55 protein-coding genes and 1 tRNA gene (1 of these 56 running past the window's edge) are annotated in these 56,648 nt (G+C 70.6%); 33 read left to right on the top strand and 23 right to left on the bottom strand.

Features of this window, described 5'->3' with window-relative positions; all coding sequences use genetic code 11:
• Positions 1-132, bottom strand: partial view of a YciI family protein gene (locus BU204_RS06710; RefSeq protein ID WP_075124823.1) — the 5' portion only. 225 nt of this gene lie to the left of the window's left edge; the window shows 132 of its 357 coding nt (coding positions 1-132); the start codon lies at positions 130-132; its stop codon lies off the left edge, out of view.
• An 84-nt stretch (positions 133-216) separates the two neighbouring features.
• Here BU204_RS06710 and BU204_RS06705 point away from each other — a divergent pair, with 84 nt between their 5' ends.
• Complete coding sequence (locus BU204_RS06705) at positions 217-795, top strand: peroxidase-related enzyme (protein WP_075124681.1); 579 nt, start codon at positions 217-219, stop codon at positions 793-795.
• Here the strand turns inward: BU204_RS06705 and BU204_RS06700 are convergent.
• From BU204_RS06700 to BU204_RS06680, 6 genes are all read right to left on the bottom strand, one after another.
• On the bottom strand, positions 781-1,716 hold the full coding sequence (locus tag BU204_RS06700) for a bifunctional helix-turn-helix transcriptional regulator/GNAT family N-acetyltransferase (RefSeq protein ID WP_075124822.1): 936 nt from the start codon (positions 1,714-1,716) through the stop codon (positions 781-783). The two genes, BU204_RS06705 and BU204_RS06700, sit on opposite strands and share 15 nt — an antisense overlap.
• Positions 1,717-1,767: 51 nt before the next feature.
• The gene (locus BU204_RS40625; RefSeq protein ID WP_198942792.1) at positions 1,768-2,520 is read right to left on the bottom strand and encodes a DUF7158 domain-containing protein; all 753 of its coding nucleotides are present in this window, start codon (positions 2,518-2,520) and stop codon (positions 1,768-1,770) included.
• A gap of 220 nt (positions 2,521-2,740) precedes the next feature.
• On the bottom strand, positions 2,741-6,742 hold the full coding sequence (locus tag BU204_RS06690) for a glycoside hydrolase family 38 N-terminal domain-containing protein (RefSeq protein WP_198942791.1): 4,002 nt from the start codon (positions 6,740-6,742) through the stop codon (positions 2,741-2,743).
• Positions 6,743-7,550: 808 nt separating this feature from the next.
• The gene (locus tag BU204_RS40620; protein ID WP_198942790.1) at positions 7,551-7,697 is read right to left on the bottom strand and encodes a hypothetical protein; all 147 of its coding nucleotides are present in this window, start codon (positions 7,695-7,697) and stop codon (positions 7,551-7,553) included.
• A 220-nt stretch (positions 7,698-7,917) separates the two neighbouring features.
• Positions 7,918-9,114 (bottom strand): ATP-binding protein, encoded by a 1,197-nt coding sequence (locus tag BU204_RS06685; protein ID WP_075124821.1) that lies wholly within the window; start codon positions 9,112-9,114, stop codon positions 7,918-7,920.
• A gap of 100 nt (positions 9,115-9,214) precedes the next feature.
• Entirely contained in the window at positions 9,215-10,501 is a 1,287-nt protein-coding gene (locus BU204_RS06680; RefSeq protein ID WP_075124678.1) for an acetyl-CoA C-acetyltransferase, read from the bottom strand.
• A gap of 104 nt (positions 10,502-10,605) precedes the next feature.
• Here BU204_RS06680 and BU204_RS06675 point away from each other — a divergent pair, with 104 nt between their 5' ends.
• Positions 10,606-11,940 (top strand): 3-oxoacyl-ACP reductase, encoded by a 1,335-nt coding sequence (locus BU204_RS06675; RefSeq protein ID WP_075124677.1) that lies wholly within the window; start codon positions 10,606-10,608, stop codon positions 11,938-11,940.
• 1 nt (position 11,941) lies between these two features.
• Complete coding sequence (locus BU204_RS06670; protein ID WP_075124676.1) at positions 11,942-12,829, top strand: MaoC/PaaZ C-terminal domain-containing protein; 888 nt, start codon at positions 11,942-11,944, stop codon at positions 12,827-12,829.
• Here BU204_RS06670 and BU204_RS06665 read toward each other — a convergent pair.
• Positions 12,826-13,473, bottom strand: a complete 648-nt coding sequence (locus BU204_RS06665) for a TetR/AcrR family transcriptional regulator (RefSeq protein ID WP_075124675.1) — start codon at positions 13,471-13,473, stop codon at positions 12,826-12,828. The two genes, BU204_RS06670 and BU204_RS06665, sit on opposite strands and share 4 nt — an antisense overlap.
• Positions 13,474-13,527: 54 nt before the next feature.
• On the opposite strand from BU204_RS06665, the gene BU204_RS06660 reads away from it, so the two are divergent.
• On the top strand, positions 13,528-14,118 hold the full coding sequence (locus BU204_RS06660; RefSeq protein ID WP_075124674.1) for an SCP2 sterol-binding domain-containing protein: 591 nt from the start codon (positions 13,528-13,530) through the stop codon (positions 14,116-14,118).
• 58 nt (positions 14,119-14,176) lie between these two features.
• Here BU204_RS06660 and BU204_RS06655 read toward each other — a convergent pair whose 3' ends face one another.
• The 3 genes from BU204_RS06655 to pdhA are packed head-to-tail and all read right to left on the bottom strand — an operon-like array spanning position 14,177 to position 17,781.
• Positions 14,177-15,550 carry a dihydrolipoamide acetyltransferase family protein gene (locus BU204_RS06655; RefSeq protein WP_075124673.1) on the bottom strand — a complete coding sequence of 458 codons (1,374 nt, stop codon included), beginning with the start codon at positions 15,548-15,550 and terminating at the stop codon, positions 14,177-14,179.
• Between the two features lie 3 nt (positions 15,551-15,553).
• The gene (locus BU204_RS06650; RefSeq protein ID WP_075124672.1) at positions 15,554-16,576 is read right to left on the bottom strand and encodes an alpha-ketoacid dehydrogenase subunit beta; all 1,023 of its coding nucleotides are present in this window, start codon (positions 16,574-16,576) and stop codon (positions 15,554-15,556) included.
• Positions 16,576-17,781: a pyruvate dehydrogenase (acetyl-transferring) E1 component subunit alpha gene (pdhA, locus tag BU204_RS06645; RefSeq protein ID WP_075124671.1), complete on the bottom strand. Its 1,206-nt coding sequence runs from the start codon at positions 17,779-17,781 to the stop codon at positions 16,576-16,578. Before pdhA ends, BU204_RS06650 begins: the two co-directional genes overlap by 1 nt.
• A gap of 454 nt (positions 17,782-18,235) precedes the next feature.
• Between pdhA and BU204_RS06640 the strand changes: the two genes are divergently transcribed.
• The 10 genes from BU204_RS06640 to BU204_RS06595 all read left to right on the top strand — a co-directional run bounded on the left by BU204_RS06640 (position 18,236) and on the right by BU204_RS06595 (position 29,092).
• Complete coding sequence (locus tag BU204_RS06640; RefSeq protein ID WP_143229335.1) at positions 18,236-18,445, top strand: hypothetical protein; 210 nt, start codon at positions 18,236-18,238, stop codon at positions 18,443-18,445.
• A 13-nt stretch (positions 18,446-18,458) separates the two neighbouring features.
• Entirely contained in the window at positions 18,459-19,892 is a 1,434-nt protein-coding gene (locus BU204_RS06635) for a M20/M25/M40 family metallo-hydrolase (RefSeq protein WP_075124820.1), read from the top strand.
• A 105-nt stretch (positions 19,893-19,997) separates the two neighbouring features.
• Positions 19,998-21,098, top strand: a complete 1,101-nt coding sequence (locus tag BU204_RS06630; protein ID WP_075124669.1) for an MFS transporter — start codon at positions 19,998-20,000, stop codon at positions 21,096-21,098.
• Positions 21,099-21,276: 178 nt separating this feature from the next.
• Complete coding sequence (locus tag BU204_RS06625; protein ID WP_075124668.1) at positions 21,277-22,092, top strand: ABC transporter substrate-binding protein; 816 nt, start codon at positions 21,277-21,279, stop codon at positions 22,090-22,092.
• A 78-nt stretch (positions 22,093-22,170) separates the two neighbouring features.
• The gene (locus tag BU204_RS06620; RefSeq protein WP_075124667.1) at positions 22,171-22,989 is read left to right on the top strand and encodes an amino acid ABC transporter permease; all 819 of its coding nucleotides are present in this window, start codon (positions 22,171-22,173) and stop codon (positions 22,987-22,989) included.
• On the top strand, positions 22,986-23,759 hold the full coding sequence (locus BU204_RS06615) for an amino acid ABC transporter ATP-binding protein (RefSeq protein ID WP_075124666.1): 774 nt from the start codon (positions 22,986-22,988) through the stop codon (positions 23,757-23,759). The genes BU204_RS06620 and BU204_RS06615 overlap by 4 nt, the downstream gene beginning before the upstream one ends.
• 234 nt (positions 23,760-23,993) lie before the next feature.
• The gene (locus BU204_RS06610; protein ID WP_075124665.1) at positions 23,994-26,210 is read left to right on the top strand and encodes a translocation/assembly module TamB domain-containing protein; all 2,217 of its coding nucleotides are present in this window, start codon (positions 23,994-23,996) and stop codon (positions 26,208-26,210) included.
• A gap of 39 nt (positions 26,211-26,249) precedes the next feature.
• Positions 26,250-26,720: an SRPBCC family protein gene (locus BU204_RS06605; protein WP_075124664.1), complete on the top strand. Its 471-nt coding sequence runs from the start codon at positions 26,250-26,252 to the stop codon at positions 26,718-26,720.
• A 68-nt stretch (positions 26,721-26,788) separates the two neighbouring features.
• On the top strand, positions 26,789-27,082 hold the full coding sequence (locus BU204_RS06600; protein ID WP_075124819.1) for a GroES family chaperonin: 294 nt from the start codon (positions 26,789-26,791) through the stop codon (positions 27,080-27,082).
• A 9-nt stretch (positions 27,083-27,091) separates the two neighbouring features.
• Positions 27,092-29,092 (top strand): VanW family protein, encoded by a 2,001-nt coding sequence (locus BU204_RS06595; protein ID WP_075124663.1) that lies wholly within the window; start codon positions 27,092-27,094, stop codon positions 29,090-29,092.
• Positions 29,093-29,154: 62 nt separating this feature from the next.
• On the opposite strand, the gene BU204_RS06590 is transcribed toward BU204_RS06595, so the two are convergent.
• The 3 genes from BU204_RS06590 to BU204_RS06580 all read right to left on the bottom strand — a co-directional run bounded on the left by BU204_RS06590 (position 29,155) and on the right by BU204_RS06580 (position 32,138).
• Positions 29,155-29,433, bottom strand: coding sequence for a GlsB/YeaQ/YmgE family stress response membrane protein (locus BU204_RS06590; protein ID WP_075124662.1), 279 nt, complete (start codon positions 29,431-29,433; stop codon positions 29,155-29,157).
• A 78-nt stretch (positions 29,434-29,511) separates the two neighbouring features.
• Complete coding sequence (locus BU204_RS06585) at positions 29,512-31,344, bottom strand: acyl-CoA dehydrogenase (RefSeq protein ID WP_075124661.1); 1,833 nt, start codon at positions 31,342-31,344, stop codon at positions 29,512-29,514.
• Between the two features lie 122 nt (positions 31,345-31,466).
• A complete protein-coding gene (locus BU204_RS06580; RefSeq protein WP_233159503.1) occupies positions 31,467-32,138 on the bottom strand; it encodes a response regulator transcription factor in 672 nt (223 codons plus the stop codon).
• Here BU204_RS06580 and BU204_RS41845 point away from each other — a divergent pair.
• Complete coding sequence (locus BU204_RS41845) at positions 32,128-32,250, top strand: hypothetical protein (protein WP_269844629.1); 123 nt, start codon at positions 32,128-32,130, stop codon at positions 32,248-32,250. The genes BU204_RS06580 and BU204_RS41845 overlap by 11 nt on opposite strands.
• A 129-nt stretch (positions 32,251-32,379) precedes the next feature.
• The gene (locus tag BU204_RS06575; RefSeq protein ID WP_075124660.1) at positions 32,380-32,793 is read left to right on the top strand and encodes a DUF4304 domain-containing protein; all 414 of its coding nucleotides are present in this window, start codon (positions 32,380-32,382) and stop codon (positions 32,791-32,793) included.
• A gap of 13 nt (positions 32,794-32,806) precedes the next feature.
• Here the strand turns inward: BU204_RS06575 and BU204_RS06570 are convergent, their stop codons facing one another.
• Positions 32,807-34,366 carry a sialidase family protein gene (locus tag BU204_RS06570; protein ID WP_158073409.1) on the bottom strand — a complete coding sequence of 520 codons (1,560 nt, stop codon included), beginning with the start codon at positions 34,364-34,366 and terminating at the stop codon, positions 32,807-32,809.
• A 63-nt stretch (positions 34,367-34,429) separates the two neighbouring features.
• Positions 34,430-35,005, bottom strand: a complete 576-nt coding sequence (locus tag BU204_RS06565; protein ID WP_233159501.1) for a GrpB family protein — start codon at positions 35,003-35,005, stop codon at positions 34,430-34,432.
• Positions 35,006-35,077: 72 nt separating this feature from the next.
• Here BU204_RS06565 and BU204_RS06560 point away from each other — a divergent pair, with 72 nt between their 5' ends.
• The 3 genes from BU204_RS06560 to BU204_RS06550 are packed head-to-tail and all read left to right on the top strand — an operon-like array spanning position 35,078 to position 38,365.
• Complete coding sequence (locus tag BU204_RS06560) at positions 35,078-35,518, top strand: helix-turn-helix transcriptional regulator (protein WP_075124658.1); 441 nt, start codon at positions 35,078-35,080, stop codon at positions 35,516-35,518.
• Between the two features lie 10 nt (positions 35,519-35,528).
• Positions 35,529-35,939, top strand: a complete 411-nt coding sequence (locus BU204_RS06555) for a VOC family protein (RefSeq protein ID WP_075124816.1) — start codon at positions 35,529-35,531, stop codon at positions 35,937-35,939.
• Positions 35,940-35,968: 29 nt separating this feature from the next.
• The gene (locus BU204_RS06550; RefSeq protein WP_075124657.1) at positions 35,969-38,365 is read left to right on the top strand and encodes an ATP-binding cassette domain-containing protein; all 2,397 of its coding nucleotides are present in this window, start codon (positions 35,969-35,971) and stop codon (positions 38,363-38,365) included.
• Here the strand turns inward: BU204_RS06550 and BU204_RS06545 are convergent.
• Together BU204_RS06545 and BU204_RS06540 are read right to left on the bottom strand one after the other, a co-directional pair.
• Complete coding sequence (locus BU204_RS06545) at positions 38,347-38,772, bottom strand: arsenate reductase ArsC (protein ID WP_075124656.1); 426 nt, start codon at positions 38,770-38,772, stop codon at positions 38,347-38,349. The genes BU204_RS06550 and BU204_RS06545 overlap by 19 nt on opposite strands.
• A complete protein-coding gene (locus BU204_RS06540) occupies positions 38,769-39,101 on the bottom strand; it encodes an ArsR/SmtB family transcription factor (protein WP_075124655.1) in 333 nt (110 codons plus the stop codon). Before BU204_RS06540 ends, BU204_RS06545 begins: the two co-directional genes overlap by 4 nt.
• A gap of 86 nt (positions 39,102-39,187) precedes the next feature.
• Here BU204_RS06540 and arsM point away from each other — a divergent pair, with 86 nt between their 5' ends.
• From arsM to BU204_RS06505, 7 genes are all read left to right on the top strand, one after another.
• Positions 39,188-39,943, top strand: coding sequence for an arsenite methyltransferase (gene arsM, locus BU204_RS06535; protein ID WP_075124654.1), 756 nt, complete (start codon positions 39,188-39,190; stop codon positions 39,941-39,943).
• A 57-nt stretch (positions 39,944-40,000) separates the two neighbouring features.
• Positions 40,001-40,564 carry an RNA polymerase sigma factor gene (locus tag BU204_RS06530; protein WP_083661063.1) on the top strand — a complete coding sequence of 188 codons (564 nt, stop codon included), beginning with the start codon at positions 40,001-40,003 and terminating at the stop codon, positions 40,562-40,564.
• Positions 40,557-41,600, top strand: a complete 1,044-nt coding sequence (locus BU204_RS06525; protein ID WP_075124653.1) for a CU044_5270 family protein — start codon at positions 40,557-40,559, stop codon at positions 41,598-41,600. Before BU204_RS06530 ends, BU204_RS06525 begins: the two co-directional genes overlap by 8 nt.
• 295 nt (positions 41,601-41,895) lie before the next feature.
• The gene (locus BU204_RS06520; protein WP_075124814.1) at positions 41,896-42,186 is read left to right on the top strand and encodes an SAV_915 family protein; all 291 of its coding nucleotides are present in this window, start codon (positions 41,896-41,898) and stop codon (positions 42,184-42,186) included.
• Positions 42,183-42,458, top strand: a complete 276-nt coding sequence (locus BU204_RS06515; protein WP_075124652.1) for a hypothetical protein — start codon at positions 42,183-42,185, stop codon at positions 42,456-42,458. Before BU204_RS06520 ends, BU204_RS06515 begins: the two co-directional genes overlap by 4 nt.
• Before the next feature lie 25 nt (positions 42,459-42,483).
• Positions 42,484-43,758, top strand: a complete 1,275-nt coding sequence (locus BU204_RS06510) for a hypothetical protein (protein WP_075124651.1) — start codon at positions 42,484-42,486, stop codon at positions 43,756-43,758.
• A 2-nt stretch (positions 43,759-43,760) separates the two neighbouring features.
• Positions 43,761-44,549 carry a hypothetical protein gene (locus tag BU204_RS06505; RefSeq protein WP_143229334.1) on the top strand — a complete coding sequence of 263 codons (789 nt, stop codon included), beginning with the start codon at positions 43,761-43,763 and terminating at the stop codon, positions 44,547-44,549.
• Positions 44,550-44,964: 415 nt separating this feature from the next.
• Here the strand turns inward: BU204_RS06505 and BU204_RS06500 are convergent, their stop codons facing one another.
• Positions 44,965-46,146 (bottom strand): MFS transporter, encoded by a 1,182-nt coding sequence (locus tag BU204_RS06500; RefSeq protein ID WP_075124649.1) that lies wholly within the window; start codon positions 46,144-46,146, stop codon positions 44,965-44,967.
• A 62-nt stretch (positions 46,147-46,208) separates the two neighbouring features.
• On the opposite strand from BU204_RS06500, the gene BU204_RS06495 reads away from it, so the two are divergent.
• Positions 46,209-46,595 carry a MerR family transcriptional regulator gene (locus BU204_RS06495; RefSeq protein ID WP_075124648.1) on the top strand — a complete coding sequence of 129 codons (387 nt, stop codon included), beginning with the start codon at positions 46,209-46,211 and terminating at the stop codon, positions 46,593-46,595.
• Positions 46,596-46,914: 319 nt separating this feature from the next.
• Here the strand turns inward: BU204_RS06495 and BU204_RS38920 are convergent, their stop codons facing one another.
• Together BU204_RS38920 and BU204_RS06485 are read right to left on the bottom strand one after the other, a co-directional pair.
• Positions 46,915-47,100 carry a hypothetical protein gene (locus BU204_RS38920; RefSeq protein ID WP_143229333.1) on the bottom strand — a complete coding sequence of 62 codons (186 nt, stop codon included), beginning with the start codon at positions 47,098-47,100 and terminating at the stop codon, positions 46,915-46,917.
• Between the two features lie 589 nt (positions 47,101-47,689).
• Positions 47,690-47,763, bottom strand: a tRNA-Gly gene (locus BU204_RS06485).
• A 60-nt stretch (positions 47,764-47,823) separates the two neighbouring features.
• Between BU204_RS06485 and dcd the strand changes: the two genes are divergently transcribed.
• Positions 47,824-48,405, top strand: a complete 582-nt coding sequence (dcd, locus tag BU204_RS06480) for a dCTP deaminase (protein WP_075124646.1) — start codon at positions 47,824-47,826, stop codon at positions 48,403-48,405.
• Here dcd and BU204_RS06475 read toward each other — a convergent pair.
• Complete coding sequence (locus BU204_RS06475; RefSeq protein ID WP_075124645.1) at positions 48,361-49,560, bottom strand: MFS transporter; 1,200 nt, start codon at positions 49,558-49,560, stop codon at positions 48,361-48,363. The two genes, dcd and BU204_RS06475, sit on opposite strands and share 45 nt — an antisense overlap.
• Positions 49,561-49,724: 164 nt before the next feature.
• Between BU204_RS06475 and BU204_RS06470 the strand changes: the two genes are divergently transcribed.
• The 5 genes from BU204_RS06470 (at position 49,725) to BU204_RS06450 (ending at position 54,827) form a co-directional block, all read left to right on the top strand.
• Entirely contained in the window at positions 49,725-50,444 is a 720-nt protein-coding gene (locus tag BU204_RS06470) for a DUF4097 family beta strand repeat-containing protein (protein WP_075124644.1), read from the top strand.
• 158 nt (positions 50,445-50,602) lie between these two features.
• On the top strand, positions 50,603-52,468 hold the full coding sequence (gene dnaK, locus BU204_RS06465; RefSeq protein ID WP_075124643.1) for a molecular chaperone DnaK: 1,866 nt from the start codon (positions 50,603-50,605) through the stop codon (positions 52,466-52,468).
• The gene (gene grpE / locus BU204_RS06460; protein ID WP_083661060.1) at positions 52,465-53,193 is read left to right on the top strand and encodes a nucleotide exchange factor GrpE; all 729 of its coding nucleotides are present in this window, start codon (positions 52,465-52,467) and stop codon (positions 53,191-53,193) included. Before dnaK ends, grpE begins: the two co-directional genes overlap by 4 nt.
• Positions 53,194-53,214: 21 nt before the next feature.
• A complete protein-coding gene (dnaJ, locus tag BU204_RS06455; protein WP_075124642.1) occupies positions 53,215-54,402 on the top strand; it encodes a molecular chaperone DnaJ in 1,188 nt (395 codons plus the stop codon).
• A complete protein-coding gene (locus BU204_RS06450) occupies positions 54,399-54,827 on the top strand; it encodes a heat shock protein transcriptional repressor HspR (protein WP_075124641.1) in 429 nt (142 codons plus the stop codon). The genes dnaJ and BU204_RS06450 overlap by 4 nt, the downstream gene beginning before the upstream one ends.
• Before the next feature lie 9 nt (positions 54,828-54,836).
• Here BU204_RS06450 and BU204_RS06445 read toward each other — a convergent pair whose 3' ends face one another.
• The gene (locus BU204_RS06445; protein WP_075124813.1) at positions 54,837-55,937 is read right to left on the bottom strand and encodes a globin domain-containing protein; all 1,101 of its coding nucleotides are present in this window, start codon (positions 55,935-55,937) and stop codon (positions 54,837-54,839) included.
• Positions 55,938-56,648: the final 711 nt, after the last annotated feature.

Here is a 56,648-nt window from a genome sequence, read left to right as displayed (position 1 = left end):
GGTCGTGTTGCCGGTGCGGTCCAGGTCGTCGCTCCAGGCCAGGTATCGCTCGAGGGTGCGCTGCGCCTCGTCGGGGCTCAGCTGGCTCTGCGCCTCGTCACCGCCGCGCAGGAAGCCGACGTACTTCGGCATGCTCTCCTCCTTGGTGTCCATCGTCGTCGGACTCTCCCTAGACGGCCAGGCCCCTCGGAAATCGACACGCGTTACCGTGGTTTCGTGGCGGACGAGGTAAGCAGGTTTCCGGTGGTCGGGCTCGAGGACCTCCCCGAGGACCTGCGGCGACGTGTCGCGGCGGTGGCGGACAAGTCGGGTTTCGTGCCCAACGTCTTCCTCGCGCTCGGGCACCGGCCGGCCGAGCTGCGGGCGTTCATGGACTACCACGACGCGGTCATGGAGCGGGAGTCCGGCCTGTCCAGGGCGGAGCGCGAGCTGGTCGTGGTGGCCACCTCCGGAGCCAACAGCTGTACCTACTGCGTGGTGGCCCACGGGGCGATCCTGCGGATCCGGGCCAAGGACCCGCAGCTCGCCGACCGCGTGGCCACGAACCCGTGGACGGTCGAGCTGACCGACCGGCAGCGCGCGATCGTCGACCTGGCCCTGGCGCTCGCCGTCGACCCGTCCACGTTCACCTCCGAGGACCTGGACAACGCCCGGTACGGCGGGCTCACCGAGGAGGAGATCTGGGACGTCGGTGCGATCACCGCGCTGTTCGCCCTGTCCAACCGCATCGCGCACCTGACGTCGCTGCGGCCCAACGACGAGTTCTACCTGATGGGGCGGCTACCGCGAGGTTAGGTCCAGGCTCCAGGTCTGGCCGGTGAGCCGGTGTCCGAAGTGCTCCGCGGTGTCCTCCTGGACGAGGGTGAACCCCGCCCGCTGGTAGATGCGGCGTGCGGGCGCGAGCACCGACACCGTCCACAGGCGCATCGTCTGGTAGCCGACCTCCCGGGCGAACCGGATGCACTCCTCGACGAGCATGGTTCCGATGCCCGCTCCTCGCGCGCTCGCCTCCACGTGCAGCAGTCGGAGTCGTGCCGTGGTGTCGTCGTCGCGCATGCAGAAGATCGCACCGACGCGTTCACCGTGCAGCTCGGCGATCCACGCCCGTTCGCGAGCGGGGTCGTGCTTGTCGAGGTAGTCCGCCACGATGCGGGCGGCGAGGGCCTCATAGGAGGAGTCCCAGCCGTGCTCGGTGGCGTAGGAGGCGCCGTTGCGCTGGACGACCCAGCCGAAGTCCCCGGGCTCGGGGGCGCGCAGCCGGACCCGAGGTCCGGCCTCGGCCTCGGCCAGCCGTTGCCGGATCATGTCCATGGCCTCGACGAGCTGGCGCTGCTCGTCGTCGGTGAGTCGGGAGAGCAGGTCCCGGATCTGGCGCGCGGACTTCTCGTCCAGCACTCGCACGCCCTCCCGGCCCTGCTCGGAGAGCCGGATGACCTGTCGTCGGGCGTCGGCGGAGGAACGCTCGCGCCGGAGCAGGCCGCTGTCCTCGAACCGGGCGAGCAGCCGGCTCAGGTACCCCGCGTCCAGTCCGGTCAGCCGGCGGAGCTCGGCGACCTCGGTGGCGTCCCGCTGACCCAGCTCGAACAGGATCCTTGCCTCTGTCAATGAATAGCTCGTGTCGAGTAGATGTTCGTTCAGTACGCCGAGGAACTTCGTGTAGCTCCTGCTAAACGCTCGAACAGCGGCGACCCGATCATCGGGGACAGTGTTGGCCATCGCGACACCCATCGTTTCCCGTGAAACAATTACTTGACGGTGTCAACCTTATCAGTGGCGATGGGTGTTGTCCGGCTGCCTCGGGTCCCCCGGGTGCTCGAACCCCTCGACCAACGTGACCCGATCGGCCAGCCGCCGGTCCAACCAGGCGGTGAACGCCCGCCGCCGGGCGCCCAGCAGCAGCCGCCGCCCGATCTCCGCCCCGGCCTCGTCGAGCCCTCGAACCCGCGCCGGCCGGACCTCGAGCACCAGCACCGTGTGCCGCCCGATCGCGTCCGACAGCGGTCCGACGGTCTCTCCAGGCGCCGCGGCGAAGACCGCCTCCCCCAGCGCCCCGCTCAGCTCCCCCCGACGCACCACCCGAGCCGGCCGGCTGTCGAGCGGGACGTCTCCCAGCGCGTGCCGCACCACCCGCCGTTCGGGCTCGCGGAACGCCTCGGGGTTGGCGGCCCAGTAACGGGCCACGTCCTCTTCGCTCACCGCGACGTCAGCGGTGATCGCCGCGAAGACCTTGCGTGCCAAGGGGTATCGGGTCAACACGTCGGCCGCGACGCTGCCGAGGCCAAGCAGGGCGGCGCTGTCGGGAGCCAGCGCGGCAAGCGCGGGCGGCCGCTCGGCGTACAACATCCGAGCGGCCGCCTCCTCCCGCACCACCCGCTCGGTCACCAGCACCTGGACCAGCCACCGCCGCAGCTGTCGCCCCTCACTCGTCCCGGCCCGGGGCAACACGGCGGCGATCGGCCCGTCGCGCAGCTCGGCCTCCCGCCGCTCCACCTCCGCGAGCCCCACGGGTGCCCGTCCCACCCAGGCCACCACGTCCTCAGCGGCCCGAAGATGTCGGTGCCGCCCGCTACCCTGGTGATCGGGGGCCGGAGGCCACCCCCTCACGGCAGCCACTCCCCGCCGCCCGCCCGAAAATGTCGGCCCCCCTCGCTAGCCTGGTGACCGGGGGCCGGAGGCCGCCCTCTCCCGAAAATGTCCGCCCTCCCCGCTACCGTGGTGACCGGGGGCCGGAGGCCAACCCTCATCCCAACACCTCCAACGGCACCGCCGGCGAGTACAGCAGCTTTCCCGCCCCGGCGACCCGCACCAGCGCCCACCACCGCCCGGCCGGCCTCCCCACCGCCGGCGCGATGTCGAAACCGACCTCGACCTCGCCCTCCGCCGGCACCTCTGCCCCCACCAGCCGCGGGCCGGCCAGGTCCCAGGTTCCCCACGGGCTCACCAACGCCGCCTCCAGCGCGATCGCCGCCCCGGCCGTCGAGGCGACCCGCACCGCGAGCCGTGCCGTCTCGCCCGCCCGCACCCGCACCGGTTCCGGCCCGCCGAGCAGTCGGAGCAGCTCCTCCCCAGTCGGCGCCCCGACGTTCACGAGCGCCACGTCCTCCACCACCTGCCGCCAACTCGCCGGCAGCTCGTCCCCGGCCGGCGACACCGCGGCCCGAACCGGGTACCGCCCCGCCCGAGTGCCCGGCGGCGCGGTGACCGTCACGGTTGTCGCGAGGTGCCCACCGGGCGGCAGTCCGAACGGGACCTCGTCCGGATCCGCACGCCACCCCCGCGGCAGGGCGAACCGGACGACTCCCGGCAGGTCCACGTCGGTGCTGTCGGAGGCCACGGTCAGCTCGAGGGTCGCCTCCGGCCCGTCGACGGCAGCCGGATGCAGGTGCACCGCGAGCGGCAGCCCGCCCAGCGGCGCCGGCCCCCGGTTGTGCAGCCAGTACTTCGCGAACAGCGGCTGCACGGGCTCTGCCTCGGTCCCGATCGCCGGACCGGTCACCGCAGCCACGGGCGGGGTGGCCCGGGCCAGCACGGTCACCGCGTCGCAGCCACCGACCTCGACCTCGAGCGAGGACAGCGGCTCGCGACGTTCCTCGAGCAGGTTGGCCACGGCGGCGTCGGCGAAGGTGACCACGTCGGAGTCGATCCGCGCGAGGACGGGCTCCCCGGTGTGGGCGACCAGCCGAACCGCGACCTCCGCGAGCGGGTCGGCGACCGCCGCCGAACCGCGGACCAGGGGGTTCCCGGCCGCCTTCACCGCCGCGACCCGCACCCGGTCGGCCGGCTCGACCCGCAGCAGCGACCCGGCGCAGGGCAGCGCGCTGCCGGCCTGCCCCGCCACTGCGTGCAGCGGACGGCTGAACTCGGCGCTGGTGGCGGCGATGCCCGCCGCGCGCCAGTCCCCGGAGCCCGCGGCGAGCGCGTACTCGAACTCGTGGGTCCAGTGCTGCAGCTGGAACCCGGACCCGTCCGGCACGGTCCGACGGGGAGGGTCGATCCACACCCCGGAGGGCCATCCGGTGCACGAGCGCAACAGCGACGCGTGCAGCGTTCCGCCCGAGTCGACGGCGAACCCAGGCAGCCCGCGGTTGACCAGTGCCACCGTGCGCTCTACATAGGACGGCTGAGCGGGGTCGCCGGCGCCGACCTCGATCACGTTGTCGGCGAGGTCGTCCACGAGGGACCGAACGGCCACCTCGAGCTCCGCACCGTCCTTCCCGGACACGACCAGCACTCCGAGCGCGCGGCAGTCCCGCAGGTCGGCGCTCGGCCGCCACACCTCGGTCAGCGGTTTCTCCGGGGCCACCCAGTAGGTCCCGCCCGCGTCGTCCAGCCCGCAGCGCGACAGCAGCTCCGCGGTGAACCCGTTGGCCTCGGGTCCACCCAGGGCGATGCGCACGTCGGGCAGGTTGGAGTCCACTCCCAGGTCGCCGTACCGCGCCCCGGCCGCGGTGGAGACGGTCGCGGTGACCCCGCACCGCGCGAGGGCCACCGCCAACGGCCGCGCCAGCGGAGCCGCGTCCGCCGTCGCGGGAACGATGATCTCCGCGACGCCGATCGGCCGCAGCGCCCCGTCCCCGAGCCTCAGCGCCGCGGCGGAGGAGAGCCCGAACCAGGTGTGCGCGGGATTGTCCAGCGTCCACGGGTGCACCGCGGAGTCGACGTCGATCAACCCGAAACCGCGCCCCACGACCGCGTTCCCGACCTCGCTGACCGGCAGCGCCCCCGGGACTGGGCAGGGCCAGCGCACCCGGAGCAGCTGGTCGGCGCCGGTGAACTCGTCCACCCTGGTCAGGCAGTCGACCCGGCCAACGCCGCGCCACAGCGTGATCGTCTGGGTGAAGCGCACCGGGCCGACGTTTCCGCGTACGGTGATCCGCTCCCCGATCGGACAGCGTTCCACCCGTACGTCCGCGGACGAGGCGGCGGAGGTCGTGACCGGCCCTCGGGGCAGCAGATGCCACGGTCCCTCGCTGAACCGCGGGTGCTGCGGGTACTCCTCGTACACGGCCAGCTCGTTGCCGACGCGTCCCTGCTCGACGAGCTCGTGCCCGTTGTCCAGCAGACTCGACACCCCGCCTCCGCGCTCCGGGTCGACGGTCACCCGGAACCGGTCGGAGTCGGCCGTGAGGCCCTCCACCGGAACCCACCCCCCCAGTTCTTCGCCGCCCGCGCGCAGCCGGTACGCCCGCCAACCCAACGCAGGCACGTCCGAGGCGAGGAAGGTGACCGAGCGCCCGCCGTGCTCGATCAGCGCCGGCAGCATAACCCCGGCGGCGTCCATGACCTCCACGCCGGACACCGCAGGTTCCAGAAGGACGGTGACCACATCCGTTCTGGAGTGGTTGAGCGAGTTCCACACCACCACCGGCACCCCGTCTCCGCCGGCCGGGGTGACCAGTCCCGACAGGACGGTGAGTGCCCGCTCCCGAACGTCGACGGCGAGGTCGTGGGCGTCGCGCCAGCTGGTGAGCAGGTCAAGGTAGACCTGGTCGGACTCGGACCCGGTTATCCCGTCATGGTGCGCGCCGTAGGCGAGCTGCACCCACGCCTTGGCGAGCGCGGCGTCCGGGTAGGGCGACCCACCGAGCAGCCGGGCGAACACCGCGTAGGCCTCGGCTTCGAGCACCGCCGTCTCAGCCGCCCGCTGCGCCTGCTTGGTGTCGATGTAGGACACGTCCTTGCCGGTGTAGATCGGGTTCATGTCGCGCGTCTGCGGCGAGGCCTGCTCGCCCCGCTCGGCGAGCCCGGTCCGAACCGCCGCGAAGAAGTCCCTCGGCAACGAGCACACGAACCGCGGCCACACGTACCGCTCGGCGAACCGCCGGTGCACCTGCGTGACCCACTTGTTCGGCGGCGTGTAGTCGCCGCCCACCGGCAGCAGAACCTCGCGCGTCGACGCGACCTGCTTCAGCTGGAGGAAGGTCGAGTAGGCGGCGGCACACGCGTCCTCGAGCCTGACCGCCGAGTCCATCGCCCACCCCGACCCGTAGTGGTCGGCCATGTAGGAGGTCAGCAGCCCCCGACCGGAGGGCGAGATCCACTCGAACTCACTGGTGAACTGCATCCGCCGCGGATCGCCCCGGCCGGCCTCGGTCACCTCCATCGGCCCCCACTGGTGGAACGGTCCCCGCGCCCACGAGCTGGAGGTCAGCCCGGCGTCGGCGGCCAGCCCGGGGAACGCGGGGTCGTGCCCGAACACGTCGAGCTGCCACGCCGTGGCCGGCGCCGCCCCGAGGACGTCCCGCTGGAAGCCCATCCCGTGCACCAGGTTGCGCACGGTGGTCTCCGGATCGGTGAGGTTGGTGTTGGGCTCGTTGTACGTGCCCCCCAACACCTCGATCCGCCCCTCGTGGATGAGTCGCCGCAACACCTCCCGATCCCCGGGAAAGGTGTCCCAGTACGGCTTCAGGTAGTCCACCTCGGCCAACACGAACCGGTACTCGGGCTCCGCGAGGGCGAGGTCGAGGTGCGCCCGCACCAGATCGAACCCGGCGAGCTGTCGAGCACCCCGCTGAGACCCCGGAAAGTCCAAGGTGTCCCACGCGACGGTGTAGGCGGCCTGCGTGTTCCACCAGACCGGGTCGTAGTGGAAGTGGCTGACCATGTGCATGGTCCACCCGGTCTCGGCCACCCGAAGCGTGAACTCCTCCTCCACCCGATCAGTCCCGGAAACCACCACGGCCCGAGCGGCCAACTCCCGCCCCACCGCGGCCCCACCGGTGTCGACCCCAACCTCAACCACCACCTCCCCCGCCACATCCACCTCAACCGGCGCAGGTGTGCTGACCCCTTCCCCCTCCACATGAACCCGAGCCGCCCCAGCCCCCGCAAACCCCACCCGAACCACCTGAAGCGGAGCCCCCACCGACCCAACGAACAACTCGGTCACGTCAACCACCACAGCGCCCATGCACGCACTGTGCTTGCCAGCTCACCCCCACACAACCATGCGCACAGAACTTGTCCACTCCACGCCAACCCACCCAGCCCAGTAAGGGCCGGTGAGGCGGCGCGGTGAGGCGGCGCGGTGAGGCGGCGCGGTGAGGCGGCGCGGTGAGGCGGCGCGGTGAGGCGGCGCAGCAAGAAGGCTTGGCCTCCGGCCCCCGATCACCAGGCTACCGACGACCCCCGACAATCCCCGGCCCGAAGCGACGGGGAAACGATCGACCCGGCAGCGACCAAAGGTGACCTCAGACCGAAGGTGACCAGCGACCGAAAGTGGCCAGCGACCGAAAGTGACCAGCGACCGAAAGTGACCAGCGCTCGAAGGCGACCCGATCAGACCTGAGGGTTGACCCCACCCAACTAGCTGGTCCCTCCCCAAGGCGACCACGCTGGTTCAGCAGGAGCTCGCGCCGTGGGGGGTATGGGGGGCTCGGCCCCCCAGCCCAATGACGAAGGGGCCCCCTGCGAAGCCGCCCAGCGGCGAGCAGGGATAAGGAAGCCCCGCAGTGCTGCCAGGTCGGGGGTCCGCCAGCACTACGGGGTCAACCGGTTCATCGTGATGGCCGCCTAGGGCGTTACACGGTCACGAAAATTTTTTGGACGTCTTAGCGCGACATCAGGTTCTGCCGCTGCGCCATGATCAGGATCTCGTCCCGCATGGCCGGCGTCGCGGCGGTGGCGATCGCGTGGTTCACCGCTCGCCGATTGCGGGCCTCGACGCGGCGGGCTCGGATCTTCGCGGCGATGTTCATCTGCCTTCCACTCCTTCTACGACTCTGCTGGCACTCCCAGCACTGACTATTATGCCCCTCCTGTCGGCAGATTGCACCCGATTATTCGGTGAACTGGCGCACAAGCCGGGGAATCATCGGCCAACGACGGGTTGAACAGGACGTGACTGAACGAGCACGATTCGGGTGTATGCACACGTCTAGCTCTGCAGCTAGACAGCTCGAGAAAGCCGCAGAAGCGCTAGTCGTCCATCGTGAGCAGGTAGCGGCCGAAGTGCGGCACGGTGAAGGCGATCCGCCCCCGCTCGGCCGAGTAGATGAGCCCCTTCTTGATCAACGAGTCCCTCGCCGGCGACAGCGACGACGGCTTGCGCCCCAGGTGCGTCGCGATCTCCGCCGTCGCCGCGCCCTCGTCGCTCTTTCCCTTCGTCAGCTCGGCCATCGCCCTGAGGTACTCGCGCTCGGCCGGTGTTGCCCGCTCGTAGCGCGACCCGAAGAACCCCACGGCCAGCTCACCCTCCGCCTCCGGCGCCGCCACCGCCACGTCCTCCGCCGTGATCGGGTCGCTCGCCGCGGCGTCCCAGGCCGCTTTGCCGTACGCCTGGATGAAGTACGGGTACCCACCGGCGGCGTCGTACAGGGCGTCCAGGGCCTCGTCCGTGATCCCGGCGTCCTCCCGGGCGACGGGGGCCAGCACGGCCCGGTCGGCGTCGGCGCGGTCCAGGCGGTCGATCCGCACGTAGCGGAACAGGCGTTCGGAGTAGGACTTGCTCGCCGACAGCACGGCCGGCAGGTGTGGGAGTCCGGCGCCCACGACGACGAACGGCGCTCCGGACTGGGACAGCTCGTGGCAGGCCGCACACAGCGCGGAGATGTCCTCCGCCAGTACGTCCTGCATCTCGTCGATCAGCAGCGCGACCCCGGTGCCCACGTCCTGCGCCAGCTCGGCCACGTCGGTGAACAGCTCGACCAGGTCGATCTCGATGTCGCCGGAGTCGGCCCGCCCCTGGGTGGGCGGCACGTCGATCCCCGGCTGCCACCGGTCCCGCAGCTTCGAGTCGCTCGGCGAGGCACGCAGGGCGAACGCCTTGAGCACGCCGAGCACGTGCTCGACCCGGTCCGGCGCGCGGTGGCGCACCGCGAGATCGCGCACGGCCCGGTGCAGGGCCGCGGACAGCGGGCGGCGCAGTCCCGCGTCCGGCCGGGCCTCGATCTTCCCTGCGCCCCAGCCCCGCCGCACGGCCATCGACCGCAGCTCGCCAAGCAACACCGTCTTGCCGACGCCGCGCAGGCCGGTCAGCACCAGGCTGCGTTCCGGGCGCCCCCGCGCGACCCGCTCGAGCACCACGTCGAAGGCCTGGACCTCCTTCTCCCGGCCGGCCAGCTCGGGAGGGCGTTGTCCAGCACCCGGGGCGAACGGGTTGCGCACGGGATCCACCATCGAACCGTATCGAGATCTCTAGCTGGATCCCGATATTCGGCCAGAAAGCCCGAGGGCGTGTCGTGCTCGAGGAGTATCCCGATTTCTAGTGATCTTCCTATACAGGCGAAGAAGTCTCGAGGATCGCGGTGACGCCCTGGCCGCCCGCGGCGCAGATGGAGATCAGCCCTCGGCCCGACCCCTTCTGGTGCAGCAGCTTCGCCAGCGTCGCCACGATCCGGCCGCCGGTCGCGGCGAACGGGTGGCCGGCGGCCAGCGAGGAGCCGTTGACGTTGAGCCGGGACCGGTCGATCGCGCCGAGCGGCTCGTCGAGGCCCAGTCGCTCCTTGGCGAAGTCCACGCTCTCCCACGCGGCCAGCGTCGCCAGCACCTGGGACGCGAACGCCTCGTGGATCTCGTAGAAGTCGAAGTTCTGCAACGACAGTCCGGCCCGCGCCAGCATCCTCGGCACCGCGTACGCCGGCGCCATCAACAGCCCCTCGTCGCCGTGCACGTAGTCGACAGCCGCGGTCTCCGAGTACGTCAGGTAGGCGAGCACCGGCAGCCGCCGCTCCTTCGCCCATTCCGGTGTCGCCAGCAGCACCGTCGAGGCGCCGTCGGTCAGCGGCGTCGAGTTGCCCGCGGTCATCGTGCCCTCGGCGCCGCCGAACACCGGCTTGAGCTTCGCGAGCTTCTCCGCCGTCGAGTCCGGGCGCAGGTTCTGGTCGCGGGTGAGGCCCAGGTAGGGGGTGAGTAGGTCGCCGAAGAACCCGCGCTCGTAGGCCGCCGCCAGCTTCTGGTGCGAGGCGGCCGCGAACTCGTCCTGGGCCTCCCGGCTGATGCCCCACTCCGCGGCCGTGAGCGCGGCGTGCTCGCCCATCGACAGGCCCGTGCGCGGCTCGGCGTTGCGCGGGATGTCGGGCACGATCTGGGTCGGCCGCAGTCCCGCCAGCGCCTTGAGTCGCCCGCCGATCGTCCTGGCCCGGTTCAGCCGCAGGAAGACCTGGCGGAGGTCCTCGTTCAGGCCGAGCGGCGCGTCGCTCGTGGTGTCGACACCGCCGGCGACGCCGACCTCGATCTGCCCCAGAGCGATCTTGTTGGCCACCTGGAGCACGGCCTGCAACCCCGTCCCGCAGGCCTGCTGTACGTCGTTGGCCGGCGTCCGCGGGGACAGCCGGGAGCCGAGCACGCTCTCCCGCGCCAGGTTGAAGTCGCGGCTGTGCTTGAGCACCGCGCCCGCCGCGACCTCGCCGAGCCGCTCGTCCTGCAGCCCGAACCGGCTTACCAGGCCGTCGAGCGCGGCGGTGAACATGTCCTGGTTCGACGCCGTCGCGTAGTGGCTGTTGGACCGCGCGAACGGGATCCGGTTGCCACCGACGATCGCGACCCTGCGCACCTGGTCCATCTCGACTCACATCCCCACGCTGACGACTCCCGGCTGGTGATCCTAACCTACTCGCGAGTAGGCTCGACGTCGAGCGAGGTCCAGAACACGGAAAGCGGAGCAGCATGACCGACCGCTATCAGCAGTTTGCCCGGTCCGGCTTCGGTCGGCTGGTCGTCCGCCGGCTCGGGCTGCCCAACCCGACCCCGCTGCGCCGCTACCGGCCGGGCGAGCCCGCGCTGGAGGGGCCAGCCGTCTTCGGCTCGGCCGACGGCGGCCGGCTGGACGCGGTGCCGGCCATCCTCAGGTCCGCGGGTATCGAGGTACTCACCGAACCCGCGCAGGACCGGCATGCGGCGCTGGTGTTCGACGCGACCGGCATCGACGACGTGGCCCGGCTGCGGGAGGTCTACGACTTCTTCCATCCGCTGATCCGCACGGTCGGCCCGTGCGGGCGCGTGGTCGTGCTGGGCTCCACCCTGGACGGGCTCGACCCGCGCGCCGCGGTCGTCCAGCGGGCGCTCGAGGGTTTCACCCGGTCGGTGGGCAAGGAGCTCAGGCGCGGCGCGACGGTGCAGCTGGTCCAGGTCGCCCCGGGTGCCGAGGCGGCCGTCGAGTCGACCCTGCGGTTCCTGCTCTCCGCCCGCTCGGCCTATGTGGACGCGCAGGTCATCCGGGTCGGCACGCACTCCACCTCGACCGCCGAGCCGGAGGACTGGGAGCGGCCGCTGACCGGCAGGGTCGCGCTGGTCACCGGTGCGGCCCGGGGTATCGGCGCGGCCATCGCCGAGGTGCTCGCCCGGGACGGCGCACACGTGGTCGCGCTGGACATCCCCGCGCAGGGCGACGAGCTCTCCGCGGTCGCCAACCGGATCAGCGGCACCGCGCTACAGCTCGACATCACCAGCTCCGACGCGCCGGCGCAGCTCGTCGAGCACCTCGTGGAGCGCCACGACGGCGTCGACATCGTCGTGCACAACGCGGGCATCACCCGCGACAAGACCCTGGGCAAGATGACCGACGCCGCCTGGGACGCGGTGCTGTCGGTGAACCTGGCGAGCCAGCTCGCGGCCAACGACGCCCTCCTCGAGGCGGACGCCCTGAACGCGGGCGGGCGGATCATCGGCGTCTCCTCGATCGCCGGGATCGCCGGCAACGTCGGCCAGACCAACTACGCGACCAGCAAGGCCGGGGTCATCGGCATGGTCAGCACGTTCGCGCCGGTGCTCGCCGAGCGCGGCGCCACGATCAACGCCGTCGCCCCCGGGTTCATCGAGACCAGGATGACCGCGGCCGTCCCGCTGTTCGTCCGGGAGGCCGGCCGGCGGATGAACAGCATGTCCCAGGGCGGCCAACCGATGGACGTCGCCGAGACCATCGCCTGGCTCGCGAGCCCCGGCTCCGGCGCGGTGAACGGCAACGTGGTCCGGGTGTGCGGGCAGAGCCTGCTGGGGGCATGAGATGACCAACGACAGGACCACCGCTGACAGGACCACCGCCGACAGGACCACAGCCCAGCTGGCCTCGTCGCCCCGCCTGGCCAGGCTGTACCCGAAGGCCGTGCTCACCGGCTTCCGCCGCAAGGGCGGCGAGCTGCCCGACACCACCTACGCCCTGTCCGGGGTGACCGTCGACCGCGAGCACCTGGCCGCCTACAACCGGGTCTGCGGCTTCAGGCTGACCGACGAGCTCCCCGCCACCTACCCGCACGTGCTGACCTTCCCCCTGCAGATCGCGCTGATGACCGCGGCCGAGTTCCCGTTCCCGCTGGTCGGCTCGGTCCACGTGGCGAACCGGATCACCCAGACCCGGCCGCTGCGGCTGAGCGACCGGCTCGACCTCCGCGTCCACGTCACCAACCTGCGGCCGCACCCCCGGGGCAGGCAGTTCGACATGGTGTCCAAGGCGCTGCTCGGCGGCGACGTCGTCTGGACCGACATCAGCACCTACCTCCGCCGCGGTGGTGCCTCTGGTGACACGAGCGAGAGTGGGCGGGAGGACCGGCCGGCGCCGGCGACCGCGGGGTGGCGGGTGAGCCAGGACATCGGGCGCCGATACGGCCAGGTGTCCGGCGACCGCAACCCCATCCACGTGTCCCGGCTGACCGCCCGGATGTTCGGCTACCCCAGGGCCATCGCGCACGGCATGTGGACCAAGGCCCGATGCCTCGCCGCGTTCGAGGGCCGCCTCCCGGCCGCGTACACGGTGGACACACGGTTCAAGCTGCCCGTCCTGCTCCCGGCGACCGTGGCGTTCCACGCCGAACAGGACGGCCAGGGGTGGCGGTTCACGCTGCGCGACGCGAAGAAGGGCAGACCGCACCTCACCGGCACGATCACCGAGGGCTAACCGCGCGGGCTCCAGGTGTTGCCCTCGACGAGGTCGCCGAAGCCCATCCAGGCCAGGTTCATCAGGCGGGCGGCCACGATCCTGCTCGGCACCTCGGGGTGGTCCAGCCACCAGTCGGCCAGCGACTCCGCCGCCCCGACGACGGCGGCGGCCAGGGCCTCGGTCGCGCTGGTGGCGTGCTCGTCCAACCCCTGCTTGGTCGCGGTCCGCACCAGCAGCGTGTCGACGAGGCCGATGGCCCGCCGCCGCATGGCGACCAGCTCGTCGCTGTACGGACCGCCCTGCGAGATCGCCTGCCGGTGCAGCACCCGCCAGCCCGCGCGCTGCTCCCCGACGTAGTCGAAGAACGCCCGCAGCCCGTCCCAGAGCTGCATGTCCGGGGCCAGGTCGACGTCCACCCCGCCGGCCACCGCCTCCAGCAGGTTGGCCGACTCGCGCTGGACGCACGCGGCGAACAGGTCCTCCTTGGACCCCAGGTAGGCGTAGATCATCGGCTTGGACACGCCGGCCACGTCGGAGATCTCGTCCATCGACGCGTTGTGGTAGCCGCGTTCGGAGAACACCTGGACGGCGGCGTCGAGGATCTGTCGCTCCCGGACCTCGCGGGGGAGCCGCTTGACCCGACGCCGTTCGTCCACGCTCATGCCCCCGTGACTACTCGACCGTAGCCTTACCTGCAAGTAGATATACGCTTCGGCATGCGATTTCGCCGGAAAGCGGACACGGTCGCGGTCCGCGCCGGCTCCGGTGTCGACATCGACGCGTTCGCCAGGGCTGTCGACCCGCGGCTGCTGGACGAGGTCCAGTTCGTGCGCCTGGTCGAGGTCCTCGACATGCTCGGCCGGGTCGGCACCGGGATCGAGCTGGCGGGGATGCGCACCGAGACGTTCGCCTGGTTCGTCTCCCGGGCGAGCACCGGCCAGCTCGACCGGCTGATGGCCGACCCACACCTGCGCCAGGTGGTGTTCGACGAGGTCTTCACCCGGATGAGCCAGCACCTCGACCCGGTCCGCGCGGCGACGCTGCACGCGGTGGTGCACTGGCGTTTCGTCGACGCCGCCGGTGAGGACCGGTTCGAGACGCGGATCGACGGCGGCGCCTGCACGACCGGTCGGGAGCCGACGGCCGACCCGCGGGTCACGATCACGCTCTCCCCGACCGACTTCCTCCGCGCGGTCACCGGTGCGGTCACGCTGCCCCTGCTCTTCGTCCGGGGCGGGGTGAAGGTCCGCGGCGACCTCGCTTTCGCCGCCGGCCTGATCGGCTACTTCGACCTGCCCACGCCGTGAGCGCGGATGCCCGAGGGCGAGAGCGGTGAACGCGCTCGCCCCCGAGCGGACCGGTCGCTCAGTAGGCGATCGCCATCGCCGGGTCGGCGAGCAGTGCGCCGACGTCGGCGAGGAACTGGCTGCCCTGCTGGCCGTCGATCACCCGGTGGTCGAAGCTCAGCGCGAGCTGGCAGACCTTGCGCACCGCGAGCTCGCCGTCCACCACCCACGGCATGTCCCTGATCGCGCCGAGGGCCAGGATCGCGGACTCGCCGGGATTGATGATCGGCGTTCCGGTGTCCACACCGAACACGCCGACGTTGGTGATCGTGAACGTTCCGCCCACCATGTCGCCGGGCGGCGTCCTGCCGTCGCGCGCGGTGGCGGTCAGCGCCTCCAGGGCCACCGCCAGCTCGCGCAGCGACATCGCGTCGGCGTCGCGAATCTTCGGCACGACCAGGCCGCGGGGGGTTGCCGCCGCGATGCCGAGGTGCACGTAGTCCTTGAAGACGATCTCCTCGCCCGCCCACGCGGCGTTGACGTCCGGTGTCCGCCGCACGGCAAGGCACACCGCCTTGGCGGCGAAGGTCAGCGGCGTGACCTTCACGTCGCGGAACTCCGGGTGGGACCGGAGCTTCGCCCGGAACTCCATCATCGGCGTGACGTCGACGGTGAGGAACTCCGTGACGTGCGGTGCGGTGAACGCGCTGTCCACCATGGCCTGCGCGGTCATCTTCCGCACCCCACGGACCGGCACCCGACGTTCCCGCGAGCCCACCGGGCCCGGTGCCAGTGCGGAGACCGGCTCCGGGGCGGACGCGCGTTGGACGTCCTCACGGGTGATCACGCCGCCCTCGCCGGTGCCCACCAGCGACCGCAGGTCGACGCCCAGCTCCTTGGCCAGCTTCCGCACCGGCGGCTTGGCCAGCGGGACGAGAGCGAGGAGCTCCGCCGGAGTGTCCGGGACGACCGGCGTCGCTGCGACGGGCGGAGCCGCTGACGGGGTGGCGTTCGACGGGGCGGCGTTCGACGGGGGTGGCGCGACGGGGACCGTCGCGGTCGCCGCGGCCGGGGCGGACGCCGCCTTGCGCGGGCGGCGCTTGGTCGTGGCGGCCTTCGGGCCGTAGCCGACGAGCATCGCCTGGCCGTTCTGCTCGGCGGCCGCGGCGGGCGCCGGTGCGGTGGCGGCCGGTGCCGCCGCGCCACCCGGGTCCACGTCGATCGTCACGATTGGCGCACCCACGTTGACCGTCTCGCCCGGCTGGGCGTGCAGCTCGGTGACCACGCCCGCCCAGGGGCAGGGCAGCTCGACCGCGGCCTTCGCGGTCTCGATCTCCACGATGATCTGGTTGACCGTGACCTCGTCACCCGGCTTGATGTGCCAGGTCAGGATCTCCGCGTCGACCAGGCCCTCCGCCGTGTCGGGCAGGGGGAAGACCTTGAAGTCAGGCATGCCTCACCAGCCCAGCGAGCGGTCGACGGCGTCCAGCACCCGGTCGAGGTCGGGGAGGAAGTCCTCCTCGAGCTTCGAGGGCGGGTACGGCGTGTCGAACCCGGTCACCCGCAGCACCGGCGCCTCCAGCGAGTAGAAGCACTCCTGCTGCACCCGGGCGGCGATCTCCGAGGCGAGCGACGCCTCCTCCGGCGCCTCGCTGACCACGACCAGGTGCCCGGTCTTGCGCACCGACTCGAAGACAGGGGTCAGGTCCATCGGCGAGAGCGCGCGCAGGTCGATGACCTCGAGCTCGGTGCCCTCCTCCGCGGCGGCCGCCGCGGACTCCAGACAGGTCTTCACCGAAGGGCCATAGCTGACCAGCGTCGCGGCCGTGCCCGTGCGCAGCACGCGCGAGGAGAACAGCGGGTCGGGCGTCGCGCCGACGTCCAGCTCGCCCTTCTCGTAGTAACGCCGCTTGGGCTCGAAGAACAGCACCGGGTCGTCGCAGCGGATGGCCTGCTGGATCATCCAGTAGGCGTCGACCGCGTTGGAGCAGGAGACCACCTTGAGCCCGGCGGTGTGGGCGAAGTAGGACTCGGGCGACTCCGAGTGGTGCTCGACCGCGCCGATGCCGCCGCCGAACGGAACCCGGATGACCATCGGCAGCGTGACCCTGCCCTGGCTGCGGTAGTGCAGCTTGGCGACCTGGCTGACGATCTGGTCGAACGCCGGGAAGATGAAGCCGTCGAACTGGATCTCGCACACCGGCCGGAAGCCGCGGATGGCGAGGCCGACGGCGGTGCCGATGATGCCCGACTCGGCGAGCGGGGTGTCGAGCACGCGCTGCTCGCCGAAGTCCTTCTGCAGCCCGTCGGTGATCCGGAAGACGCCGCCGAGCTTGCCGACGTCCTCACCCATGACGATGACCTTGGGGTCGGCCTCCATCGCCGCGCGCAGGCCCAGATTCAGGCTCTTGCCGAGGGTGACCGTGCGGGTGCTCGCGGCGGCCTGGTCGGCCGCCTGGTTCATGACAGGGGTGGCCATCAGTGCCCGCCTCCCTCGAAGCCGCTGGCGTAGGCGAGGTAGGCGTCGCGCTGGGCGGCCAGCACGGGGTTGCCGTCCTCGTAGACGTGGGCGAACATCCGCTCCTTGGGCGGGTCCGGCATGTTGACGCAGAACTCGCGCAGCTCGGCGGCGAGCTGGTCGGCCTCGGCCTGCACCTCGTCGAAGAAGGCGTGGTCGGCGTTCTCGTGGCGCACCAGGTTGACCCGCACGCGCTCGATCGGGTCCTTGAGCTTCCACGCCTCCAACTCGTCGGCGAGCCGGTAGCGGGTCGGGTCGTCGGTCGTGGTGTGGGCGTCCATCCGGTAGGTGAACGCCTCGATGAGCACGGGGCCGTTGCCGTGGCGGCACTCGTCCAGCGCCCACCGGGAGACCGCGAGCGAGGCGAGCACGTCGTTGCCGTCGACGCGCACGCCGGGGAAGCCGTAGCCACGGGCACGCTGGTAGAGCGGCAGCCGGCTCTGGCGCTCGGTGGGCTCGGAGATGGCCCACTGGTTGTTCTGGCAGAAGAACACGAGCGGGGCGTCGTAGACCGAGGCCCAGACGAAGCCCTCGTGCACGTCGCCCTGGCTGGTGGCGCCGTCGCCGAAGAAGACCATCGTGGCCTCGCCGTCGTCGTCGCCCACCTTGCCCTCGAAGCGCTGGCCCATGGCGTACCCGGCCGCGTTGAGCACCTGGTTGCCGATCACGATGGTGTAGAGGTGGAAGCGCTTGGCCAGCGGGTCCCAGCTGCCGTGGTCGGTGCCCCGGAAGATCCCGAGCAGCTCGGTCGGGTGCACGTCCCGGCACCAGGCGACGCCGTGCTCGCGGTAGCTGGGGAACACCATGTCCTGCGGCTTGAGCGCCCGGCCCGCGCCGACCTGCGCGGCCTCCTGCCCGAGCAGCGGGACCCAGATGCCCAGCTGGCCCTGGCGCTGCAGCGCGTTGGCCTCACGGTCGACACGACGGGTCAGGACCATGTCGCGGTAGAGCCCGCGCAGGTCCTCGGCCGTGATGTCCGCGACGTACGGATCCCACCGGGAGTCCGGTACTCGCTCACCCTCGGGGGTCAGGAGCTGCACGAGCTCCGGACCGCCCTCGCTAGTTGCGCGCAAACCCGCGATCACCTGCTCTGCGGTCGGCGTGGCCGCGGTGGCGGCCGGGCCAACCCCCGGTTCCGGGTGCGTCCACTGTTCTGGGGACGACATGCGTTCTCCTCGTGTCGGCGCCGGGCGTTCGCTCGTGACGAGCGCTGACGGCGCGCCATTGGCTGTCGCCTGCCCGGGTAAGGGTCGGTCCAGGCAGCCGATGGCGCTGACGGTTTCGGTTCATCCTGGCATGCGTGGCTTGGCCGCGGTGACGTCCGAACGTCGGTATGTGCCCCTATTCGGGTCGCTGAGCTGCGGAAACGATAGGATCACCGACAGTTGGGCGTCAGCGGGGACCTCGGGGCAACGGGTAACCACCTCCTGGCGAGCAGTGAACGCGGCAGTTCAACGCGGCCGTGTCCGGCCGCCGAGGAAGGCGGAGCCGGGCCCCCACGGGGCACGGCGCGGCCACCCGACGACGATCAGCGGCTCGAGCGTGATCTACGTCACAGGAAGTTTAGTGAGTGCCGCTCGGCGATCGCTCCACGGCCGCCAGAGTCCCTACTCTGGCCCGGTGGCGGGTGAGGACTGGCGGGACGCGCGGGTGCGGCGGGCCGAGGAGGCCTTGGCCTCCGCCGTGCGCACCGCGGACGAGATCATCGCCGACGCCGTGGCCGAGGCCGCTGCCAGCACGAGGGCGACCGCCGAGCGCGAGGCACCGGTCCTGGCGCACTCCGACGAGCCGCCGGACCTCCCGCAGTCGATCTTGCGTGATGCGTGGTGACGTGCGTGGCAGTATCGAACGAGTGGACACCACACTGGTACGCGAGACGGTCGAGCGGGTCTGGGAGGACGCGGTCCTGACCAGCCTGTCCGAGTTCGTCACGATCCCCGCCCTGTCACCGGTCTTCGACGAGAACTGGGCCGGCTCCGGTCACCTCGACGCCGCCGTCGAACACGTTCGCCGCTGGCTGGTCGGCCGGGGTATCGAGGGCGCCAGCGCCGAGATCCTGCGGTTGCCCGGCCGCACCCCGGTCCTGCTGTTCGAGGTTCCCGCCGGCGAGTCCGCGCGCCCCGACGCCGGCACGGTCCTGCTCTACGGCCACCTGGACAAGCAACCCCCGGTCGGGGGCTGGTCGGAGGGGCTCGGTCCGTGGAGCCCGGTGCTGCGTGACGGCAGGCTCTACGGCCGGGGAGCGGCGGACGACGGATACTCCGGCTACGCGGCAGCCGCCGCGATCGAGGCGGTGCGGGCCGCCGGTGGCGCCCACGGGCGGTGCATCTTGCTGCTGGAGACCAGCGAGGAGTCCGGCAGCCCCGACCTGCCCGCGTACCTGACCGAGTTCCGCTCCCGGCTGGGCGAGGTGTCGCTGGTCGTGTGCCTCGACTCCGGCGGTCAGGACTACGAGCGGCTCTGGCTGACCACCTCGCTGCGCGGTCTGGTGTCCACGACCGTGACCGTGCGGGTGCTCGAGTCCGGCCAGCACTCGGGCATGGCGAGCGGCATCGTGCCGAGCTCGTTCCGGGTGCTGCGCTCGCTGCTGGACCGGATCGAGGACGCGGCGACCGGGGAGATCCTCATCCCCGAGATGCACGGCGAGATCCCTCCCGAGCGACTCGCCGAGGCGAGGGCCGCCGCGGCGGCCAACCCCGGCGCGCCCAGGCGGGCGTTCCCCATCCTCGAGGGCATGAGCCTGGCCTCCGACGACGACGCCGAGCTCATCCTGAACAATTCCTGGCGCCCCACCCTCTCGGTGATCGGCGGAGCCGGCCTCCCGTTGCCGGCCGAGGCCGGCAACGTCCTGCGCACCGAGACGACGCTGACGCTGAGCTTCCGGCTGCCGCCGACGGCGGACCCGAAGGCCGCGCTCGAGGCGCTGCACCGCGTGCTCACCACCGACGTCCCCTACGGCGCCGAGGTGACGCTGAGCCGGTCCGAGGAAGGGCCTGGCTGGAACATGCCACCGACCGCGCCCTGGCTGCGGGCCGCGCTCGACGTGGCGAGCGAGCGAGTCTTCGGCGGCAACGAGTGGCGCCCCATGCTGCTCGGCGGCTCGATCCCGTTCATGGGCAACCTGGTGGAGTCCTACCCGGACGCCCAGTTCGTGGTCACCGGCGCGCTGGCGAACGACAGCAACCCGCACGTCCCCGACGAGTGGCTCAACGTCGCCCAGGCGAAGCGGGTCACCGAGGCAGTGGCCCTGATCCTGGCCGCGCACGCCAAGGGCTGAGGGCGAAAACCCCGTTGTCCCTTGGCTGGCTCCCGACCTAACCTCGGGGCCATGCGTGCCTGGTTTCGATGGTGAACTGACCTAGCTCCCCGGTTTCCGGCGACGTTGGTCGCCTCGCTGCTGCTCGTCGGCTTCGCCGAGGAGACCGTGGCGTTCCAGCCCTACGGCGCCGTGGAGTCGATCCGGCAGGACATCGGCCTGACCTACGTCGAGGCCGGGTTCCTGCTCGCGCTCTACCCCGGGATCGGCCTGCTGGCCACGCCGCTCGGGGTGCTCGCCGACCACACCAGCCGGCGGGTGATGGCGGCGGTGGGTGGCCTCGGGTACGGGCTCGGCCTCTGCCTGTTCGCCCTGGCCGGCGACTTCTGGACGCTGTTCGCCGCGGTCGTGGTGATGGGGGTGGCCGGGGACGCCATGGTCCGCGCCGTCGACGTGGCGCTGGTCGACGTCGTCGGCGACCGGATCGAACCGGCGCTCGCCCGGTCCGCGCTGCTGGCCGCGGTCGGCGACCTGTTCGGTCCGCTGCTCCTGTTCGCCGCGCTGGGTACCGGGCTCGGCTGGCGTGCCGCCTTCTGGGCCGCGGGTGCCCTGATGCTCGCCTACGGGGTGGTACTCGCGAGCCAGCCGCTGCCGCCGCCCACGGCGCGGGAGGAGGCCCGCCGGCCGTGGCGCGGGCTGGTCGAGGTGGTCAGGGACCGGCGGGTGCTCGTCGCCGGCCTGCTCGTCGCGGTCGTCGGGGCCTTCGACGACACGTTCGTGGGTTTCGCCGTCGCGTTCCTCACCACCGACCGAGGGCTCTCGCCGGCCGTCGCCACCCTCGTCGCGGGGGCCGGCATGGTCGGCGGCATCGTCGCCACGGCGTGGGCCGGGCGCACCCGCCGCCGACGGGTCGGCCTGCGGCCCTGTGCGGTGCTCCTGCTGGCCGGTGTCGTGGTGGTGTTGGTGGTCCCACACGTGCTGGCCGCCGCACTGGGTACCGCGGCCGTGGGCGCCGCGGTCAACCTCGCCTGGATCCTGCTCGAGGCGAGATACCTGACGCTGCGCCCCGGCCAGGCCGGCACCACGGCCGCGGTCGTCGAGGCGGTCGGCCAGCTCGGGGTCCTGACCCCGGTGGTGGTCGGCCTGCTCGCCGACCACCAGGGCATGAGCGCCGCGATGCTGATCTACCTGGTCATCGCGGTGGTGTTCGCGGCGGCGGCCCGGTGACCGCGACTCTCCGCTGTGGGCCGACCACGTCACTGTCGGTGAGGGGCCCTGGTCGCTGGTGGAGCGGCAGGTGAACGGTTAAGAGCAGGCAACAATGACCGCTGGTGTTGGGTCGGGTTGGCGGGGGGTGGCAGGATGCCCCTCACTCGAATCGATCTGAGTGACGAGGAGTTACACCGTGACGCGTCGACCAACGCTGAAGGTCTGGGCCCTGGTGCCCGCGCTGGCCATCGTGCTCGCGGGCTGCGGCGAGGACGGGGGCAGCTCCGGAGACGGCGGCGACGCCGGTAGCGGCGGCCCCGAGCTGGTGAACGAGGGCAAGCTGACCAACTGCACCGGGCTGCCGTACAAGCCGTTCGAGTACGAGGAGAACGGTGAGGTGATCGGCTTCGACATCGACCTCGTCGATCTGATCGCCAAGGAGCTGGGCGTCGAGCAGGAGGTCGTCGACACCCCGTTCGACGGCATCCAGTCCGGTGCGGACTTCAACTCCGGCAAGTGCGACATCTCCTCGGCCGGTATGACGATCACCGACGAGCGCAAGCAGAACATCGACTTCTCCGACCCCTACTTCGACGCCACCCAGGCGCTGGTCACGAAGAAGGGCTCCGGGATCTCCGACATCACCGACCTGGACGGCAAGAACCTCGGCGTGCAGAACTCGACGACGGGTTTCGACTACGCGAACGAGAACGCCAAGGGTGCCAACATCGTCAACTTCGAGGACCTCGGCCTGCTGCTGACCGCGGTCGAGTCCGGTCAGGTAGACGCGGGCATCAACGACAACGGCGTGCTCTTCGACTGGGTCAAGGACAAGACCGACTTCGAGGTCGTCAAGGAGTTCGAGACCGGCGAGCAGTACGGCATGGGTGTCCGCAAGGGCAACACCGCCCTGCTCGACGTCGTGAACAAGGTGCTGGCCGATGCCAAGTCGAGCGGTGAGTACGACACCATCTACGAGAAGTGGTTCGGCACCAAGCCCGCCGACAACTAGCTGACCGGGCCGGGGGCTCGCGCGACCCGCGCGGGCCCCCTTGCTCATCACGGGTCCTTCTCGAGGAGTCTTCGACCGATGGCCATGTCCAAGCGCAAGCGAGCGCAAGTCATCCGCTGGGTCCAGTACGCGATCCTCGTCGCGGTCGTCCTGGTCGTGGCGTTCACCGCGAACTGGGGCAAGATCCGGACCACGTTCTTCGACCTCGAGGTCGCCAGGAACATGTTCCCCGAGGTCATCACGGTGGCCCTGGTGAACACGGTCATCTACACCACGCTGGGCTTCGGGTTCGGCCTCGCGCTGGCGCTCGTGATCGCGCTGATGCGGCTGTCGACCGTCCGCGTCTACCGGTGGATCTCCGGCATCTACATCGAGTTCTTCCGCGGCCTGCCGGCGCTGATGGTCATCCTCGCCGTGGGCACCGGCATCCCCCTGGCGTTCAACACGTTCCTCGACAAGTACGTCGCGCTGATGATCGCCCTCGGTATCGTCGGCGCCGCGTACATGGCCGAGACCCTCCGGGCGGGGATCCAGGCCGTGCCCAAGGGGCAGGTCGAGGCGGCGCGCTCGCTGGGCATGTCCCCGGCCAGGACGATGATGACGATCGTCATCCCGCAGGCGTTCAAGATCATCCTGCCACCGCTGACCAACGAGCTGATCCTGCTCACCAAGGACTCCTCGCTCGCGCTGTTCCTCGGTGCGTCGGTCTCCGAGTACGAGCTGACCCAGTTCGGCCGGGTCGAGCTGAACGAGTCCCGCAGCCTCACGCCGGTCCTGGTCGCCGGCATCTGCTACCTGATCATCACCATCCCGCTGTCCTACCTGTCCCGGTACCTCGAGCGGCGCACCGGTGGTAAGAAGATCAGTACGCCCGAGTCGACCGAGGTGAAGGCATGAGCACGGCCGCTGCGGAATCCGACATCGCGGTCCAGGTCACCGACCTGCACAAGTCGTTCGGCCCGGTCGAGGTGCTGCGCGGGATCGACCTCAAGGTCCGCCGCGGCGAGGTGGTCTGCATCATCGGTCCCTCCGGGTCCGGGAAGTCCACGCTGCTCCGGTGTGTCAACGTGCTCGAGGAGCCCACCGCCGGCACGGTCGTCGTGGACGGCGTCGAGCTGACCGATCCCGACGTCGACATCGACGCGGCACGGCGGAAGATCGGCATGGTCTTCCAGTCGTTCAACCTGTTCTCGCACCTGAACGTGATGAACAACCTCACCGTCGCCCAGCGCAAGGTGCTCAAGCGGAGCCGTGAGGACGCGGAGAAGACCGGCCTGGCGAACCTGGAGCGGGTGGGCCTGGCCGGTCGCGAGAACGCGATGCCGGCGCAGCTCTCCGGAGGCCAGCAGCAGCGCGTGGCGATCGCGCGGGCGCTGTCGATGGACCCCGACGTGATGCTGTTCGACGAGCCGACCTCGGCCCTGGACCCCGAACTCGTCGGCGACGTGCTCGGCGTCATGCGCCGGCTGGCCGACGAGGGCATGACCATGCTCGTGGTCACCCACGAGATGCAGTTCGCCCGCGAGGTCGCCGACAAGGTCCTGTTCATGGACGCCGGCGTCGTGGTCGAGGAGGGTCCCCCGGAGCAGGTCATCGGCAAGCCGCGCGAGGAGCGCACGCGCACGTTCCTGTCCCGCGTGCTCAACCCCACCCACGTCGACCAGTAGCGCGGAGGAACCGTCCACCGCCACGGTTCGTCCTAGGGCACGTCTGGTGGATCTCCGGCCGCGCGGTCCGCGCCCGGATGGCCCCTGGCGGCGTTGTCGCATCGACCGAGTACAACCCGGTACGAGGCCGACGCTCCGCCTTGCCAGGAACCATCCGGATCACGAACCGCATCGACCAAGATCCACCAAACGCGCCCTACTGTGGGCGATCCGTGGCTCGGCGCTGGGGGCGACATGACCGAACAGGACGTGAGCGGGCGCAGGCTCGACCCGTTCGACCAGAAGCCGCCCGAGTGGGCACGGGTGCGGGCGGTCGACATCGTGCGGCAGGTCGTCGAGTTCGAACCGGGTACCGGCGGGCGGATCCGGCGCCGGGCAACCACACCGCCGGTGCTGCGGTTCGCCGACCGGTGGATCGTCGGCGCGCTCGACCTGCGGGCGGTGGAGTTCCCGCACCTGCTGGAGTTCGTGCGCTGCCGGTTCGACACCCCGCCGGACCTGCGCCAGGCCAAGCTCGCCGGCTGTGAGTTCAACCGGTGTCAGCTGCCCGGCCTGGAAGGGCGCAACCTCTACAGCGACAACGACATCCGGCTCATCGGCGGCACCCGCGTGTACGGCCGGGTGGACCTCACCGACGGTGACATCAGCGGGTCGCTCGAGCTGACCGGCAGCCTGTTGGACAACCCCGGTCGCTACGCCCTGCACGCCGACCGGCTCACGCTCGCCGGGGCGCTGCTCGCGGCGAACCTCGAGGTCAACGGCGAGCTGCGGATCCCGGGCCTGCGCACGGGCGGCAACGTCAACCTGGCCGGCGCGCGGCTGCACAATCCCGACGGCTACTCGGTGGACGGCAACGGGCTGCACGTCGGCGGGAACCTGCAGTGCGTGCCGACGAGCGAACGCCGGTTCCGCTCGACGGGCATGGTGTTCCTGCCCAGCGCCAGGATCGACAGCGACTTCTCCCTGCGCGGCGCCCAGCTGGTGCCCGCCACCGAGGACCGGGACCTGGTCGGCGACCAGGACCGCTTCTTCGACCCCCGCGCCGCGCTGATCGCCGACCGGATGCAGGTATCGGGCAACGTCGATCTCGACCGCGGGTTCGAGAGCACCGGCACGCTGCGGATGGTGAACGTCCGGATCGGCGGGTCGGTCCGGCTCAGCGGCGCCACGATCGACCTGTCCGGCGGCCAGGAGCCCTTCGCGGAGCTGCCCGGGAGCACGGCGCCCGGCCCGTACGGGTACCGCGCGGTCCACCTGGACGGCTCGGAGATCGACGGCGGCATCGACGCCCGCGGGGCGCGGATCGCCGGGCAGGTCCGGGTGGTGGACGTCCGGGCCAGGGGCAGCGTCCTGCTGGACGGGGCGACGCTGAGCAACCGCAACGGCGACGTGCTGGAGGGTCGGCGGTTCACCACCGGCGGCAACCTCGACGCCCGCGGGGTCACGGTGTTCGGCTCGGTGCTGCTGCCCGAGGCGCACATCGGGGCGAACCTGGACCTGCGGGCCAGCCGGTTCGTCAACCCCGGCCGCTACCGCCGCGACCGCTCGCGCAAGCCCTCGATCGACCTGCGGGTCGCCCAGATCGGCCGGGACCTCGTGTGTGCCAGGGGCGAGCGGGAGGCCCAGTCCTTCTCCGCACACGGCGAGATCCGCATCCGGCGGACCGAGGTCGGGCGGCAGACCAACTTCCAGGGCGCCGAGCTCGGCTCGAGCCTGAGCGGAACGGCGGTCAACGCCTTCGGTCTGATCACCCAGGACCTGCGGCTGGACGTGGGTGTCGCGCCCAGGGGGCGGGTGAACCTGCGGCACGCGCGGTGTGCCTCGCTCAACGACAACGACCGGTTCTGGGACGCGACCGGTCACATCGAACTGGACGACTTCCGCTACGAGGCGTTGGCGGTCCCGATCGAGCTGGACGACGACGCCCAGATCAAGCGGCGGCTGCGGCTGCTGCGCAAGGCCATGGGCGGCAGCTACCGGCCGGGCCCCTACGACCAGTTCGCGGCGATGCTGCGGGCGAGCGGGAACGAGGAGCACGCCGCCGAGGTGCTCATCGCCAAGCAGAAGTGGCGCTACGTCGCGCTCGCCGAGGGCCACACCTTCCTCGGACCGGGCGTGCGCTTCTGGAGCCTGCTGCAGCGGGCGGTCGTCGGCTACGGCTACAAGCCGATGCGCGCGCTGCTCTGCCTGGCCGTGCTGCTGTTCGCCGGAACCCTGGTCTTCTCGGTCATGCCCGAGCCGACCGAGGCCAACGCCGACGACAACCTGGTGTGGAACCCGTTCCTGTACACCCTGGACCACCTGGTGCCCATCGTCGACTTCGGGCACAAGAACAAGTGGCACTTCAACAGCGGCCTGCAGTGGTTCTCCGCCGCCCTGATCGCCTGCGGCTGGATCCTGGCGACCACGGTCGCCGCCGGTCTGACCCGGATGCTGCGACGGTCCAACTGAGACGGGGGCCGAGCGGGCGCGCTGGTTAGATATGCGGCCATGAAGGCACCCACCGCGTCCGCCCGGATCGATGTCGCCGCCCCGCCTGGCGAGGTCTTCGCCCTGGTCAGCGACCTTCCCCGGATGTCGGCGTTCGCGGCAGAGCTCGAGCGGGGCAGCTGGCTCGACGGGGTCACCGAGGCGAGGGTCGGGGCCCGGTTCCGCGGCCGGAACCGGCGTGGCTGGTACCGCTGGTCGACGACCGCGACCGTCACCGACGTCGAGCCCGACAAGTGCTTCGCCTTCGACGTCGCCTTCCACGGCATCCCCGTCTCCCGCTGGCGCTACGACATCGTGGCCGCCGGCAACCGGGGCTGCCTGGTCGAGGAGAGCACCTGGGACCGGCGGCCGTCCTGGTTCGTCCCGTTCGCCAACCTGGCCACCGGCGTCCGCAACCGCACCGAGAGGAACCGGCGCAACATCGCCGCCACGCTGAGGCAGCTCAAGGACGTCGCGGAGAAGACCGCCTAGCACCTCACACCGAACAGCCAGGCGGTAGTTATCATGCCTCGGTGCCTGAGCTCAAACTCGAGATCCAGATGCTGCACGACAGGGTGCTGGTGCGGCTCACTCCCGAGGAAGGGGAACGGCGCAGCTCCGGTGGCATCGTCATCCCGGCCACGGCCCAGATGGCCCGACGACTGGCCTGGGGTGACGTGCTCGGTGCCGGCACGAACGTACGGAACGTGAAGGTCGGCGATCGGGTGCTGTTCAACCCGGACGACCAGCTAGAAGTCGAGGTCCACGGGCAGACCTACCTGGTGATGCGGGAGCGGGACATTCACGCGATCGCCACCGAACGCACCGAGCACGGCACGGGTTTATATCTCTGAGGAGCAGTCGTGGAGCCACAGTGGCCGAAGTCACACGCTGAGCAGACCGACGTGCTCGCGCCCGTGCAGAAACCCGACACCCAGGGCGGTACCACCCAGATACCCCATCCCGCGAGCCCTGACACCTCGGCGCCTACCACACCGGGGCCGGCAAGTTCGCAACCCACGACCCAGCTGCCGGGCGGCCAGCCAGCCGGTCCCGCGTGGCCTCCCGTCGGCCCACCCACCGGTGAGGAGCCGACGGTCCGGCTGCACCCGCCGGCGTCGGCCGTGCCGGGGACCCCGCCGGGTGAGGACGGGGCGACGAAGAGGTCGGGCAAGCGCAAGGCGGCCCTGATCGGCGGGGCCGTCTTCGGCGCGCTCGCGGTCCTCTACGGGGTCGACCTCGCGCTCACCACCGGCGAGGTGCCGCGCGGCGTCACGGTCGTCGGCGTCGACGTGGGCGGGGAGAGCAGGTTGGACGCCGAGGCGATGCTGCGTCGGCAGATCGAGCCGCGGCTGACCCAACCCGTGGAGGTCGTCGCCGGCGACGTGAAGACCGCCGTCGAGCCGGACAAGGCAGGCCTCACCATCGACTGGAAGGCCACCCTCGACGAGGCCGGCGACCAGCCGCTGAACCCCATCACCCGGCTCACCTCGTTCTTCACCACCGAAGAGGTGGGCATCACGACCACGACCGACAACGGCCGGCTCGCCGCGGCCGTCGAGGGCCTCCGCGGCAAGACCGACCGGGACCCGGCCGAGGGCGGGATCAAGTTCGAGGGTGCGACGCCGGTCGCCGTGGAGCCCAAGCAGGGCCAGCGCCTGGACGCCGAGGGTGCCCGGCAGGCGCTGGTCGACGGCTGGGCCACCGGGAAGACCGTGCAGCTCCCGGTCGACACGACGCCGGTCAAGACCACCTCCGAAGGCGTCCAGCAGGCCCTCGAGGAGATCGCGAAGCCGGCTGTCTCCGCCCCGGTCGTCGTGCACGGCGAGGGCAAGGACGCAACGCTCACCCCGACCCACATCGCCTCCGCGCTGGTGTTCACGCCGGCGGAGAAGGGCGGCGGCCTGACCGTCAAGCTCGACGAGAAGAAGGTCCTCGCGGCCTGCAAGCCCCAGCTCGCCGAGACCGAGGTCGAGGGCAAGGACGCGGAGATCGTCTTCAGCGGCGGCGCGCCGACGGTCACGCCGAGCGTCGACGGCAAGGGCATCGACTGGAAGAAGAGCCTCACGCCCCTGATGGAGGTCCTCAAGAAGCCCGAGGGCCGGGAGCTCACCGCGACCTATGTGCCGAAGCGGGCCAAGGTGACCACCGAGGCCGCGAACAACCTCGGCATCAAGGAGGTCATCGGCGAGTTCACCACCGGTGGCTTCAAGTACGACTCGGGCATCAACATCCGCACGGTGGCCGAGGAGGTCAACGGCGCGATCGTCAAGCCGGGCGAGACGTTCAGCCTCAACGAGTTCACCGGCCCGCGCACTGCTGCCCAGGGCTACGTCGAGGCCGGCGTGATCAAGGACGGCGCCCCCGGCCGGGAGACCGGCGGCGGCATCTCCCAGTTCGCCACCACCCTCTACAACGCCGCGTACTTCGCCGCGATGACCGATGCCGGTCACAAGGAGCACAGCTACTACATCAGCCGGTACCCGGCCGCGCGCGAGGCGACGGTCTTCCAGAACCACGACGGCAGCAGCGTGATCGACCTCAGGTTCACCAACGACACCGAGACCGGCGTCGCCATCCAGACCGTCTGGACTCCCGGCTCGATCACCGTGCGGATCTGGGGAACCAAGAAGTACGAGGTCGAGTCGGTCACCGGCGGTCGGACCGACTTCACCCAGCCGCAGGAGAAGGAGGGGCCGGAGGAGAACTGCCACCCGAGTGACGGGGCTCCCGGCTTCACCACCACGGACACGCGGATCATCCGCGACGCGGCGACCGGCGCGGAGATCAGCCGCAAGACCCGGTCGGTCCGGTACAACCCGCAGCCGAAGATCGTCTGCAAGCCACCGCCGGCCGAACGCTGACCCGAACCCCGAGAAGGGCCCCGGCCGGATGGCCGGGGCCCTTCTCGGTCACCGCGGGTGACTCAGGCGTGGCTGCGTGCCTTCGGGTACAGCGATGCCGCGAGAATCACGGCGATCACCGCGGCGATGACCTGGAAGATGTGCCGCCACCAGTCGAAACCGTCGGTGGTGGCCACGCCGGTCCAGCCGGCTACCAGGTTGCCGACCAGGGCGCCGACGATGCCGGCGACGATGGTCAACCAGAAGGGAATCGCCTGCCGCCCTGGGGCGAGAAGCCGCCCCAGGATGCCCAGGATGATCCCGGCGATGAGCAGGCCGATAATTGCGCTCACTGACCACATAGCTGCTCCTCAGCACAATCGAATGTGCACCGGAGGTACCACCGATCGGCTGAACTCACACCCGTGTGATCGTCACGATCAGAACGCGGATTCGTCAAGATCCATGAGCGAGTTGTCCGCGGCCTCGACGATCTTCCGGCCGGCCGAGAGTTCGGGCAGCACGTTGCGGGCGAAGAACGAGGCCACGGCGATCTTGCCCTCGTAGAAGGCCTGGTCGCGACCGGTGACGCCGGCGTCCAGGCGGGCGATCGCCACCTCGGCCTGGCGTTGCAGCAGCCAGCCGATGAGGAGGTCGCCGGTGGCCATCAGCAGCCGGACGCTGTGCTGGCCGACCTTGTAGATGTTCTTCGAGTCCTCCTGCGAGCCGCTCGCGTAGCCGAACATCGCCCCGAGCATGCCCTGCACGTCCTCGAGGGCCTGCTTGAGCAGGGCCCGCTCCTCCTTGAGGCGCCCGTTGCCGCTCTCCGCCTCGATGAACGCGGAGATCTGACCGGCCAGGTGGGTCAGCGCGACGCCCTTGTCGCGGACGATCTTCCGGAAGAAGAAGTCGAGCGACTGGATGGCGGTGGTGCCCTCGTACAGGGAGTCGATCTTCGAGTCGCGGATGTACTGCTCGATCGGGTAGTCCTGCAGGAACCCGGAGCCGCCGAGGGTCTGCAGGGACTGGGCGAGCTGCTCGTAGGCCCGCTCAGAACCCACGCCCTTGACGATCGGCAGCAGCAGGTCGTTCACCCGCTCGGCCAGGTCGAGGGAGGTCTCGTCGCCCTCACCGGTCCACACCTGGTCCTGCATCGTGGCCGTGTAGAGGTAGACCGCGCGCAGGCCCTCGGCGTAGGCCTTCTGCAGCATCAGGCTGCGGCGCACGTCGGGATGGTGGGTGATGGTGACCCGCGGCGCGCTCTTGTCGAGCATCTGGGTCATGTCGGCGCCCTGCACCCGCTCCTTGGCGTAGTTCAACGCGTTGAGGTAGCCGGTGGACAGCGTCGCGATCGCCTTGGTGCCGACCATCATCCTGGCGTACTCGATGACCTGGAACATCTGCGCGATGCCGTTGTGCACCTCGCCGACCAGCCAGCCCTTGGCCGGGACGTCGTGCTGGCCGAAGGAGAGCTCACAGGTCGTGGAGGCCTTGATGCCCATCTTGTGCTCGACGCCGGTGACGAAGACGCCGTTGCGCTCGCCCAGCTCACCGGTCTCGTGGTCGAAGTGGAACTTGGGCACGAAGAACAGCGACAGGCCCTTGGTGCCCGGGCCAGCGCCCTCGGGGCGGGCCAGCACCAGGTGGACGATGTTCTCGGTCAGGTCGTGCTCGGCGGAGGTGATGAACCGCTTGACGCCGTCGATGTGCCAGGACCCGTCGTCCTGGCGGACCGCCTTGGTGCGGCCGGCGCCGACGTCGGAACCGGCGTCGGGCTCGGTGAGCACCATCGTGGCGCCCCAGCCGCGCTCGAGCATGATCTCGGCCCAGCGCTTCTGCTCGTCGGTGCCGTTGCGGTGCAGCACCTGGGCCATGTTCGGTCCGGAGAGGTACATGAACAGCGGGGGGTTGGAGCCGAGCAGGAGCTCCGCCGCGGCCCACTGCACCGACGGGGGCAGGCCGAGGCCGCCGAGCTCGTTGATCAGGCCCATCCGCCACCACTCGCCGTCCCAGAGCTGCTGGTAGGACTTGCGGAACGACGCCGGCAGGGTGACCGAGTGGGTCGTCGGGTCGAAGACGGGCGGGTTCCGGTCGCCGTCGGTGAAGGCCTCGGCGAGCGGACCGGTGGCGAGCTTGTTGAGCTCGCCGAGCACGCCGCGCACGGTCTCCTCGTCGGACTCGGCCAGCACGCCCTTGCCCAGGCGCTGCTGGACCTCGAACACCTCGAAGAGGTTGAACTCGAGATCGCGGACGTTGCTCTGGTAGTGGCCCATGGTGGCTCCCCGTGGTTCGACGGTCCCCTACTCGGCGGTAACTTAAAGGATATTACTAGCCGGTAGCGTTGGGCAAGGAAACGCGCACCACACATTGGACCCCGCGGCGAGCAAGGCCTGGACTAGTCGCGAGCAGGTCTCGACTCGGGAACGGGTGGCTGTCGATCCGGCTCGTCGACGACGAGTACACCGGACCGGAACGCCACGGCGACCGCGTGCGTGCGGTCCCGGGAGGAGAGCTTGCGCAGGATGCTCTTGACGTGGGTGCGGACGGTCTCGACCGAGACGAACAGCAGGTCGGCGATCGCCTGGTTCTCCAGCCCGTCGGCGATGAGCTGGAGGACCTGGTGCTCGCGGCGGGACAGCTGCTGCTGGGGCCGCCGCCGGTGCGCGGCGCGGGTGTTCAGCGCCGCGGCCAGGGCGGGGTCCAGGTAGCGACCGTCGAAGTGGGCCGCCTGGATGGCCCGGAGCAGCTCGGAGGGCTGCGCCGAGCGCCGGATGACCGCCCGTACCCCGGCGGTGAACGCACCCGAGATGTACGGGCTGGTCCGGTGCGCCTGGTCGACCAGCACGATCACCGCGATCTCCCGGTTGCCGGCGGTGATGGTCTGCGACAGGTGCCCGCGCGGGTCGAGCGCGGCGTCGACCACGACCACGTTGGGTCGCAGGCGTTCGCACAGGCGTTGACCCAGCGCCGCGGACTCGGCTGCCCCGATCCAGCGCAGTCCCGGTGTGCGGTGGATCAGTGCGGACAGGCCCTCCCGGACCAGCGGCGTGCCGTCGATGAGCGCCACACCGATCGTCGCCGCGGCCGTCATCGGGGGTCTGTCATTCGTGCGCACCGGCATCCTGCCCTCCTCGCTGGTCATGTCCCAGATCTGGGACGCGGACAGCCTCGGGGCGTGACGCGTCGGCGGAGGAGAATTTGGAGACGGGCGATAACGAACACTTAGCACCGGCTGGGTTCGTCCCGCTACTGTTGGTGTCACTGTGGAGTCCGATATCGAGCGCAACGCGCAAGACTGGTTCAGGTTTATGGTGGACACCAACCTGGCCCCGGGGTTACGCGCGCTCGGGTTCTTCGGCGTCGGCCGCCGGTTCCGCATCGAGGGCGCGCGGCACTGGGGCGAGATACTCGTGGAGCAGGCCCGCTCGTTCACCGCGCGTGCCGTGCGCTTCACGGTCCACGTCGGAGTGATCTCGCGGGACGAGTGGGCGGAGCAGTTGCGGGTCCGCCCGTACTACCCGGCCAGCGACGGCGCCAGGGGACATATGGGCTGGCAGAGCCCGATCGGCGCGCTGGTCATGGTCGCCGGATACCCGATCGGCGAGCTGTGGTGGGAGCTGGAGGTGGGTCGCCCGTTCGACTCGCTCTCCGGCGAGGTCCTCACGGCCGTTCGGGAGTTCGCGCTGCCCGCGATGCAGACCCGCATGCGGCAGCAGGGCTGACGCCGCTCGCGCGTCAGGCGCGGACGGTGCACAGCCGACAGCGGTGCACCCCGTCGCCCTGGGCGTTCAGCTTGATCCCGTGCCCGCCGCGGCCCAGGAAGTCGGCCTGCTCGGACCCGGTGAGGCTGTGGGCCACCAGCGCCGCCCCGTTGAGGAACCCCTGAAGTCGGTTGCCGCGCAGCTCCAGGCGCAGCCGGGTCCAGGTCGCCGGGGGAACGGCAACCGCGGCGGCGGCGAGCTGGGTGGCGGTACCGGCGTTGACCCGGTAGAGCCGCAGGGCGGTGCCGCCGGTCTCCACGGTCAGCAGCAGGTAGGCGCCGGGTCCGGCGACGCGGCCGAGGAGCCCGTACCCGGCCTGCCCCGTCCACCAGAAGTCCCCGCTGAGGTCGACGTCGGGAGTGCCGACGTCCTGCCAGGCCAGGCCGGGGGTGTCGTCGGCGAACGGGGACACGACGTAGCCGTCGGCGACTGCGAGGTCCCCCGCGCCGACCTGCCACGGCCAGGTCAGCGGACCGTCGACCCGGGTGAAGGCGTCGGCGACCAGCAGGTGGTCCAGGTCGGCCGCGACGGCGAGCTGCTCGTCCGGGAAGACGTCACCGAGCGGGGACCGGCCAGCGGAGTCGGCGAGCCAGCCGACGTGCAGGCTGGCGGAGGTCGGGTCGTGCTCGATGCCGATCGGGCAGACCACGCCGCCCGGGACGACCAGCGGGTGCGCGTACTGCATGCCCAGCGGGCCGGCCGCCGGCTGGTTCAGCGTGCGTTTGGCGGGCAGCCATCCACCGGCGGCCTCTCTGGTGCGCACGACCGGCTGGCGGTCGGAGATCCGCCGCACGACCACGGCCAGCGCGCCGGACTCCAGCCAGGCGGCGGCCGGGCGTCCCGTCGCGTCCCGGAACAGCTCCACCGGCTTCGACCAGCTCACGCCGCCGTCGGTGGAGACGGCGGCGCCGATGCCGGAGCGGTTGCCGTGGCGGAAGAGCATCCACACCTCGGCGCCGCGCGTGACGAGCCAGGGTTCCTGGAAGTGCGTACCCGCGGCCGGACCGTCCGCGACCGGCGTGCGGGTCCAGCTGAGCCCGCCGTCGGCCGAGGTGGCGAGCCAGCACGAGTCGGACGGGTGGCCGGTGTCCCTGCCGTAGTAGGCGGCGAGGAGCCGCCCGTCGCCCAGCGCCACGACGGGCGCGGAGATCGCCGCGTACGGCTGCTCCGGGTCGATCCGGATCTCATCACCCCAGAAAGCGCCCTGGTCCTGGGAGATCCGAACGAACGCGCCCATCGCCGGATCGCTGGTCGTTCCGGCGAAGTAGGTCAGCCAGGTGGTTCCGTTCGAGGTGGCGATGCACGGGTCCCGCAGGTCACGGCCGGCCGGCCCGGCGACGGCCGTCGAGGCCGCCCCCCAGCTCAGGCCCCCGTCGGTGGAGACCGACGTCCGGACCACGCCGTCCCGGGAGGCGACATGGTCGCTGCCCTGCCGCCAGACCAGTCGGTAGTCCCCCGACTCGAACCGGCAGATGCTCGGAAAGGCGGAGTACGCCGCGTCGACACCCACCGCCCGGAAACCCCGGGCCCGCACCGCTGCCACCCCATGCCCCCGTTCCCCACGGCGTTTCGGCCAGTCTCCCGGGTCGGTGCGCGGTCACGCCCGCCAGCCCGCCCGGGCGAGGATCGCCTCGATCACCGGACCCTTCGCCTCGGCGTAGTAGTTGACGTCCGGCCACCGCCGGCCGGCGAGCCCTCGTTTCACGTCCTCGTACAGCCGCCGGTCGGCGTCGTCGTCGCGCAGCCGGTCGCGGAACAGGAGGACCTTGCGGACCTCGGGGTGGTCCGGGGGATAGCAGTGCAGGTTCACCGGCTCGTCGGGTTCGCCGGCGCGCAGGCAGCGGTGCGCCGGCTCCCGCACCCGCAGCTCGTAACCGGCCGCCTGGAGGTCGTGGAGGTAGGCACCCTCGTCCTCCGGATCGTCGATCCCCACGACGATGTCGATGATCGGCTTGGCCGCGAGCCCGGGGACCGACGTCGACCCCACGTGTTCAACCAGCCGAGCCCGCTCTCCGAGCAGCCGACGCACCTCACGCGCCCGCCGCTCGAACCGCGCCGGCCACCCCGGGTCGTACTCGGCCAGCTCGACCACCACCGGCCGCGGCCCGGTGACGAGCACCCGCTCCAGCGCGTCATCCGTCAGCGCGTCATCCGCCAGCCCGTCATCCGGCAACGGACACCCCCCCACGAACCATGGACGTCATCGCTCGCCCGTTTGTCGGTCCGATGTGGCAGCATCGCGCGGGTGACCAGCAGGCCTACCGCGCAGCAGCTGCGTGACCTTGCCCGGCTGCGCAAGGTCCGCGACCGGATCGACCGGGAGTACGCCCAGCCACTGGACGTCGAGGCGCTCGCCCGCGGCGTGCACATGTCGGCCGGGCACCTCAGCCGGGAGTTCCGGCGTGCCTACGGGGAGTCACCGTACTCCTACCTGATGACGCGGCGCATCGAGCGGGCCATGGCGCTGCTCCGGCGCGGCGACCTCAGCGTCACCGAGGTCTGCTTCGCGGTGGGCTGCTCGTCGCTCGGCACGTTCAGCACCCGCTTCACCGAGCTGGTCGGCGTGCCGCCCAGCACCTTCCGCGCCGAGTCCGCCCGCACCACCGCCGGCATTCCCGCCTGCGTGGCGAAACAGGTCACCAGACCGGTCAGGAATCGAGAAGCGCGGGCCCGGAGCCGGGCCTAGCGTGGCCGCCATGGACATCACCATCAACGCCACGTTCCTCCCGCACGAGGACGCCGAGGCGTCCCTGGCCTTCTACCGCGACGTCCTCGGCTTCGAGGTGCGCAACGACGTCGGGTACGGCGAGCACCGCTGGATCACGGTCGGCCCGACCGGGCAGCCTGGCACGTCCATCGTCCTGTATCCGCCCGGCGCCGACCCGGGCATCACCGACGACGAGCGCCGCATGATCGCCGAGATGATGGCCAAGGGCACCTACAGCAGCATCATTCTGTCCACGAAGGACCTCGACGGCACCTTCGAACAGGTGCAGGCCGGTGGCGCCGAGGTCGTCCAGGAGCCGACCGAGCAGCCGTACGGGGTCCGCGACTGCGCCTTCCGGGACCCCGCCGGCAACACGGTCCGCATCAACGAGGCGCGCTGAGCCGTTCCGGCCCAACAGATGGAGACACGATGAGCACGGCCACGAGGACCGAGACGTCGACGTCCACGTCGCACGCAGCGGACAGCCACGACCTGATCCGCGTACATGGCGCGCGTGAGAACAACCTCAAGGACGTCAGCGTCGAGATCCCCAAGCGCCGCCTCACGGTGTTCACCGGTGTCTCCGGGTCCGGCAAGAGCTCGCTCGTGTTCGCCACGATCGCCGCGGAGTCGCAGCGGTTGATCAACGAGACCTACAGCACCTTCGTCCAGGGCTTCATGCCCTCGCTGGCGCGGCCCGAGGTGGACGTGCTCGAGGGGCTGACGACCGCGATCATCGTCGACCAGCAGCGGATGGGTGCCGACCCCCGGTCCACGGTCGGCACCGCGACCGACGCCAACGCGATGCTGCGGATCCTGTTCAGCCGCCTGGGCAAGCCGCACATCGGCTCGCCCAAGGCGTTCTCCTTCAACGTTGCCTCGCTCAGCGGCGCTGGCGCGGTCACCGTGGAACGGGGCGGCCAGAAGGTGAAGGAGCGGCGTGAGTTCAGCATCACCGGCGGCATGTGCCCGCGCTGCGAGGGCCGCGGCTCGGTCTCCGACATCGACCTCAGCCAGCTCTACGACGACTCCAAGTCGATCGCCGACGGCGCGTTCACCATCCCCGGCTGGAAGTCCGACAGCTGGTGGACCGTGCGGATCTACGCCGAGTCCGGCTTCATCGACCCGAACAAGCCGATCCGCAAGTTCACCAAGAAGGAGATGCAGGACTTCCTCTACCGCGAGCCGACCAAGGTGAAGGTCGAGGGCGTGAACCTCACCTACGAGGGGCTGATCCCGAAGATTCAGAAGTCCTTCCTGTCCAAGGACAAGGAGGCGATGCAGCCGCACATCCGGGCGTTCGTCGACCGGGCGGTCACCTTCACCACGTGTCCGGACTGCGAGGGCACTCGGCTCACCGAGGCCGCCCGGTCGTCCAAGATCAGGGGGATCAGCATCGCCGACGCGTGCGCGATGCAGATCAGCGACCTGGCGGAGTGGGTCCGCGATCTCGACGAGCCCTCGGTGGCGCCGCTGCTCGCCAACCTGCGGCAGACCCTCGAGTCGTTCGTGGAGATCGGGTTGGGCTACATCTCGCTCGAGCGCCCCTCGGGCACGCTGTCCGGCGGCGAGGCGCAGCGGGTCAAGATGATCCGGCACCTCGGCTCCTCGCTGACGGATGTCACCTACGTCTTCGACGAGCCCACGATCGGCCTGCACCCGCACGACATCGAGCGGATGAACAACCTGTTGCTGCGGTTGCGGGACAAGGGCAACACGGTGCTGGTCGTGGAGCACAAGCCGGAGACGATCGCGATCGCCGACCACGTGATCGACCTCGGCCCCGGCGCGGGTACGGCGGGCGGCACCATCTGCTTCGAGGGCACGATCGAGGACCTGCGGGCGAGCGACACCACCACCGGTCGCCACCTCGACGACCGCGCCAGCCTCAAGGAGACGGTGCGCAAACCAACGGGAAAGCTGGAGATCCGCGGGGCGACCAGGAACAACCTGCGGGATGTCGACGTCGACATCCCGCTCGGGGTGCTCGTCGTCGTCACCGGCGTCGCGGGTTCGGGCAAGAGCTCGCTCGTGCACGGCTCCATCCCCGCCGGCGCGGACGTCGTCTCGATCGACCAGAGCGGGATCCGCGGGTCGCGCCGGAGCAACCCGGCGACCTACACCGGCCTGCTCGACCCGATCCGCAAGGCGTTCGCCAAGGCCAACGGGGTGAAGCCGGCGCTGTTCAGCGCCAACTCCGAGGGGGCGTGCCCGAACTGCAACGGCGCCGGGGTGATCTTCACCGACCTCGCGCTGATGGCCGGGGTGGCCACTACCTGCGAGGAGTGCGAGGGGAAGCGGTTCGAGGCGTCGGTGCTCGACCACCACCTCGGTGGCCGCGACATCAGCGAGGTGCTGGCGATGTCGGTGACCGAGGCCGAGGAGTTCTTCGCCGCCGGCGAGGCACGCACGCCCGCCGCGCACAGGATCCTCGAGCGGCTGGCCGACGTCGGCCTCGGCTACCTCAGCCTCGGCCAACCCCTCACGACGTTGTCCGGCGGCGAGCGCCAGCGGCTCAAGCTGGCGACCCACATGGGCGAGAAGGGCGGCGTCTACGTCCTGGACGAGCCGACCACCGGCCTGCACCTGGCCGACGTGGAGCAGCTGCTCGGCCTGCTGGATCGCCTGGTCGACTCCGGCAAGTCGGTCATCGTCATCGAGCACCACCAGGCGGTGATGGCGCACGCGGACTGGATCATCGACCTGGGCCCGGGTGCTGGCCACGACGGCGGTCAGATCGTGTTCGAGGGGACCCCCGCCGACCTGGTCGCGAAACCGGCGACCCTCACCGGCCAGCACCTGGCGGCCTACGTCGGACGCGGCTGAGAGCGCTCGACCAGCGTCGGCAGCAGGTCGCGGACCCGCCGCTCGATGTCGTCGCGAACCGACCGCACCGCTGCCAGCTCACGGCCGGCCGGGTCGTCGAGCTGCCAGTCGAGGTACCGCCTGCCCGGAAAGATCGGGCAGGCGTCGCCGCACCCCATCGTGATGACCACGTCGCTGGCCTGCACGGCGTCGACGGTCAGCACCTTCGGCACTTCGGCGGCGATGTCGATGCCCACCTCGGACATGGCCTCGACGACCACCGGGTTGACCGCGTCCGCGGGTTGGGAGCCCGCCGAGCGAACCTCGACCCGCCCCCGCGCCAGGTGGGTGAGAAACGCGGCCGCCATCTGCGACCGGCCGGCGTTGTGCACGCAGACGAAGAGAACCGAAGGCAGGTCCGCGCTCACGCCGTCACCTCGGCAGGTCGGCGGAGCAACGACGCGAGCATGTCGGTCGTCTCGGGACGGAGCCGGTAGTAGACCCAGGTGCCGCGACGCTCGGAGTCGATCAGCCCGGCCTGGCGCAGGAGCTTCAGGTGGTGGGAGATGGTCGGCTGGGAGAGGTCGAAGGCCGGCGTCAGCTCGCAGACGCAGACCTCGCCCCCGGCGCCCGACCCGATCATCGACAGGAGCCGCAACCGCACCGGGTCGCCCAACGCCTTGAACACGGGCGCGATCTCGGCGGCGCGCTCCTCGGACAGCGGAGCCGTCGTGAGCTCGGCGCAACAGGAAGACATCGACACCTTTCTATATTGACACCCTTCGATCCAACGGGCAAGGTGATTGGACATCCATCTATGCAGCGTCGAAAGGAGTCCTTTTCATGACCGAGCACACCGAAGATCTGCGCGAGACGGTCCGGGCTCGCTACGCTGCGGCGGCGACAGCCGTCAGTGCCGGCGGCGGATGCTGCGGTCCCCAAGCCGTCGAGGTGGACGAGAGGTTCGGCGCCGCCCGGTATCCGGCCGACGAGCGGGTCGAGCTTCCCGTCGAAGCGGTGGCCGCGTCCCTGGGCTGCGGCAACCCCACGGCGGTGGCCGACCTGCGCCCCGGTGAGGTCGTCCTCGACCTCGGTTCCGGCGGCGGGATCGACGTGCTGCTGTCGGCCCGCCGCGTCGGCCCGACCGGCAAGGCCTACGGCGTGGACATGACCGAGGAGATGCTGTCGCTGGCCCGCACCAACGCGGCGAAGGCCGGGGCGGAGAACGTCGAGTTCCTCAAGGGAGACATCGAGAACGTCCCACTCCCCGCCGAGGCGGTGGACGTGGTGATCTCCAACTGCGTGATCAACCTGTCGGTGGACAAGCCAGCCGTCTTCGCCGAGATCTTCCGCGTTCTCACCCCCGGCGGCCGGATGGGCGTGTCCGACGTGGTCGCCGAGGACACGGTGACTCCCGACCAGCGGGCCGAGCGCGGCTCCTACGTCGGCTGCATCGCCGGGGCGCTCTCGATCAGCGAGTACCGCCAGGGCCTCGAGTCAGCCGGCTTCACCGAGGTGGCTGTCACCCCCACCCACCAGGTCGCCGACGGCATGCACTCGGCGATCATCCGCGCCGTGAAGCCCACGACCTCGTCGTAGTGCGACGGCCGTAGCCGCTCGTGTAACGGCCTGTTCGCGCCACGGCAACCAGTTACCGTGAACGAGATCATGGCCAGGCCCCACCGCGCCGAGGCCCCGCCAGGGGGGCGGATCGCCGAGTTCGAGCAGGTGTACCGCGCACACGTGCGAGACGTGACCGCGTACTTCGCCCGGCGAACCCGTGACCCGCAGAACGTCGCTGACCTCACCGCGGACACCTTCGTACGGGCGATCACCTCGTTCGCGGCATTCGACCCCGCTCGTGGAAGTCCACGCGGCTGGCTGCTCGGCATTGCCCGGCACGTCTTCGCCCGGTACTGCGAGGGAGTGAGCCGGGGCAGGGATGCCGCGGCCCGGCTCGCCGGATGGCGGGAGCTGGACGTCGACGAGGCCGCGGAACTGGTCGTCCGGATCGACGCGGAACGGTCGGGGCGGGCGCTGCTCGACGGGATGGCTGAGCTGTCCCAGGCGGATCGTGACGTCATCGAGCTGGTGGACATCGCCGGAATGGACCGGGGGGAGGCAGCTGTCGCGCTCGGCATCTCGCCGGGCGCGATGCGGATCAGGCTGTTCCGGGCGCGTGGCAGGTTGAGGAAGGTCGTGGGTGAGAACCATGGGTAAGTTCGAAGATCAGCTGCTTGACCGGCTGCTGACCCAGCACGGACACCTGTTGGCGGCGGAGCACCCGGCCGCTACCGCCACGGCCCCGAAACGCCACCGGGCGCGATGGGTGGCCGCGGTCGGCACCGTCGCGGCGGTGGCCGCGGGAGTCGTGGTGGCGCAGGCCCCGTTCGGCGAAACCCCAGTCGCCTCCGCCGCAGTCGCGGAGGCGTTGAACAGCGCCGCGGACAAGATCGGCTCCGCCGACCCCGTCGTGGCGCCGGGTCAGTACCTGTACGTGGAATCCCACAGGTGGGACATGGGTAGCTACGTTCTGGCCAAGGACGGCATGTCGGAGGCCGAGCGCCGCATGTCGGAGAGCGGGCGCACGGTGTCCTACCTTCAGGAGAACGTCATCCAGACCTGGGTTCCCTACGACCGGAACCAGGAGTGGATGCAGCGCAGTTACGCAACCGGGAAGCGCGAGTGGTTGCAGGGCACCGAAGCGGAGCTACGGGCAGCGGGCGTCGACCCCGATGCCCCGAGCCCGGAAGTGCGCCGCGCGAAGTGCGGCGACTTCTACCCGGAAGGCGGCATGCGACCCTGCGAGCGAGAGGGCAGCTGGCAGGAGCCGACCCCGGAGTTCGTGGCCGAGCTTCCCACCGACCCCGAGGAGCTCTACGAGGAGATCCTGGACGAGGCCGAGGAGGATGGCGACGATCCTGCGGCAGCGGTCCTGGAGTTCGTGGACGACGCGATCCAGCGCGGGCTGATGCCGGCCGCCCTGCGTGCCAACCTCTACCGGGCGCTGGCGTTCGTCCCCGACCTGAAGATCAAGGACAGGAACGCCAACCTCGACGGTCGAATCGGCATCAGCTTCGGCATCGACCGGAACGGCAAGCGCGAAGAAGTGATCATCGATTCGAAGACGGGCCAGTACATCGGCGGCCGCACGACGGTGCTGGCCGGCGGCGAGCTACCGGCCGGCACGGTCATCAGCTACAGCGCGCTGTCCACATCGGTCGTGGGCGAGCTGGGCGCACTACCCGCCCGCTGACGTCGAACGAGGACAGCCCGATCGGGGTACCGGGACCCCGATCGGGCTGCGCGCGTCTGTCGTCCGGACAGCCCCGGGTTTCCCGTGCGGCCCGCGCGGCTATGCAGTGGCAGCACGTAGCCACGCGGCAACGTGAGGCGGTCCTTTCGTCGCGAGATATATATGGTGGCGGCAGCCGCTGCGGCGATGAGCCAAGTGTCATTCAAGGAGGGCATGTGGGACCGAATTGTCCTGCGAACGACGGCGTGGCGGTCACCGTGCCGTCACCCGTTGTCCTAGGCGGTGTCAGATGGACATGAACGGACACCAGGCCCAACTTCCGCCCGTGGTGTACGTGCCGTGTTCGGACGACATCCAGGGTGGTGAGCTGGCCGTCGACCTCCGCCCGACCCGCGACGGCCGCGTCGCGTTGCTTGTCTACTCCGCACTCGACCGGCTGGTGAGCTGCTGCGGACCCAACCAGCCATGGGTTGTGATGCCGACCGTCGACCTGGACAAGATCGCCGAGCGAGTGCGTTTCGACATGATCTTGCTTGATCTGGAGGTACCGGAGGAACACCGCAGGAAGGCGGCGGCTGCGCGATGACCGACGGCTACAGCGTCGACGGCGGGCTCGAGGGTATCGCGAGCACCCTGCGCTCCGCCGGCTCCAACCTCGGCGGCATCGGGGCCCCGCCACCCGCTCCCGACGCGGGCGACCTCACCGGCGCTCTGACCATGATGATCGTCGGCTTCACCGACAGCGCGGCGGAAGTCGTCCTCGGTGTGGGCATCGCGGGAGACAACGTTGCCGCCGGCTCCGAGACCTATCTGAACCTGGAGGACTCGGCCCGGCAGGGCCTGCCCATCGTCCAGTAGCAGCTATCCCGTACCTGAGGAACTCATGCCCATCGACACCAAGATCGACGGTGACCCGGAGAGCATTCGCGGTGCTGCCCGCTGGATGCGCGGCACGCTGTCCCCCGGCATCCACAACTGCACGACACAGATCTACGCCGCTCGCACCAACTCCGAAGCGGACTGGCTCGGCGAGGCGGGCGACAAGTTCCGGGCGAGGATGACCAGCGGCGGCGGCAAGGCCGACACCTTGGCCGCCGACGCAGACGCGGCTGGCCAGTCGATGGAGGTCTTCGCCGACGACTTACAGACCGCGCTGACCCGCATGGCCCGCGCCCGCGAGATCGCCGCTGCCGGTGGGCTGACGCTGACCAGCACCCAGATTCTCGACCCCGGCCCAGCACCGGCCGACCCGGGCACGCTCGCGCCGGACGCGTCTGCTGAGGAGGCCGCCGCCCACCGGTCCGCGGTGCAGGCGCAGAACGCTCATGCGCGTCAGGTCGTCGCCTACGACGAGGCGCAGACCGAGGCCAGCGCCGCGCGCTCGATACTCGACTTCGGCAAGCAGGTCGCTCAGAACATGTGGGCCGACCTGACCGGTAAGGCCGCATTCCAGGCCGCGGACCTGGGCACCGGCGTCGCGGGTGCCCTCGCGGCGGCGAACGCCAGTGCATTGCGCGGCCAGGCGCAAGCGCTTGCCGCGTACGGCGAGACGCTGGCGCAGCGATATGTGTCGGTCGGCGCGGAGACCCGCTCCGCGGACGTGGCGCGCTGGCTCGCCCAACGGGGCATGGGATCCACCGACGATCTCGCTGGCGGATCGAACGCCGGCGCCCTGCGCGCGATGCAGGCCGAACGACTCCGGATCTCCGGCCAGATGTACAACAACGCGCTGTCCACCGAAGCCGCCGAGGCAGCGGCAAAGCGCGCCGGCGGCGTCTCGCGGATGCTGAACCCCATGCTCAGCCGTTCCGCACCCGTACTGCGGCACGTGCCAGTCGTGGGTCTCGCCATCACCGCCGCCGGAGTCGGCTACGACATCCACACCGGCAAGCCGGCCGGAAAGGCCATCGTGTCCGGACTGGCCGGGTTCGGGGCGTCGGTCGCCGTCGGTGCGGCGATCGGGGGACCAGTCGGCGCGGTCGTCGGAATCGGCGTCGGGCTGGTAGCGAGCGGGGTCGCCGACGCTGCCTACGACGCGTTGCCCGACAGCATCACCAAGCCGTTCGAGCAAGGCGTGTCCGCGGTGGGCGATGCGGTCGGTGACGGTGCGGAAGCGGTGGCGGACGGAGCCAAGAAGGTCTGGGACTCTATCTTCTAGCTGTGACCACTCAGCCGTGGCCGGTCCAACGCCGGACGTCGTGGCTCGTGACAGCGGTGCTGCTCGGGTCGGCCGGTGCCGGCGGCCTCGTACTGGGAGTTGCCGCGGTCTCCACGGACGGGGTCGGCATCCTGCTGGTGGGGAGCCCGTTGCTGATCGTCGCCGGCGCACTGGTGTACCTGTCCCGGGCACGTCGGCAAGGCACCGGCGGCCTGGCCGTGCGCGAGGTGGCTGAACTGGCGGAGCGCGGGGTCGTCCTGCCGTACTCAGCCGCTCTCGGGTGGGGATACGTTGTGGCGGGCGTCTACTGTCTGCTGTTCTTCGGGCTGATCGCGGTCGGCGGGTTGGCCGCTGGGGGCGGCGGGGGCGTGGCACTGCTGGTGGCGGCGTTGCTGGTGTGCGGCTACCTGTTGTGGTGCGTGATCGACCTGGCCCGCGGGCGGCTCCAAACGGGACTCGTTGCGCTGACCCCGAGCGGGATCTACCACCGCTCGTGGGCCATGCGCTCGTACCTACCCTGGAACGACGTGGTGGAGGTAGTTCCGGCCGACGTTCGGGGGCCGCTCGTACAGGTGATCGCGGCGGCGAACACGACCGGGTGGGTGCGGCGCACCTCGTCGGCGTGGCGGCAGGGAGAGCTGGCGTTCGCGCCACACCTGGCCGTACAGGGGCGTTTCCTGGCCGCGGACCCCGCGCTGCTGTACCGCGCGGTGCGCTTCTACCTGGAGAATCCCGCCGCACGAGCCGAACTCGGAAACGACGCGGCGCTGACAAGGTTCGCGGGTCTCTGACGACAGGTCGCCGTGCTCACGAACCGGCCGGAGTACCACCTGGCGCGATCAGGTAGCACGCCTGCAACACGACAAACCCCAGGGCGTCCACAGTGCGACGACCTGGGGTTTTGTGTGTGGAGCGGATGACGGGAATCGAACCCGCGTTCTCAGCTTGGGAACCAGCCCAACGCCGCTGAAAAGGTAGCCTGAACTGCTGCTTTGTCGGACTTCAGGTGACCGTTGTTTACCGCTGCTGACAGAAGATCAACCCGCGGTCGGCGAGCAGCGAAAACAGGCATGTTTAAGATCAATAGGTGCCTTCCGGGGCAGCGAAACGACCGGCATTGAGCCTTCGACGTTTGGGTTCCCAGCGGCGAGAACACGCGGCGGCCACCATCGACCGAAAGGCCGAGATCGTGGTCGTCCGCGCGCGTCACGGGAACGCGTGCCGTCGGGCCGCGACCACGATGAGGAGCGCCGGGAGGCTCATCAGGGCCGTCGCCGCGGGGAGGGCGACCACACCGCCGACGGCCAGGACGAGCCCACCCGCGCTGCCGCCGAAGGCCATCGCCGCGTTCCAGAGGGTGACAAGCATGGACTGGGTTCCGTCGGCCGCCGCCTCGCTGTGCCGGCCGCCGGCGACGGCGCCCGCCGTCTGCAGCAGGGTTGGAACACCTCCCCAGCCCAGTCCCCAGGCCGCGGCCGCGACGTAGACGGCGAACGGTGACCGCGTGACGGCGAACACCATGGCCGCGGCGGCGACGAGGCCGATGCTCGCGATGGTGAGTCGCCGGAGGTCGCGGTCGACGCGTTTCCCGACGAGCCAGATGCTGACCAGGCACGCGATCCCGAAGACCAGGAGAACGAGGTCGGTCCGGTCCGCCATACCCGCGTCGGCGAGGTAGGTGGCGACGAAGGTGTAGATGATCGTGTGCGCGAGCACGAAGACGAGCGTGACCGCCAGCACCGCCGGGACGCCCGGCACCGCCAGCGCGACCAGGATCGACCTCCGGTCGCCCCGCGTGCGGGCCACACCGGGGAAATCCGCGACGCCTACGGCGATCCAGGTGAGGACGCCGATCGTCAGCAGGCTCATAGCGCCGAACGCGGCGCGCCAGTCCAGCACGTGACCGAGGAACGTGCCGGCCGGGACGCCGAGCGAGAGGGCGAGGGGAACGCCAGTCATGGCAACGGCTGTCGCCCGTCCGGCCAGCCGGGGCGGGGCCAGCCGCCTTGCGTACCCGGCGAGCATGGACCACGCCACGCCCGCCGCGGCTCCGGCGAGGAACCGGGCGATCATGACCACCGCGTAGGTGGGGGCGAGAGCGGTCAGCGTGTTGGCGGCGAGGAAACCGGCCATCGCCGTCAGCAGGAGGCGCTTGCGCCGCCAGTGCGCCGTGGCGGCGCTGAGCGGCACCGCGGTCAGGGCGGTACCCACCGCGTAGACGGTGACGGCCTGGCCCATGGTCGAGTCGGACACGCCGAGGCCGTCGCTCATCCCGACGAGGACACCGGCGGGAAGGGTCTCGGTGAGGCTGGTGATGAACACCGCTGTCGCCAGCGCTAGGAGCGGCGACAGGACAAGTCGGTTCGTGGTGGGGTCGGTGCGAGTCACGGGGCAATGGTGAAACCTCACACCGATGTTAGAATCAAGTCCGATCCAGCGCGGAGGTGGATGTGCGGATCGGCGAGCTGGCTGACCGGACCGGCGTGAGCGTCCGGTCGCTCCGGTACTACGAGGATCAGGGGCTACTCGTCCCGACCCGAACCGCCGGCGGGCACCGCACCTACCCCGAGACCGCGCTCGACCGCGTCATCCGGATCCAGGAGCTGTACGCCGCCGGCCTCAACAGCGCCAAGATCTTCGACATCCTCCCCTGCATGCGCGACGTGGACGGCCGGCCGAGCGAGCGCGCCACACCCCGGCTGGTCGACCGACTGCGCGCCGAGCGCGCGCGCATCGACCGGCAGATCGCCGAGCTGCGGCGAACTCGGGACGTGCTCGACGACGTCATCGCTAACGCCGAGACGGAGCACTCCACCGCACCGGATCAGTCGTCCTGACCGGACGGCGGATCCGGTGCGGCCCCGCTCTAAGGACGCTGTGACAGAGGAGGAGTGTGGGAAGGCCCTACGGAGATCGGCTGTCACTTGGCTGTCACAGGTAAATGCGCTGGTCAAGTGGTCTCAAGTGACAGTGTGACAGGTGTGACAGCCCTGACGGATCGTCTAGTCTCTCCCCGTTTCGATCCGGCGCCGCTCTGCCGCTGCGGACCGATCACCCACGCAGGTGAGGAACGCCTACAGGCAGGGCCGCCTAGGTACTCTCGTAGGTGTTCGGTGTCCGCTGCGAAGAGGAACAGAACGATGCCTGATGAGGCGGTCAGGGGGATGCGGGGCGTTCGAACAACGTGCCCGACTTTCGGTGCGGCAGCTCGATCGTGCGCACCTTCGTCCACCCATGCAGCTCGTACCAGCGGTGCAGTGCGTGGGCCGTCCGCCAGACGTCGAGCCTGACCACGGCCAGGTGCGCTCTCGCCGCGTAGTCGACAGTCCACTCCAGGATCAATTGTCCGAGGCCGTGCACTACATCCGGGGCGCCTGCGTCTGGCGGCAGCGTGGCTAGCTTGGCGAGGTACAGAGCGGGGATCGCAAGTTCGTCAGGTGACCAGAAGTCCGTGTCCCCAGAGGTAAAGACCGTGATCGTTCCAACCGGTTCATGTTCCCGACTCTCCGCGATCCATGTTTCACCCCGCGAGATTGATGCCTTCAGCTTCGCTGGCCACCGGGGGAACGTCGACCACTGATCGCTCCCACGTCGCCTCAGCCAGGCCACCCGTTGACCGAGGATCTCCAAGACTGTGTCAAGGTCGTCCGGCTCGGCCTGCCGCAGCAGCCAGCCCCTGGTCACGACTTGACCTCGTAGGTCACGGTCCAGCGGTCGGAGGGCAGAATCGACCGCATGTGCCGGACGGGGATCCCCTTTTCCGTGCGGCTCGTGCGGTCGTGCACTGTCATGGCCAAACCAGGTGCGACCCTCCCGGAGTGCTCGCATCGACCGGTTAGGGGCACGCGGGGGGCACGACAAGGGTTCGCGATCTAGAAACGACAAACCCCCGGGTCCACAGTAGACATGCTGTGACCTGGGGCTTCTGGCTTGGAGCGGATGACGGGAATCGAACCCGCGTTCTCAGCTTGGGAAGCTGATGTTCTACCATTGAACTACATCCGCAACACCCGGTGTAGCCGGGCATCGCTGAGGATACACGGGGCCGCCGGCTAGGGTGAGCGGGTGTTGCTGAGCGATCGGGATCTGCGCAAGGAGCTCGCGGACGGGCGGCTGGGGCTCGACCCGTTCGACGAGGCCATGGTGCAGCCATCCAGCGTCGACGTGCGGCTGGACCGCTTCTTCCGGGTGTTCAACAACACCCGGTACACCCACATCGACCCGCGGCAGCAGCAGGACGACCTCACCACGCTCGTCGAGGCGGTGGACGACGAGCCGTTCGTTCTGCATCCGGGGGAGTTCGTGCTCGGCTCCACGTTCGAGGCCGTGCGGCTGCCGGACGATCTCGCGGGGCGACTGGAAGGGAAGTCGAGCCTGGGGCGGTTGGGGCTGCTCACCCACTCGACCGCGGGGTTCATCGACCCCGGCTTCGAGGGTCACATCACGCTCGAGCTGTCCAACGTCGCCAACCTGCCGATCACCCTCTGGCCGGGCATGAAGATCGGCCAGCTCTGCCTCTTCCGCCTCTCCAGCGCCGCCGAGAACCCCTACGGCTCCACGGCCGCCGGCTCGCGGTACCAGGGGCAGCGGGGGCCGACCCCCTCACGGGCGTACCTCAACTTCCACCGCGTCGACACCAGCCGCTAGGCGGCGCTCGCCCTGGACCGGGGTGAGCAGGGCGCCGGCCAGTGGGAACAGCGCCCCGGCGGCCAGTGCCAGGGGGTACCCGAACGCGGTGATCAGCGCGCCGAACAGCGGGGCCGCGGCCATCGCCACCGCGTTCTGGGCGGTGTTCTGCACGCCGAGCGCCCGGCCGGCCCAGAACGGGCCGGCCAGCTCCGCCGTCGCGGTGAAACCCAGACCGTTGTCGGTCACCGACACGATCAGCACCGCCACCAGCGCCACCACCGACAGCCACGAGTCGAACGCGTCGCCCAGGGCCCACCCCACCATCGTGACCATCGCGACCACGGCAATCACGCGCATCGGACCCAGGCGGTTGCCGACCCGGTCCGACCACACGCCCGCCACGATCCGGCCCACCGCGCCGGCCACCTGCACGACCGCCACCAGCCGGCCCGCCGCGACCGGGCTCCAGCCCCGCTCGGACACCAGGAACGCCACCGCGAACGTCGCCGCCACGAACTGCGGGCCGACCAACAGCGCGCTCGCGGCGTGCAGGCGGACCAGTGTCCGGCCGGTCAGCGCCCGGTAGGGCGACTCGGTGACCGCCGGGCGCGGCGGTCGCGGTGGGTCGACCACGACGACCAGTACCACCACCGCGGTCAGCAGGCACAAACCCGCCGGGAGAGCCAGTGCGGGCACGAAGCCGAACCGGTCCGCGAGCGGAGGCAGGGTCGCCGCGGCGATGCCCACGCCGATCGGCTGCGCGGTCTGCCGCAGCCCCATCGCCAGCCCGCGCTCGCGGGCGCCGAACCAGCCGAGTACCGCCCGTCCGCTGGCCGCGTTCACCGACGCCGCGGCGGCGCCGGCGAGCAGCAGGCCCACCCCGAGCAGCACCAGGCCGGGCACGAACAGGCTGCCCAGCAACAGCGCCCCGGTCCCGACCAACCCCGCCGCCATCACCACGCGCTCGCCGTACCGGTCCGCTGCCGCTCCCCACGCGATCAACGCGGCCAACAGACCAAGCAGCGGTGCCGACACCAGCAACCCCGCCTGGGCCAGCGACACCCCGGTCGACGCCCTGAGCTCCGGGATCAGGAACGCGACCCCGTACAGGAAGCTCGACGTGGTCGCCTGCGCCGCGACCCCGGCGGCGAGGACCAGCCAGCGTCGGGTCATGGCCCAACGGTAAGTGCTGGTTCCCGCTCAATGGGAATGAGCTCCCACACTCTGAGCAGACGGCCCGGGGTCGTCCCCGAGTCGGCTCGGGGGCGTTCCCCGATGTACCGACCCGCCCGCATCCCTAGCGTCGAGACGACTGAACCTGCGACGAGGGGCTTGACATGCGGATCTGGCGAGGGGTGGCGGCCGGTGCGGCGCTCGTGACCGGGCTGGGAGTGCTCGGCGCGTGCGGGTGGGACATCACCAAGGAGCGGGCTTCCGACGAGACGAAGGTCACCGAGCGGATCACCGCGGTGCGCTTCGCCAACGACGCCGGCAACATCACGATCCGACCGGGCGACTCCTCGTCGGTGCACCGGGAGATCCACTACGAGGACGAGCGGCCCGGTCCCACCCACCGTGTCGAGGACGGGGTCCTGGTCCTCGAGGACTGCCCCGACGACGGCTGCTGGATCGACTACGAGCTCGTCGTCCCCGAGGGGGTCCGGGTGGATGGCGCCGTCGACTCCGGCCACGCCGAGATCCGCGGTGCCGGGGAGGTGAACCTGCGGGCCAGCTCGGGTGACGTGACCGTCGAGGACGTCCGGGCGCCGGTGAACGTCGAGGTGAGCAGGGGCAACGTCACCCTGGACCGGATCGCGGGCACCGCCCAGGTGCGGGCCGCCTCCGGCAACGTGAGCGTCGGCCTCGCGGCCGCCCACGACGTGCGGGTCGACGCCTCCAGCGGCAATGTGGAGGTGACCGTCCCCGACGCCGCCTACCGCCTCGACGCCGACGCCGGCGGCGGCCACCTCGACAGCGACATCCAGGACGACCGGAGCGCCACCCACCACCTCGATCTACACACCGACAGCGGAAACATCGAGGTCAGGCGCTCCTGACCGCCTCCGGGAACGATCCGGCGCCGTCCCGCGTTGAAGGAGTCAGGAAGGTTGAGTGTGACCGGCTCAACTCTGGTTTGACGAGCCGGCTCCCTCGTCGGCAAACTTGAGCGGCAGGGACTCAACCCACACAGGTAAGAGCAGCAGGAGGAAATCCAATGGCGCGAGCGGTCGGTATCGACCTGGGGACGACCAACTCCGTCGTCGCCGTCCTCGAGGGCGGTGAGCCGACGGTGATCGCCAACTCCGAGGGTTCGCGGACCACCCCGTCCGTTGTGGCCTTCGCCAAGAACGGCGAGGTACTGGTCGGCCAGCCGGCGAAGAACCAGGCTGTCACCAACGTGGACCGCACGGTCCGGTCGGTCAAGCGGCACATGGGCACGGACTGGACCACCGAGATCGACGACAAGAAGTACTCGCCGCAGGAGATCAGCGCCCGCGTGCTGATGAAGCTCAAGCGGGACGCGGAGTCCTACCTCGGCGAGCCGATCACCGACGCGGTGATCACCGTCCCGGCCTACTTCTCCGACGCCCAGCGGCAGGCCACCAAGGAGGCCGGGCAGATCGCCGGCCTGAACGTGCTGCGGATCGTGAACGAGCCGACCGCGGCCGCGCTGGCCTACGGGCTGGACAAGGGCGAGAAGGAGCAGACCATCCTCGTCTTCGACCTCGGCGGTGGCACGTTCGACGTGTCGCTGCTGGAGATCGGCGAGGGCGTCGTGGAGGTCCGCGCGACCTCCGGTGACAACCACCTCGGCGGCGACGACTGGGACCAGCGCATCGTCGACTGGCTGGTCGACAAGTTCAAGCAGTCCTCGGGCATCGACCTGACCAAGGACAAGATGGCCCTGCAGCGCATCCGTGAGGCGGCGGAGAAGGCCAAGATCGAGCTGTCCAGCTCGAACAGCGCCGGCATCAACCTGCCCTACATCACGGTCGACGCCGACAAGAACCCGCTGTTCCTGGACGAGACGCTGTCCCGCGCCGAGTTCCAGCGGATCACCAGCGACCTGCTCGACCGCACCCGTGCACCGTTCAACACCGTGATCAAGGACGCTGGCATCAAGGTCGGCGACATCGACCACGTCGTGCTGGTCGGTGGTTCCACCCGCATGCCGGCCGTGTCCGACCTGGTCAAGGAGCTGACCGGCGGCCAGGAGCCGAACAAGGGCGTGAACCCGGACGAGGTCGTCGCGATCGGCGCGACCCTGCAGGCCGGCGTGCTGCGCGGCGACGTCAAGGACGTGCTGCTGCTGGACGTCACCCCGCTGTCGCTGGGCATCGAGACCAAGGGTGGCGTGTTCACCAAGCTCATCGAGCGGAACACGACGATCCCGACCAAGAAGTCGGAGATCTTCTCCACCGCGGACGACGGCCAGACCACGGTCGGCATCCAGGTCTTCCAGGGTGAGCGCGAGATCGCGGTGCACAACAAGAAGCTGGGCACCTTCGACCTCACCGGCATCCCGCCGGCACCCCGGGGCGTCCCGCAGATCGAGGTCACCTTCGACATCGACGCCAACGGCATCGTGCAGGTCAGCGCGAAGGACCTGGGCACGGGCAAGCAGCAGTCGATGACGATCACCGGCGGCTCCGCGCTGCCGAAGGACGACATCGACCGGATGATCAAGGACGCGGAGGCGCACGCCGAGGAGGACAAGCGCCGCCGCGAGGAGGCCGAGGTCCGCAACCAGGCCGAGACGCTCGTCTACCAGACGGAGAAGTTCGTCAAGGACAACGACGAGAAGATCCCGACCGAGGTCAAGGACAAGGTCAACAGCGCGATCCAGGACGCCCAGGACGCGCTCAAGGGCAACGACACCGCGACCATCAAGGCCGCGATGGAGAAGCTCGCCACCGAGTCGCAGGCCATGGGCTCGGCCATCTACGCGCAGACCGGCGCGCAGGCGGGCGAGGGTGCCGGCGGCGGTGCCGGTGCTGGTGCGCCGGGTGGTGAGCAGGCCGCGCCGGGCGCCGACGACGTGGTGGACGCCGAGATCGTCGACGAGGACGGCAAGAAGTGACCTCCGACCACCGAACCGACGAGAACTCCGGAGAGGAGCCGCGAGTCGTCGTGCGCGACCGCCGTCGAATCGACCCGCAGACCGGGCAGGTCCGCCCGGCGTCGGAGGAACCGGCGCCGGGCGAGCCGGGGCACGAGCAGGTCACGGACCAGGGTGGCCAGGTGTCCGACGAGGCGCCCAGCCAGGAGGCGGAGCTGAAGGCGCAGCTCGACGAGCGCACCGCCGACCTGCAACGCCTCCAGGCCGAGTACGCCAACTACCGCAAGCGGATCGACCGCGACCGGGAGGCCGTGGTCACCCAGGCCAAGGCGTCGGTGGCGAGCGAGCTGCTGCCGGTGCTCGACGACATCGAGCGGGCTGCCCAGCACGGCGACCTCACCGGCGCGTTCAAGGCGGTGGCCGACAAGCTCGCGGCCACGCTGGAGCGCGTCGGGCTCGAGGGCTTCGGGCACGACGGCGAGCCGTTCGACCCGTCGGTGCACGAGGCGGTCCAGCACGACACCTCGCCCGACGTCCCCGGCCCGACGGTGACCGCGGTGCTGCGCCGCGGCTACCGCTTCGGCGACCGGGTGGTGCGTGCGGCGCTGGTCGGCGTCACCGACCACGAGCCGGCGGCGGCGCCGGCGGCGCCCGGGCCGTCCGCCGAGGGCGGCGGCACGGGCGACTGGTTCGAGCCGACCGGGGCGGACACGCCTCCGGCCGGCCGGGCCGACGAACAGAACTGACGAGGAGGGAGGGGACGTCCGGTGAGTGCGAGGGACTGGATCGACAAGGACTTCTACCACGAGTTGGGCGTCTCGTCCGGCGCCAGCGAGAACGAGATCAAGAAGGCGTACCGCAAGCTGGCGCGTGAGCTGCACCCCGACGCGAACCCGGGCAACGCCCAGGCCGAGGCCCGCTTCAAGGCGGTGTCCGAGGCCTACGGCGTGCTCGGGGACGCGGAGAAGCGCAAGCAGTACGACGAGGCCCGCCGGCTCTTCGGATCCGGCGCGTTCCGCCCGGGCGGCGGCGGGTTCGGCGGGTTCGGCACCGGCGGGACCAACTTCGACTTCGGCGACATCTTCAGTGGCCAGCAGGCCGGTGCGGCCGGCAGCGGTGGCATCAGCGACCTGCTCGGCAACCTGTTCGGTCGGCGGGCCGGGGCCACCGGTACCACCAGCCGGCCACGCCGCGGCGCGGACGTCGAGACCGAGGTCCGCATCGACTTCGTCGAGGCGGTCAAGGGCGCGACGGTCCCGTTGCGCCTGTCCAGCCCCTCGACCTGCTCGACCTGCCAGGGCTCCGGCGCGCGGCCCGGCACCACCCCCCGTACCTGTCCGACCTGTTCGGGCGCGGGGCTGGTGAGCCGCAGTCAGGGCGCGTTCGCGTTCAGCGAGCCGTGCCGGGACTGCCGCGGCACCGGGCGCATCGTCGACGACCCGTGTCCGGAGTGCGGCGGCGACGGGACAAGCACCAAGACCCGCACGCTCACCGTCCGCATCCCGGCCGGCGTCGACGACGGGCAGCGGATCCGCCTGGCCGAGCAGGGCGAGCCCGGCTTGAACGGGGCCCACGCCGGCGACCTGTACGTGCTCGTGCACGTCAGCCCGCACCCGGTCTTCGGCCGGTCCGGGAACGACCTGACGGTCAAGGTCCCGGTGACGTTCCCCGAGCTGGCGCTCGGCACGACGCTGACCGTGCCGACGCTCGAGGACAAGGTGTCGCTGCGGGTGGCACCGGGCACGGCGAGCGGGCGGGTGCTGCGCGTGCGCGGCAAGGGCATCCACCGCCGGGATGGCCAGGTCGGCGACCTGCTGGTGACCCTGCAGGTCACCGTGCCGTCGAACATGGACGAGAAGGCCAAGGCGGCGCTGCGCGACTACCTGGCCGCGACCGCGGGGCACGACCCCCGGCCGGAGCTGACTTCGATGCTGGAGAAACGGAGTGGGTCATGACCGGTATCCCGTTCCCACCCGGCGCCAACGAGGACACCCCCGTCTTCGTGATCTCCGTGGCCGCCGAGTTGTCCGGCCTGCACGCCCAGACCCTGCGCGGCTACGACCGCATGGGTCTGGTCTCGCCGGGCCGGACCTCGGGCGGCGGCCGCCGGTACTCGATGCGTGACATCGCACTGCTCCGGGAGATCCAGCGGCTCTCCCAGGAGCAGGGGGTGAACCTGGCCGGGGTCAAGCGGATCATCGAGCTCGAGAACGAGGTGAGCGCCCTGCGCTCGCGCCTGGCCGAGCTGACCGAGGAACTCGCCGCCGTGCACGCCGCCGCCGAACAGGCCGCGGCCGCGATCCACCGCTCCTACCGCAATGAGCTGGTGCCGGTCCGGCAGCAGACCGCGCTGGTCGTCTGGAAGCCGCGCAAGCGCTGAGGCGGCCGGTCAGTCCAACGTGAACGGGTCGTAGGTGATCCGGTCCAGCGGCGTGCCCGCGACCAGCATCCGGGAGACCGTCGAGCGCACCATCGCCGGCGAACCGGACACCAGCACGTCGTGGTCCTCCCACGCGCCGTACCGGGTGACCACGTCGGCCAGCGTCCCCTGCTCCGCGCCGTACGCGTGGTCCGACTCGAGGACCGGGACCAAGGTCAACCACGGGTTCGACGCCGCGAGCGCGTGCAGGTTCTCCAGGTCGTACAGGTCCGAGCGAACCCGGCCGCCGAAGAACAGCTGGACCCTGGGGTTCTCCCCCCACTTCGCCAGGTGGTCGATGATCGCGCGCATCGGCGCGATACCGGTACCGCCGGCGACCATCAGCACGTCGCGACCCGAGTGGCGGTCCACCCGCAGACGCCCCATGGGCGGGCCGATCCGCCACCGGTCGCCCGGCTCGGAGTAGCCGACCATCGCGCGGCTCACCCAGCCGCCCTCCACGGACCGGACGTGGAACTCCAGCATCCCGTCCTCGCGCGGAGCGGTGGCCGGGCTCAGGTACCGCCACATGCGTGGCCGCTGGGGCGTCTCGACGCTGACGTACTGGCCGGGGTGGTAGGCCAGCGGGAACTCCGTCCGGACCCGGATGACGGCCAGGTCGCGGGTGATGCGGTGGCGGTCGAGGACGGTGGCCGGCCACCAGGCGGGGTCGTCGTCGGCCGAGGCCGCCTCGAGCATCGCCCGAGCCATGATCGTGTACGCCTCGGCCCAGGCCCGCTCGACCTCGTCGGTCCACGCCTCCTTGGCGAACTGCTTGACCGCGGCCAGCAGGGCCATCCCCACGGCCTCGTAGTGGCTGGCGACCACGCCGAACTTGCGGTGGTCGCGCCCGAGCTGGCGCAGGAACGGGACCAGCTCGTCGGGCCGGTCCACCATCTGTACGAAGTGCACCAGCGCGCGCAACAGCCGGGAACGCTGGACCTGCATGTTGACCGGGAACATCTCCCGGGTCGCCGGCGCGATGGCGAACAGGGTGGCGTAGAAGTACTCGGCGACGCGGTCGGCCTGCGGCGCGACTCTGGCGAAGCTCTCCCGCACCAGCCGCACCATGGTGACGATGGGTTCTGGCGAGGCCTCGGCGCCGTTCCCGTGCGGGTACTGGGAAAGCGGGCTCACCACTGCGTTGGATGTCATGGCCGGGACACAGACTCCACCTCTCGACGTCCGGGGTGCGACGCCGTCGGCTGTTTTACTCGCCACCGGTTCCCCGACAGGCTGGACACTAGACGGAATCTCACCCGTTGTCGCGCTCCTGGCACATTGGTGCGAACCAGTGCTACGAAGAGTAGTGAATTTCTGCGCCGCAGGCGACATGCGGGGGAGTGGTTCACACGGTAGGCGGGCGTTATGAAAGCGTGTCCGCCGTGCGCCCAGACGCGGTAACCCCCACCGGCGTTGCCCCTCCAGCTCTGTTGGACCTCGAGTTCGCCGAGGATGGTGCAAGCTCCGGCCCTGGTCAGCCGGCCTCTCCGCCGCTCGCGGCCCCGGCACCACCGGTCGCGCCCACGCGCCAGATTCACCCACTCGGCCGAACCGCGGCGCCGTCCCGAGCTCCGCAGGCGCCACCGTCCCGACCGCCGGGACATCCCGCCGCCCCCCGACAGGCCCCCGCTCCCACCACGGCGGCCGTCGCTGGGAGCGCGAACGGCTCGGTGAACCCGTGGGCCCCGGTGACCGGTGGGGCGATCCCGCCGCACGGTCACCCCGGCGCCGGCCGTCCGGCCGCCGCGGGGGGCCCGGCGGCCGCCGGCGGGCCCGGGC

This window comes from Actinophytocola xanthii (assembly GCF_001921205.1).
In the GTDB taxonomy this organism is placed as follows: Bacteria; Actinomycetota; Actinomycetes; order Mycobacteriales; family Pseudonocardiaceae; genus Actinophytocola; species Actinophytocola xanthii.
This window is presented reverse-complemented; position numbering and strand designations above follow the sequence as displayed.

What these genes read in the sequence shown, in the direction of transcription:
- BU204_RS06700 (WP_075124822.1), bottom strand. Translation starts at nt 1,716, where the DNA reads ATGGCCAACACTGTCCCCGATGATCGGGTCGCCGCTGTTCGAGCGTTT.
- BU204_RS40620 (WP_198942790.1), bottom strand. Translation starts at nt 7,697, where the DNA reads ATGAACATCGCCGCGAAGATCCGAGCCCGCCGCGTCGAGGCCCGCAAT.
- BU204_RS06680 (WP_075124678.1), bottom strand. Translation starts at nt 10,501, where the DNA reads ATGGACCAGGTGCGCAGGGTCGCGATCGTCGGTGGCAACCGGATCCCG.
- BU204_RS06675 (WP_075124677.1), top strand. Translation starts at nt 10,606, where the DNA reads ATGACCGACCGCTATCAGCAGTTTGCCCGGTCCGGCTTCGGTCGGCTG.
- BU204_RS06670 (WP_075124676.1), top strand. Translation starts at nt 11,942, where the DNA reads ATGACCAACGACAGGACCACCGCTGACAGGACCACCGCCGACAGGACC.
- BU204_RS06665 (WP_075124675.1), bottom strand. Translation starts at nt 13,473, where the DNA reads ATGAGCGTGGACGAACGGCGTCGGGTCAAGCGGCTCCCCCGCGAGGTC.
- BU204_RS06660 (WP_075124674.1), top strand. Translation starts at nt 13,528, where the DNA reads ATGCGATTTCGCCGGAAAGCGGACACGGTCGCGGTCCGCGCCGGCTCC.
- BU204_RS06655 (WP_075124673.1), bottom strand. Translation starts at nt 15,550, where the DNA reads ATGCCTGACTTCAAGGTCTTCCCCCTGCCCGACACGGCGGAGGGCCTG.
- BU204_RS06650 (WP_075124672.1), bottom strand. Translation starts at nt 16,576, where the DNA reads ATGGCCACCCCTGTCATGAACCAGGCGGCCGACCAGGCCGCCGCGAGC.
- pdhA (WP_075124671.1), bottom strand. Translation starts at nt 17,781, where the DNA reads ATGTCGTCCCCAGAACAGTGGACGCACCCGGAACCGGGGGTTGGCCCG.
- BU204_RS06620 (WP_075124667.1), top strand. Translation starts at nt 22,171, where the DNA reads ATGGCCATGTCCAAGCGCAAGCGAGCGCAAGTCATCCGCTGGGTCCAG.
- BU204_RS06615 (WP_075124666.1), top strand. Translation starts at nt 22,986, where the DNA reads ATGAGCACGGCCGCTGCGGAATCCGACATCGCGGTCCAGGTCACCGAC.
- BU204_RS06610 (WP_075124665.1), top strand. Translation starts at nt 23,994, where the DNA reads ATGACCGAACAGGACGTGAGCGGGCGCAGGCTCGACCCGTTCGACCAG.
- BU204_RS06605 (WP_075124664.1), top strand. Translation starts at nt 26,250, where the DNA reads ATGAAGGCACCCACCGCGTCCGCCCGGATCGATGTCGCCGCCCCGCCT.
- BU204_RS06600 (WP_075124819.1), top strand. Translation starts at nt 26,789, where the DNA reads ATGCTGCACGACAGGGTGCTGGTGCGGCTCACTCCCGAGGAAGGGGAA.
- BU204_RS06590 (WP_075124662.1), bottom strand. Translation starts at nt 29,433, where the DNA reads ATGTGGTCAGTGAGCGCAATTATCGGCCTGCTCATCGCCGGGATCATC.
- BU204_RS06585 (WP_075124661.1), bottom strand. Translation starts at nt 31,344, where the DNA reads ATGGGCCACTACCAGAGCAACGTCCGCGATCTCGAGTTCAACCTCTTC.
- BU204_RS41845 (WP_269844629.1), top strand. Translation starts at nt 32,128, where the DNA reads ATGAGCGCCACACCGATCGTCGCCGCGGCCGTCATCGGGGGTCTGTCA.
- BU204_RS06575 (WP_075124660.1), top strand. Translation starts at nt 32,380, where the DNA reads ATGGTGGACACCAACCTGGCCCCGGGGTTACGCGCGCTCGGGTTCTTC.
- BU204_RS06555 (WP_075124816.1), top strand. Translation starts at nt 35,529, where the DNA reads ATGGACATCACCATCAACGCCACGTTCCTCCCGCACGAGGACGCCGAG.
- BU204_RS06550 (WP_075124657.1), top strand. Translation starts at nt 35,969, where the DNA reads ATGAGCACGGCCACGAGGACCGAGACGTCGACGTCCACGTCGCACGCA.
- BU204_RS06540 (WP_075124655.1), bottom strand. Translation starts at nt 39,101, where the DNA reads ATGTCTTCCTGTTGCGCCGAGCTCACGACGGCTCCGCTGTCCGAGGAG.
- arsM (WP_075124654.1), top strand. Translation starts at nt 39,188, where the DNA reads ATGACCGAGCACACCGAAGATCTGCGCGAGACGGTCCGGGCTCGCTAC.
- BU204_RS06525 (WP_075124653.1), top strand. Translation starts at nt 40,557, where the DNA reads ATGGGTAAGTTCGAAGATCAGCTGCTTGACCGGCTGCTGACCCAGCAC.
- BU204_RS06520 (WP_075124814.1), top strand. Translation starts at nt 41,896, where the DNA reads ATGAACGGACACCAGGCCCAACTTCCGCCCGTGGTGTACGTGCCGTGT.
- BU204_RS06515 (WP_075124652.1), top strand. Translation starts at nt 42,183, where the DNA reads ATGACCGACGGCTACAGCGTCGACGGCGGGCTCGAGGGTATCGCGAGC.
- BU204_RS06510 (WP_075124651.1), top strand. Translation starts at nt 42,484, where the DNA reads ATGCCCATCGACACCAAGATCGACGGTGACCCGGAGAGCATTCGCGGT.
- BU204_RS06475 (WP_075124645.1), bottom strand. Translation starts at nt 49,560, where the DNA reads ATGACCCGACGCTGGCTGGTCCTCGCCGCCGGGGTCGCGGCGCAGGCG.
- BU204_RS06470 (WP_075124644.1), top strand. Translation starts at nt 49,725, where the DNA reads ATGCGGATCTGGCGAGGGGTGGCGGCCGGTGCGGCGCTCGTGACCGGG.
- dnaK (WP_075124643.1), top strand. Translation starts at nt 50,603, where the DNA reads ATGGCGCGAGCGGTCGGTATCGACCTGGGGACGACCAACTCCGTCGTC.
- BU204_RS06450 (WP_075124641.1), top strand. Translation starts at nt 54,399, where the DNA reads ATGACCGGTATCCCGTTCCCACCCGGCGCCAACGAGGACACCCCCGTC.
- BU204_RS06445 (WP_075124813.1), bottom strand. Translation starts at nt 55,937, where the DNA reads ATGGTGCGGCTGGTGCGGGAGAGCTTCGCCAGAGTCGCGCCGCAGGCC.